The sequence below is a fragment of the Pseudomonas sp. AM8 genome (assembly GCF_036346475.1).
GTDB lineage: Bacteria > Pseudomonadota > Gammaproteobacteria > Pseudomonadales > Pseudomonadaceae > Aquipseudomonas > Aquipseudomonas marginalis.
Window position 1 is genome coordinate 1 of sequence record NZ_JAOTNX010000023.1, and the last position, 56238, is coordinate 56238.

At 60.8% G+C, this 56238-nt stretch carries 55 protein-coding genes, 4 tRNA genes and 1 pseudogene; 35 read left to right on the forward strand and 25 right to left on the reverse strand.

All coding sequences use genetic code 11. From position 1 onward, the window contains the following. Window positions 1-217 precede the first annotated feature (217 nt). The gene (gene rhtA, locus V3W40_RS32860) at window positions 218-1105 is read left to right on the forward strand and encodes a threonine/homoserine exporter RhtA (RefSeq protein WP_027607139.1); all 888 of its coding nucleotides are present in this window, start codon (window positions 218-220) and stop codon (window positions 1103-1105) included. Between the two features lie 164 nt (window positions 1106-1269). Then, on the forward strand, window positions 1270-1551 hold the full coding sequence (locus V3W40_RS32865) for a hypothetical protein (protein ID WP_027607138.1): 282 nt from the start codon (window positions 1270-1272) through the stop codon (window positions 1549-1551). A gap of 106 nt (window positions 1552-1657) precedes the next feature. Here V3W40_RS32865 and V3W40_RS32870 read toward each other — a convergent pair whose 3' ends face one another. From V3W40_RS32870 to V3W40_RS32880, 3 genes are all read right to left on the reverse strand, one after another. Further along, a complete protein-coding gene (locus tag V3W40_RS32870; protein ID WP_065947293.1) occupies window positions 1658-3466 on the reverse strand; it encodes an aminopeptidase P family protein in 1809 nt (602 codons plus the stop codon). Window positions 3467-3505: 39 nt separating this feature from the next. Then, window positions 3506-4666: a cysteine desulfurase family protein gene (locus V3W40_RS32875; RefSeq protein WP_065924545.1), complete on the reverse strand. Its 1161-nt coding sequence runs from the start codon at window positions 4664-4666 to the stop codon at window positions 3506-3508. A gap of 234 nt (window positions 4667-4900) precedes the next feature. Further along, window positions 4901-5170, reverse strand: coding sequence for a hypothetical protein (locus V3W40_RS32880; RefSeq protein WP_065924558.1), 270 nt, complete (start codon window positions 5168-5170; stop codon window positions 4901-4903). 396 nt (window positions 5171-5566) lie between these two features. Here V3W40_RS32880 and msuE point away from each other — a divergent pair, with 396 nt between their 5' ends. From msuE to V3W40_RS32900, 4 genes are read left to right on the forward strand one after another with little or no spacing between them, the layout of a single operon-like run. Beyond that, window positions 5567-6130 carry an FMN reductase gene (msuE, locus tag V3W40_RS32885; RefSeq protein ID WP_027607134.1) on the forward strand — a complete coding sequence of 188 codons (564 nt, stop codon included), beginning with the start codon at window positions 5567-5569 and terminating at the stop codon, window positions 6128-6130. A gap of 9 nt (window positions 6131-6139) precedes the next feature. Next, the gene (gene ssuD, locus V3W40_RS32890) at window positions 6140-7279 is read left to right on the forward strand and encodes an FMNH2-dependent alkanesulfonate monooxygenase (RefSeq protein WP_027607133.1); all 1140 of its coding nucleotides are present in this window, start codon (window positions 6140-6142) and stop codon (window positions 7277-7279) included. 55 nt (window positions 7280-7334) lie between these two features. Further along, complete coding sequence (locus V3W40_RS32895) at window positions 7335-8522, forward strand: acyl-CoA dehydrogenase family protein (protein ID WP_065924542.1); 1188 nt, start codon at window positions 7335-7337, stop codon at window positions 8520-8522. Window positions 8523-8534: 12 nt separating this feature from the next. Continuing rightward, window positions 8535-9638 (forward strand): sigma-54 interaction domain-containing protein, encoded by a 1104-nt coding sequence (locus tag V3W40_RS32900; protein ID WP_065924541.1) that lies wholly within the window; start codon window positions 8535-8537, stop codon window positions 9636-9638. Here the strand turns inward: V3W40_RS32900 and V3W40_RS32905 are convergent. Continuing rightward, complete coding sequence (locus V3W40_RS32905) at window positions 9627-9992, reverse strand: antibiotic biosynthesis monooxygenase (RefSeq protein ID WP_065924540.1); 366 nt, start codon at window positions 9990-9992, stop codon at window positions 9627-9629. The two genes, V3W40_RS32900 and V3W40_RS32905, sit on opposite strands and share 12 nt — an antisense overlap. A 99-nt stretch (window positions 9993-10091) precedes the next feature. Here V3W40_RS32905 and soxR point away from each other — a divergent pair, with 99 nt between their 5' ends. The 10 genes and pseudogenes from soxR to V3W40_RS32955 form a co-directional block, all read left to right on the forward strand. Next, entirely contained in the window at window positions 10092-10580 is a 489-nt protein-coding gene (gene soxR, locus V3W40_RS32910; protein WP_330216418.1) for a redox-sensitive transcriptional activator SoxR, read from the forward strand. Between the two features lie 42 nt (window positions 10581-10622). Further along, a complete protein-coding gene (locus V3W40_RS32915) occupies window positions 10623-11081 on the forward strand; it encodes a VOC family protein (RefSeq protein WP_065924539.1) in 459 nt (152 codons plus the stop codon). A 220-nt stretch (window positions 11082-11301) separates the two neighbouring features. Further along, on the forward strand, window positions 11302-12504 hold the full coding sequence (locus V3W40_RS32920) for a PepSY-associated TM helix domain-containing protein (protein ID WP_330216419.1): 1203 nt from the start codon (window positions 11302-11304) through the stop codon (window positions 12502-12504). Further along, window positions 12501-13040: a hypothetical protein gene (locus V3W40_RS32925; RefSeq protein ID WP_027607126.1), complete on the forward strand. Its 540-nt coding sequence runs from the start codon at window positions 12501-12503 to the stop codon at window positions 13038-13040. Before V3W40_RS32920 ends, V3W40_RS32925 begins: the two co-directional genes overlap by 4 nt. Beyond that, a complete protein-coding gene (locus V3W40_RS32930) occupies window positions 13037-13360 on the forward strand; it encodes a hypothetical protein (RefSeq protein WP_065924537.1) in 324 nt (107 codons plus the stop codon). Before V3W40_RS32925 ends, V3W40_RS32930 begins: the two co-directional genes overlap by 4 nt. Beyond that, a complete protein-coding gene (locus tag V3W40_RS32935; RefSeq protein ID WP_065924536.1) occupies window positions 13357-13917 on the forward strand; it encodes a DUF6162 family protein in 561 nt (186 codons plus the stop codon). Before V3W40_RS32930 ends, V3W40_RS32935 begins: the two co-directional genes overlap by 4 nt. Window positions 13918-13936: 19 nt before the next feature. Next, window positions 13937-14857: a metal ABC transporter substrate-binding protein gene (locus V3W40_RS32940; RefSeq protein ID WP_065924535.1), complete on the forward strand. Its 921-nt coding sequence runs from the start codon at window positions 13937-13939 to the stop codon at window positions 14855-14857. Next, window positions 14854-15600, forward strand: coding sequence for a metal ABC transporter ATP-binding protein (locus V3W40_RS32945; RefSeq protein ID WP_330216420.1), 747 nt, complete (start codon window positions 14854-14856; stop codon window positions 15598-15600). The genes V3W40_RS32940 and V3W40_RS32945 overlap by 4 nt, the downstream gene beginning before the upstream one ends. Then, window positions 15597-16496 carry a metal ABC transporter permease gene (locus V3W40_RS32950; protein ID WP_065947290.1) on the forward strand — a complete coding sequence of 300 codons (900 nt, stop codon included), beginning with the start codon at window positions 15597-15599 and terminating at the stop codon, window positions 16494-16496. The genes V3W40_RS32945 and V3W40_RS32950 overlap by 4 nt, the downstream gene beginning before the upstream one ends. After that, a pseudogene (locus V3W40_RS32955) lies at window positions 16496-17404 on the forward strand (metal ABC transporter solute-binding protein, Zn/Mn family); the annotation flags it as partial. The gene V3W40_RS32950 and the pseudogene V3W40_RS32955, both read left to right, overlap by 1 nt. 21 nt (window positions 17405-17425) lie before the next feature. Here the strand turns inward: V3W40_RS32955 and V3W40_RS32960 are convergent. Beyond that, complete coding sequence (locus V3W40_RS32960; RefSeq protein ID WP_330216431.1) at window positions 17426-18139, reverse strand: UTRA domain-containing protein; 714 nt, start codon at window positions 18137-18139, stop codon at window positions 17426-17428. A gap of 347 nt (window positions 18140-18486) precedes the next feature. Between V3W40_RS32960 and V3W40_RS32965 the strand changes: the two genes are divergently transcribed. The 6 genes from V3W40_RS32965 to V3W40_RS32990 all read left to right on the forward strand — a co-directional run bounded on the left by V3W40_RS32965 (window position 18487) and on the right by V3W40_RS32990 (window position 23962). Then, entirely contained in the window at window positions 18487-19563 is a 1077-nt protein-coding gene (locus tag V3W40_RS32965; protein WP_330216421.1) for an ABC transporter substrate-binding protein, read from the forward strand. Between the two features lie 293 nt (window positions 19564-19856). Then, entirely contained in the window at window positions 19857-20663 is an 807-nt protein-coding gene (locus V3W40_RS32970; protein WP_065924532.1) for an alkaline phosphatase family protein, read from the forward strand. Then, the gene (locus V3W40_RS32975) at window positions 20660-21505 is read left to right on the forward strand and encodes an ABC transporter permease (protein WP_027607116.1); all 846 of its coding nucleotides are present in this window, start codon (window positions 20660-20662) and stop codon (window positions 21503-21505) included. Before V3W40_RS32970 ends, V3W40_RS32975 begins: the two co-directional genes overlap by 4 nt. Beyond that, a complete protein-coding gene (locus V3W40_RS32980) occupies window positions 21492-22292 on the forward strand; it encodes an ABC transporter permease (RefSeq protein ID WP_065924531.1) in 801 nt (266 codons plus the stop codon). Before V3W40_RS32975 ends, V3W40_RS32980 begins: the two co-directional genes overlap by 14 nt. Beyond that, on the forward strand, window positions 22289-23278 hold the full coding sequence (locus tag V3W40_RS32985; protein ID WP_065924530.1) for an ABC transporter ATP-binding protein: 990 nt from the start codon (window positions 22289-22291) through the stop codon (window positions 23276-23278). The genes V3W40_RS32980 and V3W40_RS32985 overlap by 4 nt, the downstream gene beginning before the upstream one ends. A 30-nt stretch (window positions 23279-23308) precedes the next feature. After that, on the forward strand, window positions 23309-23962 hold the full coding sequence (locus V3W40_RS32990; RefSeq protein WP_027607113.1) for an HAD family hydrolase: 654 nt from the start codon (window positions 23309-23311) through the stop codon (window positions 23960-23962). A gap of 97 nt (window positions 23963-24059) precedes the next feature. Here V3W40_RS32990 and V3W40_RS32995 read toward each other — a convergent pair whose 3' ends face one another. Then, window positions 24060-25022: a zinc-binding dehydrogenase gene (locus V3W40_RS32995; protein ID WP_065924529.1), complete on the reverse strand. Its 963-nt coding sequence runs from the start codon at window positions 25020-25022 to the stop codon at window positions 24060-24062. Window positions 25023-25160: 138 nt separating this feature from the next. Here V3W40_RS32995 and V3W40_RS33000 point away from each other — a divergent pair, with 138 nt between their 5' ends. Further along, the gene (locus V3W40_RS33000; protein ID WP_174562728.1) at window positions 25161-27242 is read left to right on the forward strand and encodes a carboxy terminal-processing peptidase; all 2082 of its coding nucleotides are present in this window, start codon (window positions 25161-25163) and stop codon (window positions 27240-27242) included. Window positions 27243-27360: 118 nt separating this feature from the next. Further along, entirely contained in the window at window positions 27361-29130 is a 1770-nt protein-coding gene (locus V3W40_RS33005) for a bifunctional diguanylate cyclase/phosphodiesterase (RefSeq protein WP_043293707.1), read from the forward strand. On the opposite strand, the gene V3W40_RS33010 is transcribed toward V3W40_RS33005, so the two are convergent. The 4 genes from V3W40_RS33010 to V3W40_RS33025 form a co-directional block, all read right to left on the reverse strand. Beyond that, window positions 29127-29498 (reverse strand): hypothetical protein, encoded by a 372-nt coding sequence (locus V3W40_RS33010; RefSeq protein ID WP_005786715.1) that lies wholly within the window; start codon window positions 29496-29498, stop codon window positions 29127-29129. The genes V3W40_RS33005 and V3W40_RS33010 overlap by 4 nt on opposite strands. Further along, window positions 29495-29833, reverse strand: a complete 339-nt coding sequence (locus tag V3W40_RS33015; protein WP_065924556.1) for a helix-turn-helix domain-containing protein — start codon at window positions 29831-29833, stop codon at window positions 29495-29497. The genes V3W40_RS33010 and V3W40_RS33015 overlap by 4 nt, the downstream gene beginning before the upstream one ends. Window positions 29834-29926: 93 nt before the next feature. Beyond that, window positions 29927-30385 carry a YkvA family protein gene (locus tag V3W40_RS33020; RefSeq protein WP_027607108.1) on the reverse strand — a complete coding sequence of 153 codons (459 nt, stop codon included), beginning with the start codon at window positions 30383-30385 and terminating at the stop codon, window positions 29927-29929. A gap of 312 nt (window positions 30386-30697) precedes the next feature. Next, window positions 30698-31429 carry an FKBP-type peptidyl-prolyl cis-trans isomerase gene (locus V3W40_RS33025; RefSeq protein ID WP_012723274.1) on the reverse strand — a complete coding sequence of 244 codons (732 nt, stop codon included), beginning with the start codon at window positions 31427-31429 and terminating at the stop codon, window positions 30698-30700. 258 nt (window positions 31430-31687) lie between these two features. On the opposite strand from V3W40_RS33025, the gene V3W40_RS33030 reads away from it, so the two are divergent. Both V3W40_RS33030 and V3W40_RS33035 read left to right on the forward strand, forming a co-directional pair. Beyond that, entirely contained in the window at window positions 31688-33496 is a 1809-nt protein-coding gene (locus tag V3W40_RS33030) for a di-heme-cytochrome C peroxidase (protein WP_065924527.1), read from the forward strand. Continuing rightward, entirely contained in the window at window positions 33493-34659 is a 1167-nt protein-coding gene (locus tag V3W40_RS33035; protein WP_330216422.1) for a catalase family protein, read from the forward strand. Before V3W40_RS33030 ends, V3W40_RS33035 begins: the two co-directional genes overlap by 4 nt. A gap of 337 nt (window positions 34660-34996) precedes the next feature. Here the strand turns inward: V3W40_RS33035 and V3W40_RS33040 are convergent. The 4 genes from V3W40_RS33040 to V3W40_RS33055 all read right to left on the reverse strand — a co-directional run bounded on the left by V3W40_RS33040 (window position 34997) and on the right by V3W40_RS33055 (window position 35516). Further along, window positions 34997-35073: transfer RNA gene (locus V3W40_RS33040), tRNA-Asp, on the reverse strand. Between the two features lie 19 nt (window positions 35074-35092). Further along, a tRNA-Val gene (locus tag V3W40_RS33045) sits at window positions 35093-35168 on the reverse strand. A gap of 176 nt (window positions 35169-35344) precedes the next feature. Beyond that, a tRNA-Asp gene (locus V3W40_RS33050) sits at window positions 35345-35421 on the reverse strand. A gap of 19 nt (window positions 35422-35440) precedes the next feature. Then, window positions 35441-35516: transfer RNA gene (locus V3W40_RS33055), tRNA-Val, on the reverse strand. 159 nt (window positions 35517-35675) lie between these two features. Here V3W40_RS33055 and rdgC point away from each other — a divergent pair. The 3 genes from rdgC (at window position 35676) to sugE (ending at window position 38075) form a co-directional block, all read left to right on the forward strand. Next, window positions 35676-36596, forward strand: a complete 921-nt coding sequence (rdgC, locus tag V3W40_RS33060) for a recombination-associated protein RdgC (RefSeq protein ID WP_065939896.1) — start codon at window positions 35676-35678, stop codon at window positions 36594-36596. Between the two features lie 91 nt (window positions 36597-36687). Further along, window positions 36688-37653 (forward strand): bile acid:sodium symporter family protein, encoded by a 966-nt coding sequence (locus V3W40_RS33065; protein ID WP_065924524.1) that lies wholly within the window; start codon window positions 36688-36690, stop codon window positions 37651-37653. Window positions 37654-37760: 107 nt separating this feature from the next. Then, window positions 37761-38075: a quaternary ammonium compound efflux SMR transporter SugE gene (gene sugE, locus V3W40_RS33070; protein WP_027607103.1), complete on the forward strand. Its 315-nt coding sequence runs from the start codon at window positions 37761-37763 to the stop codon at window positions 38073-38075. A gap of 56 nt (window positions 38076-38131) precedes the next feature. On the opposite strand, the gene V3W40_RS33075 is transcribed toward sugE, so the two are convergent. The 3 genes from V3W40_RS33075 to V3W40_RS33085 form a co-directional block, all read right to left on the reverse strand. Next, the gene (locus tag V3W40_RS33075) at window positions 38132-40006 is read right to left on the reverse strand and encodes an MFS transporter (protein ID WP_330216423.1); all 1875 of its coding nucleotides are present in this window, start codon (window positions 40004-40006) and stop codon (window positions 38132-38134) included. A 57-nt stretch (window positions 40007-40063) separates the two neighbouring features. Beyond that, window positions 40064-41212, reverse strand: a complete 1149-nt coding sequence (locus V3W40_RS33080) for a TDT family transporter (RefSeq protein WP_330216424.1) — start codon at window positions 41210-41212, stop codon at window positions 40064-40066. An 88-nt stretch (window positions 41213-41300) separates the two neighbouring features. Further along, window positions 41301-42500 (reverse strand): MFS transporter, encoded by a 1200-nt coding sequence (locus V3W40_RS33085; protein ID WP_330216425.1) that lies wholly within the window; start codon window positions 42498-42500, stop codon window positions 41301-41303. Window positions 42501-42591: 91 nt separating this feature from the next. Between V3W40_RS33085 and V3W40_RS33090 the strand changes: the two genes are divergently transcribed. After that, entirely contained in the window at window positions 42592-43131 is a 540-nt protein-coding gene (locus tag V3W40_RS33090) for a TetR/AcrR family transcriptional regulator (protein ID WP_065924520.1), read from the forward strand. Window positions 43132-43259: 128 nt separating this feature from the next. Here the strand turns inward: V3W40_RS33090 and V3W40_RS33095 are convergent, their stop codons facing one another. From V3W40_RS33095 to V3W40_RS33110, 4 genes are all read right to left on the reverse strand, one after another. Next, window positions 43260-44039, reverse strand: coding sequence for an ABC transporter permease (locus tag V3W40_RS33095; RefSeq protein ID WP_330216426.1), 780 nt, complete (start codon window positions 44037-44039; stop codon window positions 43260-43262). Further along, entirely contained in the window at window positions 44036-44968 is a 933-nt protein-coding gene (locus V3W40_RS33100) for an ABC transporter ATP-binding protein (protein ID WP_027607098.1), read from the reverse strand. The genes V3W40_RS33095 and V3W40_RS33100 overlap by 4 nt, the downstream gene beginning before the upstream one ends. Window positions 44969-45102: 134 nt before the next feature. Further along, window positions 45103-45720, reverse strand: coding sequence for a glutathione S-transferase family protein (locus V3W40_RS33105; protein ID WP_330216427.1), 618 nt, complete (start codon window positions 45718-45720; stop codon window positions 45103-45105). A gap of 56 nt (window positions 45721-45776) precedes the next feature. Next, complete coding sequence (locus tag V3W40_RS33110; protein WP_330216428.1) at window positions 45777-46436, reverse strand: transglutaminase-like domain-containing protein; 660 nt, start codon at window positions 46434-46436, stop codon at window positions 45777-45779. 191 nt (window positions 46437-46627) lie between these two features. Here V3W40_RS33110 and V3W40_RS33115 point away from each other — a divergent pair, with 191 nt between their 5' ends. Further along, window positions 46628-49075 carry an acyl-CoA dehydrogenase gene (locus V3W40_RS33115; RefSeq protein ID WP_065924518.1) on the forward strand — a complete coding sequence of 816 codons (2448 nt, stop codon included), beginning with the start codon at window positions 46628-46630 and terminating at the stop codon, window positions 49073-49075. Window positions 49076-49150: 75 nt separating this feature from the next. After that, on the forward strand, window positions 49151-49558 hold the full coding sequence (locus tag V3W40_RS33120; protein WP_010567536.1) for a PA2817 family protein: 408 nt from the start codon (window positions 49151-49153) through the stop codon (window positions 49556-49558). Between the two features lie 69 nt (window positions 49559-49627). Here the strand turns inward: V3W40_RS33120 and V3W40_RS33125 are convergent, their stop codons facing one another. Further along, window positions 49628-50560 (reverse strand): LysR family transcriptional regulator, encoded by a 933-nt coding sequence (locus tag V3W40_RS33125; RefSeq protein WP_065924554.1) that lies wholly within the window; start codon window positions 50558-50560, stop codon window positions 49628-49630. A gap of 89 nt (window positions 50561-50649) precedes the next feature. On the opposite strand from V3W40_RS33125, the gene V3W40_RS33130 reads away from it, so the two are divergent. Together V3W40_RS33130 and V3W40_RS33135 are read left to right on the forward strand one after the other, a co-directional pair. Continuing rightward, window positions 50650-51276, forward strand: a complete 627-nt coding sequence (locus V3W40_RS33130) for a hypothetical protein (RefSeq protein ID WP_065924517.1) — start codon at window positions 50650-50652, stop codon at window positions 51274-51276. Window positions 51277-51421: 145 nt separating this feature from the next. Beyond that, entirely contained in the window at window positions 51422-53161 is a 1740-nt protein-coding gene (locus V3W40_RS33135) for a dipeptidase (RefSeq protein ID WP_330216429.1), read from the forward strand. 64 nt (window positions 53162-53225) lie between these two features. Here the strand turns inward: V3W40_RS33135 and V3W40_RS33140 are convergent, their stop codons facing one another. Both V3W40_RS33140 and V3W40_RS33150 read right to left on the reverse strand, forming a co-directional pair. After that, window positions 53226-53963 (reverse strand): hypothetical protein, encoded by a 738-nt coding sequence (locus V3W40_RS33140; protein WP_065924516.1) that lies wholly within the window; start codon window positions 53961-53963, stop codon window positions 53226-53228. 846 nt (window positions 53964-54809) lie between these two features. Further along, window positions 54810-55181: a DinB family protein gene (locus V3W40_RS33150; protein ID WP_330208762.1), complete on the reverse strand. Its 372-nt coding sequence runs from the start codon at window positions 55179-55181 to the stop codon at window positions 54810-54812. 69 nt (window positions 55182-55250) lie between these two features. On the opposite strand from V3W40_RS33150, the gene V3W40_RS33155 reads away from it, so the two are divergent. After that, window positions 55251-55871 (forward strand): TetR/AcrR family transcriptional regulator, encoded by a 621-nt coding sequence (locus V3W40_RS33155; RefSeq protein WP_330208763.1) that lies wholly within the window; start codon window positions 55251-55253, stop codon window positions 55869-55871. Here V3W40_RS33155 and V3W40_RS33160 read toward each other — a convergent pair. After that, a complete protein-coding gene (locus tag V3W40_RS33160; protein ID WP_330208764.1) occupies window positions 55862-56194 on the reverse strand; it encodes a hypothetical protein in 333 nt (110 codons plus the stop codon). The genes V3W40_RS33155 and V3W40_RS33160 overlap by 10 nt on opposite strands. Window positions 56195-56238: the final 44 nt, after the last annotated feature.

The following is a 56238-nucleotide window of genomic DNA, read 5'->3' on the forward strand; positions in this document are numbered from 1 at the left end:
ACGTTTCGACTGCGCCGGAAGTGGGGCGAATTATAGACTTCCAGGATCTGCCGTCAACACTTAATTTGGTTTTTCTATCAAAGTGCCTGCCAACCTTCAAATCCCTCTATATAGAGAAGGTCTCGCTGTCGAATTGAGCAATATATTGCTCAAAGCCGAACGATTAAGCATCATAGTGGCCCCTGATTCTCGACTATGACCTCGGACGAACGCCCCAATGACCACCTCCCCCCGCAGCTTGGCCTCGGCATTGTTTCCTGTCGGCCTGCTGTTGATCGCCATGGCCTCCATCCAGTCCGGAGCCTCACTGGCCAAGAGCATGTTCCCGATTGTCGGCGCCCAGGGCACCACAACCCTGCGCCTGATCTTCGCCAGCGTAATCATGTTGCTTATCCTCCGACCATGGCGCGCCAGGCTGACCGCAAAATCCCTGCGCACCGTGGTCGTTTACGGCATGGCCTTGGGCGGCATGAATTTCCTCTTCTATATGTCCTTGCGCAGCGTTCCCTTGGGCATTGCCGTAGCCCTGGAATTCACCGGACCGCTCGCCGTCGCGATCTACGCGTCGCGCCGAGCGGTAGACTTCCTGTGGATAGCACTGGCGATCATCGGCCTGCTCCTGTTGATTCCCATGGGGGAAGCCAGCAGCGGAATCGACCTGGTCGGCGCGACCTATGCTTTGGGGGCGGGGGCTTGCTGGGCACTCTACATTCTGTTCGGACAGAAAGCAGGCAACGACAACGGCGTCCAGACCGCCGCCCTCGGCGTAATGATCGCTGCCCTGTTTGTGGCGCCCATCGGTATCGTCCATGCCGGCACCGCCTTACTGACCCCGGCATTGATTCCGGTCGCCATCGGTGTCGCGATCCTGTCAACGGCACTTCCCTACACCCTGGAGATGGTAGCGCTGACGCGCCTCCCCGCCCGCACCTTCGGAACACTGATGAGCATTGAGCCTGCTTTCGGCGCACTCTCAGGACTTTTCTTCCTGCAGGAGCACCTATCCCTACCGCAATGGCTGGCCATAAGTTGCATTATCATGGCCTCGGTAGGCGCGACACTGACGATGCGCAATGACTCCAAGCCGCTGGTTCCGGCGGATTGAATCATCAGTGAAAGTTGCTCTGGTATTTGCTGCGTATTTAGGCCATGTTTAAACTGCAAACGAATGTCATTCATGGAGTTTTTCGACAAGGACAGCACGAACGCTACACTCGAGAGCGAGCAGAGCCGGCTTCAAGCATTATGAAGTGGCTATTAAGGATAGGAATGAAGCGAATTTTGATACTGTTAATGGTCGTGGCTATTGCTGGCTGTGCCGCGACTACCAAGACAGAAGTAAAACGCGGCAAAAAAGGGCTGCATATCAACTGCTCCGGCCTGTCTTCTTCCTGGGACCAGTGCTACACCAGTGCAACCAACTCTTGTGGCGCCAAGGGCTACCGGGTTATCGCCAAGTCCGGTGACAATTCCGAGGAGCCAGGGGATTACCCCTTCGGCCTAAACCCTGCCGGCTATACCAGCCGCAGTATGATCGTCATCTGCAAGTGATCTGCTCCGAGCAGTCACCAGCGACTGCTCATACACATGCCTGATACAACGCCGCCCCTTCGCGGCGCTGCAACTGAATTATTGCAGCTCCTGATTTTGCACCCGGTCAAATAGCCGTCGTGCGCACATGCAACCACGCCAACGCAGCACCGCTGAGCAGCGGGCTCAGGCGTTCACGCACCTCGGCGTGGTACGCATTGAACCACTCGCGCTCATCCGCGGTGAGCAGCGACGGCTCCAGGCAACGGGTGTCGATCGGGCACAAGGTCAGGGTTTCAAACGAGAGGAACTCACCAAACTCGGTCTTGCCTGCCTCGCGGTTCAATACCAGGTTCTCGATACGCACACCCCAGCGGCCAGGGCGGTAGGTGCCCGGCTCGATGGAGGTGATCATCCCTGGCTGCATCGCGGTTTGCGGCGCAGTGGCGGCCTGGTAGGCAATCACTTGTGGGCCCTCATGCACATTGAGGAAATAACCTACGCCGTGCCCGGTACCGTGGCCGTAGTCCACGCCTTCAGCCCAGATCGGCGCGCGGGCAATGGAATCCAGCAGCGGCGACAAAATCCCCTTGGGGAAATGCGCACGGGACAGGGCAATCACGCCCTTCAGCACACGGGTGCAGTCACGTTTCTGTTCGTCACTCGGCGTACCGATAGGCACCATCCGCGTGATATCCGTAGTGCCGCCCAAATACTGGCCACCCGAATCGATCAGCAGCAAGCCATCGCCTTCGATCACCGCATGTTCTTCTTCGGTAGCGTGGTAATGCGGCATGGCCCCGTTGGCATTGAATGCCGCGATGGTATTGAAACTCAGCGACACATAATCGGGGCGACGGGTGCGCGCAGCCGTCAGGTGTTCATCGATGGTCAATTCAGTGATGCGTTCACGACCGAGCGCACTGTCCAGCCAGGCGAAGAATTCACACAGCGCCGCGCCGTCCTGTTCCATGGCGCGGCGGATGTGCTCCGCGTCCGCCAGGCTCTTGCGGGATTTGGCCAGCGTGGTCGGGTTCAGCCCTTCGATCAGCTTGACGCCGGCATCCAGGTTTTCCAGCAGACCGGCAGTAACGCGGGCCGGGTCAACCTGCATGCTGGCGCCCGATGGCACCGCACGCAGTGCATCCGCCACGTCGCTGTAGTCGCGCAACGTCACACCATCCTGCGCAAGCACCGCACGCAGGTCAGCGTCGACTTTACTCAGCGCCACAAACAACGTGGCCTGTTGTTGATTGATCAACGCAAACGAAACAAACACCGGATTAAACGAAACATCGCCACCGCGCAGGTTGAACAGCCAGGCGATGTCATCCAGGGTGGCGATGAAGTGCCAGTCGGCGCCCTTCTCTTTCAAACTCGCGCGCAGTGCGGCAAGTTTATCGCCACGGCTCACGGTCGCTTGCGGTGGCAGATGCGGATAGATCGGCTGGCTCGGCAGGCTCGGACGGTCTTTCCAAACTGCATCGAGTACGTCGATATCGGTCCGCAGGCGCGCGCCGCGCTCTGCCAGCCTGGCGCCCAAGGTGCGCGCCGACGCGACAGCCATCACCGCACCGTCCACCGCCACCACACCGCCTTCCGGCGTCTGCTCGGCCAGCCACTCCAGCGGCCCGGGCTGACCCGGTTGCAGCTTGACCAACTCAATGCCACTGCCCTTGAGCTCCTTGGTCGCCTGTTCCCAGTAACGGCTATCGGCCCAGACACCGGCGAAATCCGCAGTGACAATCAGCGTGCCTACCGAACCATGGAACCCCGACAACCATTGGCGCCCCTGCCAGTAACCCGGCAGGTATTCGGACAAATGCGGATCAGCCGACGGCACCAGCAGGGCGTGAATGCCCTCGCGGCGCATCAGTTCGCGGGTATGCGCCAGGCGCTGGGGAACCGTTCCATGGGTCAAGGGCTGCGTACTCATTGTGTCTCCTGCTAACCACTAATAATTGTTATGTGAAAATCAGACGGCCCAGAACGCCGGTGCGCTGGCCAGTGCGGCCTTGATCAATTGCACGGCCTGGTCGATGTCCTGCTCGGTGGTAAACCGGCCCAGGCTCAAACGTATGGTGCGGCCGGCAGAACGTGCGTCAAGGCCCAACGCAAGCAGCACGTGGGAAGGCGCATTGCTGGCGGAGTTGCACGCCGAGGTCGCCGAAAAGGCGATGCCCGCGCTCAACGCAGCAGCGTTGAATTCACCTTCGCTGAACGTAAGGCTGAGGGTGTGAGGAATGCGCTGCGCAGGGCTGCCATTGAGGCGCACGCCACCGAGCGTATCCAACTGCTCCAGCAGGCGCTGACGCAAGGTCATAATGACAGCCTTCTCCTGCGCAAAAGACGCCGCCGCCAGGGCGAACGCCGCGCCCATGCCTGCAATCTGATGGGTGGCCAGGGTACCGGAGCGCAAGCCACCCTCGTGACCGCCGCCGTGAATCTGTGCCGACACTTTCTGTTGCGCCCGGGGTCCGACATACAGCGCGCCAATACCCTTGGGGCCATACAGCTTGTGCGCGGAAAACGACATCAAATCCACCGGCCACTGCGCCAGGTCGATCGCCACCTTGCCCGCGCCCTGCGCCGCGTCGACATGCAACAACGCGCCATGCTCACGCACACGTGCGCCGATGGCGGGGATGTCATTGAGGGTGCCCAGTTCGTTATTCACCAGCATCAGCGATACCAGAAAGGTGTCCTCACGCAATGCTTCGCTGACGGCCTCGGCGCTGATCAATCCGTCGGCGTCCGGCACCAGGTAAGTCACGGCCACACCGGCTTCCTGAAGCTGCCGCGCGGTGTCCAGCGTGGCCTTGTGTTCAATCTGGCTGGTGATGATATGCCCGCCCGCCACGCCACGCGCCTGGGCAACGCCCTTGATCGCGAGGTTGTTGGACTCAGTAGCACCGGAGGTCCAGACGATCTGCTCAGGTTGTGCGCCGACCAGCTCGGCCACCTGGCGACGCGCCTGTTCAACCGTTTGCCGGGCCGCTTGGCCGAACGCATGGGAACTGGACGCGGGGTTACCGAAATTGGCATTGAAGCCAAGACATTCGACCATCACCTGGATGACGCGTTCGTCCACCGGGGTGGTAGCGGCGTAGTCGAAATACAGCGGACGTTTATTCATGACAGTCAAGACTCGCAGAGCAGGTTCCCGAGAGCAGCGTCTCAGGGGCATCGGCCGGAACAGAGGTCGTCAGGTTTACCGGATCGAATGCCATTAAAGAAGGACAACTTTAAGTAAATGTGCGTAGGAACGCTCCTGAAATTCAGCTTAACAGGCTGAAGTCGTGCCATGGCAAACAAAAAGCCCGAGGTTCCTTCAAGGGAAGCCTCGGGCTTTTTGCTGTGCAGTGCCGACTCAACTGGGACGACCATGCAAAACCACGTTGCGCTCGGCGTTCATTTCGCCCTGGCGATCAAATCCGAAGGGCTTCTGTGGCTGGCCGGTCAGTGCGGCGCGCTGCTGTTGATATTCATCAAACGACAAGCCACGACGGCTCAGCGCTTCCAGGGCCAGTTGCTTGCTCTCTTCGGCCGTGTAGGGACGCAATTCTGGCGATGGATGGCTCGCACAGCCGGCGAGTACGGCGCTGACAATCACTAAGCAAACAGCGAGAAATCGGTTCATGGGGTAGCCCTGCAAAGAAGGTTTCAAGTCAATGAACACAGGCTACTCCCGCCGTTGCGCAGTGAAAAATCACCGTCCGTGATAGTCGCTATCGACCACCAAGGCACCCTCGATAGGAAACGCTATATTTCTTTATGGTCTATAAATATGGAAATACGTTCATTTACGGAATAACTGTATCCCTCTATAAATGACTTGCACAGAACCTGCGCTGTTCGCCACGCAACTGTTTGCCAGGCAACAGCCATTCAACAAATCACCAGTCAGACAACAGCAGCATTTTTCAGCAGTGAACCTGCAACCCACGCCAATCAAGGCCTGCACCCGTTGGTACAGCTCTTGCTCAACAGGTTGCACTCCACCTGCTATGAACCACTGTTGATAAAGGAACTGTTCATGACCCGTCCCCTGAATGTCGTTGCCCTCTCCGGCGGAACCTGGCGCCCGTCCCGCACCCTCGTGCTGACCCAAGCCGTACTGGCTGAATTGGCGACCTTGCTGCCGATCCAGACCACCCTGATCGAGCTGGGCGACATTGCCCGGCCACTCGGTGGTGCGCTGTCACGGGATGAGTTGCCCGCCGAGGTCGAAGCCCAACTGGTGGCCATCGAACAGGCCGACCTGCTGATCGTCGCCGCACCGGTCTATCGCGGTTCCTACCCTGGCCTGCTCAAGCATCTGTTTGACCTGGTTGGCCTCAACGCCCTGATCGACACACCGGTATTACTCGCAGCCACCGGCGGCAGCGAGCGCCACGCGCTGGTTCTCGATCACCAACTGCGTCCGCTGTTCAGCTTCTTCCAGGCCCTGACCCTGCCGATCGGGGTGTACGCCACCGAGGCCGACTTCACCGATTACCAAATAACCAGTGAGCCCTTGAAGGGCCGTATACGCCTTGCGGCAGAACGCGCAGCGCCGTTGTTTGCAGCGCACTCCCCCTCTCTGCTGAAAATCGCTTAAGGATTGGTCATGGATGTTTTCTGGTTTCTGCCAACACATGGCGACGGTCATTACCTGGGCACCACCCAAGGTGCACGGCCGGTCACCCTCAATTATCTGAAGCAAGTCGCGCAGGCGGCTGACAGCCTGGGTTACCACGGCGTGTTGATTCCTACCGGCCGCTCGTGCGAAGACTCCTGGGTCATCGCCTCGGCACTGGTGCCGCTGACCGAGCGCCTGCGTTATCTGGTGGCGATTCGCCCGGGTATCATCTCGCCGACCGTTTCTGCGCGTATGGCGGCGACCCTGGATCGCCTGTCCAACGGTCGCCTGCTGATCAATGTGGTCACCGGCGGTGATCCCGACGAGAACCGCGGCGACGGCAGCTTCCTCGACCACAGCGAACGCTACGAAGTCTCCGACGAATTCCTGCAAATTTGGCGCCGGGTATTGCAGGGCGAATCAGTGGACTTCGAAGGCAAACATCTGCGAGTGCAGAACGCCAAGGCGCTTTACCCACCGGTGCAAAAGCCTTATCCACCGTTATATTTCGGCGGTTCCTCGGATGCCGCCCACGACCTCGCCGCCGAACAGGTGGATGTGTACCTGACCTGGGGCGAACCGCCCGCCGCCGTCGCCGAAAAACTCGCAGATGTACGTGAGCGCGCAGCCCGCCACGGGCGTACGGTGAAGTTCGGCATTCGTCTGCACGTGATCGTGCGCGAGACCGAAGAGGACGCGTGGAAAGCCGCCGACAAACTGATCGAGCACATCAGCGACGAAACCATTGCCGCCGCGCAAAAATCCTTCTCGCGCTTCGACTCCGAAGGCCAGCGCCGCATGGCCGCCCTGCATGACGGGCGCCGCGACAACCTGGAAATCGCCCCCAACCTGTGGGCCGGTGTCGGCCTGGTACGCGGCGGTGCCGGTACCGCGCTGGTGGGCAACCCCCGGCAAGTAGCCGAGCGCATCAAGGAATACGCCGACCTGGGCATCGAAAGCTTCATCTTCTCCGGCTACCCGCACCTGGAAGAAGCCTATCGCTTTGCCGAGCTGGTGTTCCCGCTGCTGCCGGAACCCTATGCCAGCCTGGCCGGACGCGGCATCACCAACCTCACTGGCCCGTTCGGCGAAATGATTGCCAACGATGTTCTGCCAGCCAAGGCCTGATCGGCGCAGCGGCGGGAGCGGCATTGGTCGTTCCCGCTTATAAAGAGGAAACCCCGTGACAGCCAAACCCCACAGCGTCCTGCCATCACCGTTGCAGACCGCCAGACTGCTGGCCGCCGAATTCGCCCTCACCGCCGTCGAACGCGACGAGCGCGGTGGCACCCCCAAGACCGAACGTGACGCCCTGCGCCAAAGCGGCCTGCTGGCCCTGAGCATTCCCACCCAATACGGCGGCCTCGGCGCCCGCTGGAGTGACACCCTGGCCATCGTGCGCGAGTTCGCCAAGGTCGACAGCTCCATTGCCCACGTCTTCGGCTTCCACCACCTGATGCTCGCCACCGTGCGCCTGTTCTCGCGGCCGGACCAATGGCAACCCTGGTTCGAACAGACCGCGCGCAAAAACTGGTTCTGGGGCAACGCCCTCAACCCATTGGACACACGCACCGTGGTCAAGGACTTCGGCGGCTGGCGCGAGTTCTCCGGCAAAAAGAGCTTCTGCTCCGGCGCCAGCGACTCGGAAATGCTGATTGCCTCGGCGGTGGATGAAAGCGCCGGCGGCAAGCTGCTGATCGCCGCCATCCCCAGCGGGCGCAGCGGCATCACCCTGCACAACGACTGGAACAATATCGGCCAGCGCCAGACCGACAGCGGCAGCGCCAGCTTCGAACGGGTGCGCGTCGAGGAGTCGGAATTGCTGCTCGACCCGGGCCCGCTGAGCACGCCTTTTGCCTGCCTGCGCCCGCTGATCGCCCAGTTGACCTTCACCCATATGTTCCTCGGCATCGCCGAAGGTGCCTTCGAAGAAGCGCGCAACTACACGCTCACCGAGACCCGTTCCTGGCACAAGTCTTCAACCGAAGACGTGCGCCAGGACCCTTACGTACTGCATCACTACGGCGAATTCTGGGTGGCCCTGGAGGGTGTGCGCCTGTTGGTGGAACGCGCTGCCGAGCTGCTCGACCAGGCATGGGCAAAAGGCCCCAACCTCAGCGAAAACGAACGCGGTCAACTGGCGATTGCCATTGCGACCGCCAAGGTCGCCGCCACCCGCCAAGGCCTGGACCTGTGCAGCCGCCTGTTTGAAGTCACCGGCGCGCGCTCCACCCACGCATCCCTGCGCCTGGATCGTCATTGGCGCAACCTGCGCACACAAACCCTGCACGACCCGGTGGATTACAAGCTCCACGAACTGGGGGACTGGGCGTTGAACCAATCCCTGCCGATTCCGACGTTTTACTCATAAAAAGAGGTGCCCATGCAGCTTCTAACCTTACCGCCCTCGCCCGCCCTTGCGACGTCGATCCGCGCCACGGCCCAGGTCTTCGAAGACCCGAAATCCAGGGCGCTGCTCGACCATATCCAGCAAGTGGCGCCCAGCGAAGCCAGCGTGCTGATCATCGGCGAGACCGGTACCGGTAAAGAGCTGGTGGCGCGCCACATCCACAACCTCAGCGCGCGGCGCAACCGGCCGTTCGTGGCGGTTAACTGCGGCGCGTTCTCCGAGTCCCTGGTGGAAGCCGAGCTGTTCGGCCATGAAAAAGGCGCGTTTACCGGCGCCCTCAGCGCCAAGGCCGGCTGGTTCGAAGAGGCCGATGGTGGCACCTTGTTCCTCGATGAAATCGGCGATTTGCCGATGCCCATCCAGGTCAAGCTGCTGCGCGTCCTACAGGAGCGCGAAGTGGTGCGCCTGGGCTCGCGCAAGAGCATTCCGATCGATGTGCGGGTACTGGCTGCGACCAACGTGCAACTGGAAAAGGCCATCAACGCCGGGCATTTCCGCGAAGACCTCTACTACCGCCTCGACGTCGTCAGCCTCGAGCTCAGCCCCCTGCGCGAGCGCCCCGGCGATATCCTGCCGCTGACCCGGCATTTTATCGAAGCCTACAGCCAGCGCCTGGGCTACGGCCCGATCACCATCAGCCGCGAGGCCGAACACAAGCTAAAGAGCTACAGCTGGCCGGGCAACATCCGCGAGCTGGAAAACGTGATTCACCACACCCTGCTGATCTGCCGTAACGGCGTGATCGAACGCGACGACCTGCGCCTGTCGAACATGCGCATCGAGCGCCAGGACGACAGTCAGCACGGCACCGACAACAGCGCCGAGGCCTTGCTGGAGCGCGCGTTTCAAAAGCTCTTCGAAGAACAGGCCGGCGCCCTGCACGAAAAGGTCGAAGACGCGCTATTGCGCGCCGCCTACCGCTTCAGCCATTACAACCAGGTGCACACCGCCAACTTGCTGGGCCTGAGCCGCAACGTCACGCGCACGCGCCTGATCAAGATCGGCGAGTTGGCGGTGAACAAGCGCCGGCCGGGGGAAAACGTGCAGGGCGAGCGCATGCTGCACCTATCCATTTAGGCGACAGTGCAACGCGTTGTCATGGCTGCGCTCGAAACTGCGCAGTACCTGGAACGAACCGAAGGTCACGGCCGTGGCCTGGTGGGCGCGAATCAGCGTCCAGAAATCTTCCTCGCCGTGCTCAAAGCATTGGAACGCCGCTTCGCCGTCCTCGCGGGAGCGCCATTGCAGGTAATTGAGCACACGCCGCCCGTCTTCGCTGACCTGTACACTCGCGTTGATAAAGCCGCCATGGCCCTGGGCCAGGCGTTCACTTTGGGTGGACAAGGCCGCCACCAGCGCCACTTGTTGCTGGGGTTCGATATGAAACTCGATCAGTTGAGTGAAACTGCGATTTTTCTCTGATACCTGCATGAACACTCCCCTTTCTCTGTAGGCAGAATCTTGTGATTCGATACCACGCAGGGTAAAACCTCTAGTTAAGTCAAGGTCAAGCGCTTAATTGGAGTGTTCATGGTTACCAAAGAGCTCACCGTCGGCCAACTGGCAGCCCGCAGCGGTGTGGCTGTTACGGCCCTGCACTTCTACGAAACCAAGGGGCTGATCAAGAGTCATCGCAATGCCGGCAATCAACGACGCTATCCCCGGGATGTACTGCGCCGGGTGGTGGTGATCAAGATCGCCCAGCGCCTGGGAATTCCACTGGCAACGATTGGCGAGGCGTTGCAGACGTTGCCGGAAGGACGCACGCCCAACGCTCAGGATTGGGAGCGGTTGTCCGCGCTGTGGCGGGAAGACCTCGATGAGCGCATCCATAAGCTGATGCTGCTGCGGGACAAACTCACCGGTTGTATTGGGTGTGGATGCTTGTCGCTGGACGCGTGCCCGTTGCGCAACCCGGATGACCAGCTCGGTGGGCGCGGGCCGGGGGCGCAATTGCTGGAGCCCGGCTGCCCCCCCCTCGTCGGGGCCCTCGGAGCCCTTGATGGGCGTGGCCTATAGTGAAGAGGCCGTGCCTCCACAACCACAATCAAGGAGAACGAAATGAGCGTTAAACCCATTCCCGAGGGTTATCACAGTGTCACGCCCTATATGGGCATCGACAAAGCCTCAGAGGCTATCGAGTTTTACAAAAAAGCCTTCGGCGCCACCCAGATCATGCGCCTGGACATGCCCGATGGCAGGGTCGGCCATGCCGAGCTGCGCATTGGTGATTCGGCGATCATGCTGGGCACGCCCTGCGATCAGATGTCCCTGAGCAATCCGACTGAAAGCACCAGTGTCGCCTTGCATCTGTACGTGAACGACGTAGACGCACAGTTCAAACAAGCCATCGCAGCGGGCGCCAGCGTGGTGTCCGAACCAGAGGACCGGTTCTATGGCGACCGTTCGGGCAGCGTGAAGGATCCATACGGTCACCTTTGGTACCTCGCCACCCGCAAGGAAGACCTCAGCGAAGAACAGATCCGTCAGCGCGCCATGGAAATGTTCAAGCAAGGCTGAGCATCGGGGCCGGTTCGCCGGCTCCTACCCCACTTCATGAATACCCCCACGCCGTAAAAACCCGCTGGATGTGAACCTGAAACATTTTCTTTCATATCCACCTTGGGGATTTCTCATTCTCATCCGTCTTAACTTAGATACAGCCTGTCGCGTCAGCAAAAGCTACGACTGGCCTTTTCCGGGCCTCCCTCGCCCTCCCCTGATCAAGACCCTCTTTCACATGTCGAAGAAGTCACGCTCAAAACTCTGGTTTCTCGTCCATAGCTGGCTGGCCTTGCCCATCTGGTTCTTTGTACTGATTGTCTGCGTCACCGGCACCCTGGCGGTGGTCAGCCAGGAAATCGTGTGGCTGGCCAATCCGGACATCCGTGCGAGCAAGCCGTCGGATGATGCCGAGCCGCTGAGCTACGACCAGGTGATCAGCGCCATCAAGCGGGCCGAACCCCAGGTCATCGTGCAGTCTCTCAGTCGTCCGGATGAATCGCACTTTGCCCTGAGTGTCGACCTCAGCTACCCGGACGGGCGCTCGGTAGAGGTCTACGTCAACCCGTACACCGGGGCGATCCAAGGCATCAGCCCGTCGTTCAACTTCCGTCAGTTCACCCGCGCCCTGCACGGCTGGTGGCTGGTGCCGTTTACCAATGGCTTCAGCTGGGGCTGGTACCTGGTGTCGCTGCTCGGCTTGCCGTTGCTGGCCTCACTGGTCACCGGCCTGGTGGTGTACAAGCGCTTCTGGAAAGGCTTTTTCAAGCCGACCCTGCGTATCCGCCACGGCGCGCGGATTTTCTGGGGCGACTTCCACCGCCTGAGCGGTATCTGGTCGATCTGGTTTATTGCGGTGATTTCCATCACTGGCACTTGGTTCCTGATCCAGGCAATCCTGGGTGACAACCAGATCTCCATCTCCAGCGAGCCCATCGTCCCGGTGATCGCCCGCGAAAAAGTCCCAACCTCAGCCCCCGGCGTGCCTGCGCCGATGATTCCCGTGGATGAGGCGATCGCGATCGCCACCCAACGTATCCCGGGGCTGGAGGCGAGCTTCGTGAGCCTGCCGCTCAATGCCTACAGCCACCTGCAAATCGGCGGGCGGGGCTGGTACCCGCTGATGTTCCAGACCGCTCAGATCAACCCATATGACGGTGAAATCGCCTCGTCGCACCTGCTGTCCGACCGCACCAAGCTGGAGTTCGTCACCGAATCCATGCGCCCCCTGCACACCGGCGACTTCGGTGGCATCTGGATCAAGCTGATCTGGGCGTTCTTCGGCCTGGTGCTGAGCATGATGGTCTTGAGCGGCCTGTTGATCTGGACCAAGCGCACGGCCCTGGCCACCCTCAACGCTCTCAAGCGCGAAGCCAAGGCACAACGTGCGCCGGCACCCATTCCGGCCATGCAGGCTGAAACCTCGGAGGCCAAGCCATGAGCAAGTCCGCCAACGCTACCCCGCCTTCGCCGTTGCGGGCCTTCTGGCTGAAATGGCGTTTCCACATCAACGTCCTGCTGTTGCTGGTACCGCTGGGCTTCATGCCCAAGTACTTCGCCGATGCCGCGCTGTTTCGCGGCGACACCGGCATCGGCGAGCGGGTGGCCGGGGACGTACAGGTCGGACCCTGGAGCCTCACGCTGGCCGAATTCCGCAATGAAGGCCCGCGCCCCGACCCGGCCGGCCCGATGAAGTTCTTCAACGCCGCCCTCTGCGCCACCTGCGCCGACCAGGTCAAGGCCACCTACCTGCGCATCGGCAAGCCGCGCAGCCTGCGTGCCGCCGGGGTGATCTTCTTCGGCACCCCGTACCGCATGGGTGCGGGCCTGCCCGTGCCGGAACGTACCCCCGTCGATGCCGAACTGTGGGTCACCATGGAAGGCTGGGACGGCACCATGCACCAGGGTTCCATCCCGCTGAGCCAGGCCTCGCCTGCCACCATTGCCTGGCTGAACAAGCAAGGAGTCAAACCATGACGTTCAAGCGCCTGTCCCGCGCCGCGCTGTTGCTGTGCGCCGGTTTCAGTACCACCGTCCTTGCCCACAACCCAATGTGCGAATGCAAGGAAATCCCCGGCGAGCAGATCCAGTGCAAAGGCGGTTTCTCCGACGGCAGCGGTGCCCCCGGCGTGACCCTGGATGTGATCGGCTATGACGAAACCATCCTGGTGCCCGGCAAGCTCGGCCAGGACTCCACCCTGACCTTCAAGAAGCCGTCCGCCGAGTTCTACGTGCTGTTTGATGCAGGCCCCGGTCACGTAGTGGAAATCGACCAAGCGGATATCCAGCCTCAATGAGTACGACACAGGTTGTTCGCCCCGCCGGTGCCGGCCACGAAACCCTCTACGTGCTGCTGCTGTGCCTGATCATCCTCGCGGTGGCCGGTACGGTGGTGGCGCTGCATGGTGAAACCCAGGCAGTCGCGGCGCTGCCCCGCCATCAACTGGATGCCCGCCGCGACCTGAGCGCCGCCGAACAAGGCATCTACGCCGACCTGCGGGTCACGCTGGATGAAATCCACTTGCTGCAGCAGGAGCAAAGCGCCCTGCCCACCCCCGAGCAACTGGCCGAAGAAGGCTTCGCGCCCTTTGCCCAGGACGCCAGTTCGGTCAGCCGCGGCGACCATCGCTGGCAGTTGTTGGGGAACTCGGCCTACTTGGGACTGAGCCAGACGCCGACCACCAGCGGTTCACTGCTGATGCGCGTACAGGGCAGCGAGCCGGATATCTGGCTCAACCGCAGCACACACCTGGCCGCCCCCTCCGACCTCACTGACCAGGCGCTGATCGCAGCCGGCTGGCAGCAGGTGGTCGCGCAATTCGACGCCGGCGTCACCCGCCAGCACCGTCACTGAACGAGAAGACCGATTGCCCATGTCTATTTCATCGCCCCTGTTGCGCGTGTTTCTGGTTGGCCTGTTCAGCCTGATACTCGCCCCCCTCGCGAATGCCGAAGCGGCCAAACGCCTGCGTATCGGCATCACCCTGCACCCTTATTACAGCTACGTGGCCAATATCGTCGGCGACAAGGCCGAAGTGGTGCCACTGATCCCGGCCGGCTTCAACCCCCACGCCTACGAGCCACGCGCCGAAGACATCAAACGCATCGGCACCCTGGATGTGATCGTGCTCAACGGCGTCGGCCATGACGATTTCGCCGACCGCATGATCGCCACCAGCGAGCGCCCGGACATTCCGGTGATCGAAGCCAACGCCAACGTGCCGCTGCTGGCGGCCACCGGCAACGCCGCACGCGGTGCCGGCAAGGTGGTCAACCCGCACACCTTCCTGTCGATCAGTGCATCGATTGCCCAGGTCAACAACATCGCCCGCGAGCTGGGCAAGCTCGACCCGGACAACGCCAAGACCTACACCCAGAACGCCCGCGCCTACGGCAAACGCCTGCGGCAGATGCGCGCCGATGCCCTGGCCAAGTTGACCGGCGCCCCCAATCCGGACCTGCGCGTCGCCACAGTGCACGCGGCCTACGATTACCTGCTGCGCGAGTTCGGCCTGGAAGTCACGGCCGTGGTCGAGCCGGCCCACGGGATCGAGCCGAGCCCCAGCCAGTTGAAGAAGACCATCGACGAACTGCGCGCCCTGGACGTGAAGGTGATCTTCTCGGAGATGGATTTCCCGTCGACTTATGTCGACACCATCCAGCGCGAATCCGGGGTCAAGCTGTACCCGCTGTCGCATATTTCCTACGGCGAATACAGCGCTGAAAAATACGAAGTGGAAATGACCGGCAACCTCAACACCGTGGTGCGGGCGATTCAGGAGTCAGGGGCATGACGGCGGCGGAACACTTGAAGGTCGCCAGCGTCGGCCCGACCCTCGACTTCGACAAGGTGTCCCTGACCCTGGGCCGCACCGTGATCCTCGACGGCGTAAGTTTCCAGGTGCAGCCGGGCAGCATCCATGCGCTGGTGGGCCCGAATGGCGGCGGCAAAAGCTCGCTGATCAAGACCCTGCTCGGGCAAACGCCGCATCAGGGCAGGTTAAGTCTGGAGTGGCCGAGCACACCTGGCACCATCGGCTATGTGCCCCAGGCGCTGGAGTTCGACCGTGGCTTGCCGATGACCGTGGATGATTTCATGGCTGCCATGTGCCAGCGGCGCCCGGCATTTCTGGGCTTGTCCAAACATTACGCCGCCGCGATTGGCGAGGCGCTGGAACGGGTCGGCATGCAGGACAAACGCACGCGGCGCATGGGCGCGCTGTCCGGCGGTGAGCGCCAGCGGGTGTTGTTGGCCCAGGGACTGATCCCGGCGCCGCAGTTGCTGGTGCTGGATGAACCGATGTCGGCCCTCGATGAGGCCGGTATCCAGGTGTTCGAACGCTTGCTCAATGACTGGCGCCTGGCCGGGATCACCGTGCTGTGGATCGAGCACGACCTGGAAGCCGTGGGCCGCCTGGCCGACCGCGTCACCGGCCTGAACCGCCGCCTGCTGTTCGACGCCACGCCGAAAGAGGCGCTGACCCCGGAGCGCCTGCTGACCCTGTTCTCTACCCATCCTCGGAGCCCGGCGCCATGAGTTATGAAGCGTTTCGCCTGATAGTCCAGGGCTGGGCCTCGTCCGGTTACCTGCCGGAGGCACTGGCCTATGGTTTTGTGGTCAACGCCCTGCTCGCCGGCCTGCTGATCGGCCCGGTGCTGGGCGGCCTGGGCACGCTGGTGGTGGTCAAGCGCTTTGCGTTTTTCTCCGAAGCGGTCGGCCATGCCGCACTGACCGGCGTGGCCGTGGGCATCCTCCTGGGTGAGCCCTACACCGGGCCCTATGGCAGCCTGTTCGGTTACTGCCTGTTGTTCGGCATCCTGCTCAACTACTTGCGCAACCGCACCGGCCTGGCGCCGGATACCTTGATCGGCGTGTTCCTGTCGGTGTCCTTGGCATTGGGCGCCAGCCTGCTGCTGATCCTGGCGGGCAAGATCAACGTGCATATCCTCGAAAACGTGCTGTTCGGCTCGGTGCTGACGGTCAACGGCAACGATTTGCTGGTACTGGCGATTGTCGGCGCCCTGGTGATGGCCCTCGCGCTGCCGCTGTACAACCGCATCATGCTCGCCAGCTTCAACCCGCAATTGGCGGCGGTGCGTGGTGTGGCGGTGAAGACCCTGGACTACCTGTTCGTGATCCTGGTGACGCTGATCACCGTGGCGGCAGTCAAGGTCATCGGCGCCATCCTGGTGGGCGCGCTGCTGGTGATCCCGGCTGCAGCGGCACGCCTGCTGAGCCAGTCGCTCAAAGGCTTCTTCTGGATCTCGGTGGTGATCGCCACCGTCAGCACCCTGTGCGGGATCCTGTTGCCGATCATCTTCGACCTGCCCATCCCCTCCGGTGCCGCGATCATCCTGATGGCCGGTATCGCTTTCGCCCTTGCCGCCGTCGCGCGGGGCACCGTGCCCAGCCTTAAAGGGAACCTTGGATAATGCGCTCCGTTCTTCAACCTCTGGCCCTGGCCATCGCTTGCCTGATCACCACGCCGCTGATGGCGGCCGACGTGGGCAAACCTGCTGCTCACGCGGCCAAACCGGTCAAAGTCCTGGCCTCGCTGCCGATCACCTATGGCCTGGCGCAGGTGCTGCTCAAGGGCACCGACGTGCAGCTCGAGCGCGCCGCGCCGGCCAACCTGCCGGGCTCGCGGCAGGTGTCGTACTTCACCGGCCGTGGCGCGCCGGCACTGAACAGCCTGGCCCAGGACGCCGACGCCGCCATCGGCGTGCGCTCGCTGTGGGCCGATGACCCGCTCTACCCCGTGGCACGGCGCAGCAATATCCGCATCGTCGAAATCGATGCGGCACGCCCGGTGGATGGCGGCCTGCCGGGCATCGCCGTGCAACCTGGCGTCGCCGATGGCTTGAACAGCCAGCCGTGGCAATCGAGCAACAACCTGGGGCGCATGGCCGATGTCCTGGCCGCCGACCTGAGCCGCCTGGCACCGGGCGCCAAGGCGAAGATCGACGCCAACCTGGCCGCCCTCAAGCAACGCCTGCTCAAGCTCAGCGCCGACAGCGAGGCGCGACTGGCCAAGGCGGACAACCTGAGCGTGGTCAGTTTGAGCGATCACTTTGCCTATCTGATCAGCAGTTTGAATCTGGAACTGCTCAGCACCGATGCCCGGCCCGACGCCGATTGGACGCCTGAGGCGTTACAGAAGCTCAGTGCCGAGCTGAAGGACAACGACGTGGCCGTGGTGCTGCATCATCGCCAGCCGAGTGATGCAGTGAAAGCCGCCATCACGGCAGGCGGTTCAACGCTGCTGGTGTTGAACGTCGACGGCGCGGACCCGGTATCGGAGCTGGAGATCAATGTGGACCAGGTGATCAAGGCAATCACGCTCCTACAGGAAGCCCCCCGATCACACCACATCGACGCCGACATGAATCGCATCATGCCGCCAGAATTCCAGATCGCAGTCGATCAAGCGCTGGTGCTGGTCATAATTGACCCGGGCGATCCGCAAGCCCGGGCTGCCCACCGACACGCGCAATGCCGCCGCCGCTTCCCCCGGCAAAGAGGTCGGCACGATCTCGAAGCGCACCCGCCCGTAATGCAAGTCGTACTTGCGCGCATACAACTCGGTCATCGACTGATTCAGGTCGCACTCAAGAATCCCCGGGAAATACTGCGGGTTCAGGTAGTGCTCCACATACAACACCAGCCGCCCGTCAATCCGCCGTCCCCGGCAAATCTGGATCACCCTGGACAACGCCGGCAGCTGCAACCACGCACACACCGCGGCCGAGGCCGGCTGCAGCCGCGCACTGATCACTTCGGTGGATGCCACCCGCCCCTGGTCGTTGACCATGGCGTGAAAGTGGCTGCGCTGCATCAGGTTGTAGGCCAGGCGTGGCGGCGAAACGAACCAGCCCCGGCGCTCCTCGCGATAAATCTGCCCTTGGGCCTCCAGTTGTAACAAGGCTTCCCGCACGGTAATTCGAGTGGTACCAAACAACTCGCTGAGCTTGCGCTCGGCGGGCAGCTTGCTTGCAGGCGGCAACAGGCCGTGGTCGATCTGCTCTTGCAGCGCGAGCCCGATGGATGTCACCGCCTTGATTGCCTCATCACGCATCAACGTTACCTATCTGGACTAGACCAGCACTGTTCAGGTGCACAAACCGCTGCATAAGTGGGCTTGCACGACTGCTTGCCAGCCTAGGCACTCCTGATGACCGACAGATGACAGTCCCTGCCCCGTCCCTGCACCACACCCTGCAATACATCGGCCAAGTCCAGTCGCTGCGGGCATTTGAGCATGGTCTACGCTAAGTCTGCGCCGAGCGACATCAAGGCTATGAAAACGACATCGACATGAAACTGTCATCCATCGCGTCTAGATTGGCTCAGGTATTGCTCTGACCTAGACCAACAACACCGTAGAAAACACCGCCGCGTTGAAAACGCCCAAAGGAGCTTCGGATGAAACAGCTTTTCCTGGCATCACTGTTAGGCTCGACCATTGCCATGTGCACCGCAGCCATGGCCGCTGATACCGATCTAAAAACCTTGGAAGCCGCCGCGAAGGCGGAAGGTGCCGTCAACAGCGTCGGCATGCCCGATGACTGGGCCAACTGGAAAGGCACCTGGGAAGACCTGGCCAAGACCTACGGCCTCAAGCACATCGACACCGACATGAGTTCGGCCCAGGAAATCGCCAAGTTCAAGGCCGAAAAAGACAACGCCAGCGCCGACATCGGCGACGTAGGCGCCGCCTTCGGCCCGATCGCGGTGAAGCAGGAAGTGACCCAGCCGTACAAGCCGTCCAACTGGGCTTCGGTGCCGGATTGGGCGAAAGACAAGGACGGTCATTGGGCCCTGGCCTACACCGGCACCATCGCGTTCATCGTCAACAAGAAGCTGCTGCACGGTTCCCAAGTCCCTACCAGTTGGGCTGACCTGCAAACCGGCAAATACAAAGTCTCGGTGGGTGACGTGAGCACTGCGGCCCAGGCCTCCAACGCCGTACTCGCCGCCGCCATCGCCAATAAAGGCGATGAAAAGAACATCGCCCCCGGCCTGCAATTCTTCACCAAGATCGCCCAGCAAGGTCGCCTCGGCCTGTCCAACCCGACCATCGCCACCATGGAAAAAGGCGAAGTCGAAGTGGGTATCGTCTGGGACTTCAACGGCCTGAGCTACAAAGCCAAGATGGCCAACCCGGATGACTACGTGGTGCTGATCCCATCGGACGGCTCGGTGAAATCCGGCTATACCACCATCATCAACAAATACGCCAAGCACCCGAACGCCGCCAAGCTGACCCGCGAATACATCTTCAGCGACGCCGGCCAACTCAACCTGGCCCGTGGCAACGCACGTCCGATCCGTGCCGAAACCGACCTGAAGCTGCCGGCCGACATCGCCAAGAACCTGATCCCGGGCGAGCAGTACACCAAGGCCAACCCGCAGCCGATCAAGGATGCCGATGCCTGGGAAGCGACTTCCAAGAAGCTGCCACAGTTGTGGAACGAGCAGGTCATCGTAGAAATGAAGTAAGCCTGTCGCCCACATTGGAAATCCACTGGAGATCCAATGTGGGAGGGGGCTTGCCCTAATGCCAGTCAGTTAAGGCTTTTTGTAGGAGCGAGCTTGCTCGCGAAAAACTCACAGGCGCCGCGTTCATTCAGGAAGCACGCGTTATCGTTGACGTTTTTCGCGAGCAAGCTCGCTCCTACAGGAGGCGATGTACGCTTAACTGACTGGCATTAGGGCTTGCCCCCTCCCACACTTTTGACCTCGCTCCTCCAGGGGAAGTGAGTCAAGTCTATTGCTGCGGAGCGCTCTCCCCCATGAAGCACACTGTCATCCTTGTCGTGCTCGACGGCCTGAACTTCGAGGTTGCCCGGCACGCCATGGGACACTTGCAGGCCTATGTCGGCGCAGGACGCGCGGCCCTCTACAAGCTGGAATGTGAACTGCCCGCCCTGTCCCGCCCGCTGTACGAATGCATCCTCACCGGCGTGCCACCGATCCACAGCGGTATCGTGCACAACAATGTCTCGCGCCTGTCCAACCAGCGCAGCATTTTCCATTACGCCACCGACGCCGGCCTTACCACCGCAGCGGCGGCTTACCATTGGGTCAGCGAGTTGTATAACCGCACGCCCTTTCTCGCCGCACGGGATCGTCATACCGACGACAAGACGCTGGCGATCCAGCACGGGCATTTCTACTGGAATGACCACTACCCGGATTCCCACCTGTTTGCCGACGCCGACAGCCTGCGGCTCAAGCACGCGCCGGACTTTATGGTGGTGCACCCGATGAACATCGACGACGCCGGCCACAAGCACGGCCTCGACACACCGCAGTACCGCAACAGTGCACGCTCGGCCGACATCATCCTGGCCGACTACCTGCAAGCCTGGCTCGATGCCGGTTACCAGGTGCTGGTGACCGCCGACCACGGCATGAACAACGACCGCTCCCACAACGGCCTGTTGCCGGAAGAACGGGAAGTGCCGCTGTTCGTCCTCGGCGATGCCTTCAGCCTGGACACCCAAGCCGCACCGAAACAAACCGAGCTGTGCGGCACCGTCTGCGAACTGCTGGGCGTACCCCACGACAAACCTGTGTGCCGGGAGTTACTGAAGTGAGTTCAATATCCCGCGGCAAATGGCTGGCACTCCTGTGCCTGGTGCCTTTCGCGCTGTTCTTTATCGTGTTCGAAATCGCCCCGCTGGTATGGGTGCTGATCAATAGCCTGCAGACCGAAGACACTGGCTGGGGCCTGGACAACTTCACGCGCATCTTCAGTTCGAAGTTCTACCTGCAAGCCATCCAGTTCAGCCTGGAGATCAGCTTCTACTCGAGCATCTTCGGCATCATCATCGCCACGCTGGGCAGTTATTCCCTGCGCCGGGTGGATTCGCCGCTGCGCAACTTCGTCACCGCCTTCGCCAACATGACCAGCAACTTTGCCGGCGTGCCCCTGGCCTTCGCGTTCATCATCCTGCTGGGGTTCAACGGCAGCATCACCATCATGCTCAAGCAAGCCGGGATCATTCAGGACTTCAACCTGTACTCCAAGACCGGCCTGATCATCCTCTATACCTACTTCCAGATCCCCCTCGGCGTGTTGCTGCTCTACCCAGCCTTCGACGCACTGCGTGAAGACTGGCGCGAGTCCGCTGCGTTGCTCGGCGCCAATGGCTGGCAGTTCTGGCGACATATCGGCTTGCCGGTGCTCACCCCGGCGCTACTGGGCACGTTCGTGATCCTGCTGGCCAATGCCCTGGGTGCCTACGCGACGGTCTACGCCCTGACCACCGGGAACTTCAACGTGCTGCCGATTCGTATCGCCGGCCTCGTGTCGGGGGATGTATCCCTCGATCCAAACATGGCCAGCGCACTGGCCGTGGTGCTGGTTGCGCTGATGACCGTGGTCACCGTGGTCCATCAACTGCTGCTCAAGAGGAGCTACCATGTCTCGCGCTGAAGCCGGCCCGGCCTCCCTCTACCACCGCGTGGTGGTGTACCTGTTGTTCGCGATCCTGGTGCTGCCGCTGATCGGCACGTTCGTCTACTCCATTGCGAGCAGTTGGTCGGCAACCATTCTGCCGGCGGGCTTCACGGTGAAGTGGTATGTGCAGCTGTGGAGCGACCCACGCTTCCTGATGGCCTTCGGGCAATCGTTGCTGGTGTGCGTGGGCGCGCTGATCCTGTCGGTGGTGTTGATTCTGCCGCTGTTGTTCGTGGTGCATTACCACTTTCCCAGGCTCGACGCCTTGATGAACATCCTGATCCTGCTGCCCTTCGCGGTACCGCCGGTGGTGTCGTCGGTGGGCCTTCTGCAACTGTACGGTTCCGGGCCGTTGGCGATGGTGGGCACGCCGTGGATCCTGATCGGCTGCTACTTCACCGTGGCGCTGCCATTCATGTACCGGGCGATCACCAACAACCTGCAAGCCATCAACCTGCGCGACCTGATGGACGCCTCGCAACTGCTCGGCGCCAGCACCTGGCAGGCCGCGCTCTTCGTGGTGCTGCCCAACCTGCGCAAAGGCCTGATGGTGGCGCTGCTGCTGTCGTTCTCGTTCCTGTTCGGTGAGTTCGTGTTCGCCAATATCCTCGTGGGTACCCGCTACGAGACCCTGCAGGTGTACCTGAACAACATGCGCAACAGCAGCGGCCACTTCACCAGCGCCGTCGTGATTTCCTATTTCTTCTTTGTGCTGGTGCTGACCTGGGCCGCCAATACCTTGAACAAGGACAAAAGCCAATGAGCTTCGTCAGCGTCCAACATCTGCAAAAAGGCTACGCCGGCACCCCGGTGTTCAGTGACATCAACTGCGAAATCGCCAAGGGTGAGTTCGTCACCCTGCTCGGCCCATCCGGTTGCGGCAAGTCCACCCTGCTGCGCTGCATCGCCGGCCTGACCGCAGTGGACAGTGGGAAAATCCTGCTGGACGGCCAGGACATCGTTCCGCTGAGCCCACAGAAACGCAACATCGGCATGGTGTTCCAGAGCTATGCGCTGTTCCCCAACATGACCGTGGAACAGAACGTCGCCTTCGGCCTGCGCATGCAAAAGGTCAACGCCGATGACAGCCACAAGCGCGTGCAGGAAGTGCTGCAACTGGTGGAACTCAAGGACCTGGCCGGCCGCTACCCGCACCAGATGTCCGGCGGCCAGTGCCAGCGGGTGGCCCTGGCCCGCTCCCTGGTCACCCGCCCGCGCCTGTTGCTGCTGGATGAGCCGCTGTCGGCGCTGGATGCACGGATTCGCAAGCACCTGCGCGAACAGATCCGCCAGATCCAGCGCGAACTGGGGTTGACCACGATCTTCGTGACCCATGACCAGGAAGAAGCCCTGACCATGTCGGACCGGATCTTCCTGATGAACCAGGGCAAGATCGTGCAAAGCGGCGATGCCGAGACCCTCTACACCGCACCGGTGGATGTATTCGCCGCCGGTTTCATCGGCAACTACAACCTGCTGGACGCCGACAAGGCCAGCCAACTGCTGCAACGCCCGATCAGCGGGCGCATCGCGATTCGCCCGGAGGCCATCGAACTGAGCCGCAGCGGCGAACTCGACGCGCTGGTGCGCAGCCACAGCCTGCTGGGCAACGTGATTCGCTACCGCATCGAAGCCCGTGGCGTGGAATTGGTGGTGGACGTGCTCAACCGCTCGGCGGACGATCTGCACCCGGACGGCCAGCGCCTGGCACTTTCCATCGACCCCAGTGCGCTGTGTGAAGTAGCCTGAGCAGCAGTGAATCTTGAGAGAGCGTAACGGATGGCATTGGTAATTTTTGATTTGGACGACACCCTGATCCATGGCGACTGCGCCACCCTCTGGAGCGAACAGATGGGGCGCCTGGGCTGGGTCGACCCGGCGTCGTTCATGGGCAGGAACAACGAGCTGATGGACGCCTACAGCCGCGGCGAGCTGGCCATGGAAGACTTCATGGACTTCAGCCTGGAGCCGATGATCGGCCGCACCCCGGAGGAAATCGAGCACCTGGTGGAGCCCTGGGTCGAGGATGTGATTGAACCGCTGATCTACAGCGACGCCACCAGGACCATCGCCCGCCATCGGGCGAATGGCGACCGGATCCTGGTAATCTCCGCCTCGGGGACCCACCTGGTGAAACCGATTGCGGCGCGTATCGGCATTGATGAGGTGCTGGGGATTGAGCTGGAAGTGAGTCATGGCGTGTACAGCGGCCGTACCGTGGGGGTACTGACCTACCGCGAAGGCAAGATCACGCGCTTGCTGGAATGGCTGGAACAGGAAGGTGAATCGCTGGACGGCGCGTATTTCTATTCGGATTCGCGCAATGACTTGCCGTTGTTGCTGAAGGTGGAGCACCCGCAGGTGGTGAACCCGGACCCGGTGTTGCGCGCCCACGCCGAAAAATCCGGCTGGCCAATCCACCACTGGGTCTGAGACCGCCTATCCCGACTTGAAATCCAATCAAAGGTGGGAGGGGCGGTGCGACGATTCGACTTGCCCCCTCCTACATCGACCCTATTCCAATCCGGGATCAGGTCAGGCTCTCGTCAATTACCAACACCAGCTTCCCGGCGATCTGGTTAGTCGCCAGCTCCGCAAACGCCGCCTCGGCATCCTTGATCGGGAACGTCCTGGCCAATTGCGGGCTCAGGCGACCTTCGGCAAACAACGGCCATACATGCTGGCTCAGGTCGCTGAACAGGTCGGCCTTGAACTGATCGTCACGGCTGCGCAGGGTCGAACCCAGCAGTTGCACACGCTTGGCCAGCACCTGGGCCAGGTCCAGTTGCGCCTCGCGGCCGCCCATCAAGCCGATCAACACCCAGCGACCGTCCAGCGCCAGCAGCTTGAGGTCCAGCGCGGCGTAGTTGCCGCCGACCGGATCGAGGATCACATCGAATGGCCCGAAATCCCGCAGCCCTTCGATACCGTCAGTGCGCACTACGCCGCCCTGGGCGCCCAGGTCTTCACAGTAGGCCAGGCGCTGCGCCGAGCCGACGCTGACCCAGCACGGGCTGCCAAATGCCTTGCACAGCTGGATGGCCGCCGAGCCCACGCCACTGGCGCCGGCGTGCAGCAACACTTTCTCACCGGGCTTGAGGCCCGCCAGTTGGAACAGATTCAGCCACGCAGTGCTGTACACCTCCGGCAGCGCCGCCGCTTCAATCAGCGACAAACCTTCTGGCACCGGCAGCACATGACGTGCATCCACCACCACTTCTTCGGCCATGCCGCCACCGGCCAGCAACGCACAGACGCGATCGCCCACCTGCCAGGACGAACCCGGGCCCACTTCACTGATCACCCCGGAACACTCAAGTCCCAGTACGGCACTGGCGCCAGGCGGTGGCGGATAGAGCCCTGCACGCTGCAATAAATCGGCGCGATTAAGGCCCGCAGCCGCCACACGAATGCGAACTTGGCCTACATCACATGTAGGACTTGGTTCGTCCAACCACTCCACATGACCTTCAACGCCTTGCAATGCTTTCACAGTGCCTCCATAGTGAGTCTGGACTGAGCCCGTAGCAGTAGCGCCGGGCTTTTTGCATTATGCGACCGGCCCCTATGGAACCGGCAACTTCAAAGACGGCCTAATATGCGTTATCAATTGCCCCCGCGTCGAATCAGCATGAAGCATCTGTTCCCCAGCACCGCCCTCGCTCTTTTCATTGGTATCGGCTTCGCGTCGATGTCGACCAATACGTTCGCAGCCAACAGCTGGGACAACCTTCAGCCGGACCGCGATGAGGTGATTGCCAGCCTTAACGTCGTCGAGTTGCTCAAGCGTCATCACTACAGCAAGCCGCCGCTGGACGACGCGCGCTCGGTGATCATCTATGACAGCTACCTCAAGCTGCTGGACCCGTCGCGCAGCTACTTCCTGGCCAGCGATATCGCTGAGTTCGACAAGTGGAAGACGCAGTTCGACGACTTCCTCAAGAGCGGCGACCTGCAGCCCGGCTTCACCATCTACAAGCGCTACCTGGATCGCGTGAAAGCGCGTCTGGACTTCGCCCTGGGTGAGTTGGACAAGGGTGTCGACAAGCTCGACTTCACCCAGAAGGAAACCCTTCTGGTGGACCGCAAGGACGCGCCTTGGCTGACCAGCACCGCCGCCCTCGACGACCTCTGGCGCAAACGCGTCAAGGACGAAGTGCTGCGCCTGAAGATCGCCGGCAAAGAGCCCAAGGCCATCCAGGAACTGTTGACCAAGCGCTACAAGAATCAACTGGCACGCCTGGACCAGACCCGTGCCGAAGATATCTTCCAGGCCTACATCAACACCTTCGCGATGTCCTACGATCCGCACACCAATTATCTGTCGCCAGATAACGCGGAAAACTTCGATATCAACATGAGTCTGTCCCTGGAAGGCATCGGTGCCGTCCTGCAAAGCGACAATGACCAGGTGAAGATCGTGCGCCTGGTGCCGGCCGGTCCGGCAGACAAGACCAAGCAGGTTGCGCCTGCCGACAAGATCATCGGTGTGGCCCAGGCCGACAAAGAGATGGTCGATGTGGTCGGTTGGCGCCTGGACGAAGTGGTCAAGCTGATCCGTGGGCCGAAAGGCAGCGTGGTGCGCCTGGAAGTGATTCCGCACACCAATGCACCGAACGACCAGACCAGCAAGATCGTGTCCATCACCCGTGAAGCGGTGAAGCTCGAAGACCAGGCCGTGCAGAAGAAAGTCCTCAACCTCAAGCAGGATGGCAAGGACTACAAGCTGGGGGTGATTGAAATCCCGGCCTTCTACCTGGACTTCAAGGCCTTCCGTGCCGGTGACCCGGACTACAAGTCCACCACCCGCGACGTGAAGAAGATCCTTACCGAGCTGCAGAAGGAAAAAGTCGACGGCGTGGTCATCGACCTGCGCAACAACGGCGGCGGTTCCCTGCAGGAAGCCACCGAGCTGACCAGCCTGTTTATCGACAAGGGCCCGACCGTGTTGGTACGCAACGCTGATGGCCGTGTCGACGTGCTCGAAGACGAGAACCCGGGTGCCTTCTACAAAGGCCCGATGGCGTTGCTGGTCAACCGTCTGTCGGCTTCGGCTTCGGAGATTTTCGCCGGTGCCATGCAGGACTACCACCGCGCGTTGATCATCGGCGGCCAGACCTTCGGCAAAGGCACCGTGCAGACCATCCAGCCGCTGAACCATGGCGAGCTCAAGCTGACGCTGGCCAAGTTCTACCGGGTTTCCGGGCAGAGCACCCAGCATCAGGGCGTACTGCCGGACATCGATTTCCCGTCGATCATCGACACCAAGGAAATCGGCGAAAGCGCCCTGCCGGAAGCCATGCCGTGGGACACCATCCGTCCTGCGATCAAGCCGGCCTCGGACCCGTTCAAGCCGTTCCTCGCGCAGTTGAAGGCTGACCACGATACCCGCTCCGCCAAGGATGCCGAGTTTGTGTTCATCCGCGACAAGCTGGCCCTGGCCAAGAAGTTGATGGAAGAAAAAACCGTAAGCCTCAATGAAGTGGACCGTCGTGCACAGCACTCCGACATCGAAAACAAGCAACTCGCCTTGGAAAACATCCGCCGCAAGGCCAAGGGCGAAGAACCCCTCAAGGAGCTGAAGAAAGAAGACGAGGATGCGCTGCCGACCGAAGCGGATAAAACCAAGCCGGAAGACGACGCTTACCTGGCCGAGAGCGGCCGGATCCTGCTGGACTACCTGAAAATCACCAAACAGGTGGCCAAGCAGTAAATGATGGCGATTTAATGTGATCGCTCCCTGGAGTGTCATCATATAGACATCATTCTGTCGTGAAATGAAGGACCGTCGGCGTAACGCCCACGGTCCTTTTTTTTCGATCGAGATCGCCATGACTATGACCGAACAGCTGAGTGCATTGGGCTCTATCCTGGCTCAAGGCAGTTTGCACAGCCTGTTCCAACCGATCATCTGCCTGTCAGAACGGCGCATCCTTGGCTACGAAGCCCTCAGCCGCGGCCCGTCGAACAGCCCGCTGCACTCCCCCATCGCGCTGTTCTCGGTGGCGCGCCATGCCGGTCGCCTCAGCGAACTGGAAATGGCCTGCCGCGAAAGCGCATGCCGCCGCTTCAGCGAGCAAAAGCTGCCGGGCAAGCTGTTCCTGAATGTCTCGCCCGAATCCTTGATGGAGACCGCTCATCAACCGGGCCGCACCCTGCAATTGCTGCGCGACTTCGGCATTCCGCCGAGCCAGGTGGTGATCGAACTCACCGAGCAGACCCCCACCGACGATTTCGACCTGCTGCAAACCGCCCTGCACCATTACCGCAACATGGGCTTTTCGATTGCCTTGGATGACTTGGGTGCCGGCTATTCCAGCCTGCGCTTGTGGTCGGAGCTGCGCCCGGATTACGTGAAGATCGACCGCCACTTTATCGACGGTATCCATCAGGATGCGCTCAAGCGTGAGTTTGTCGGCTCTATCCTGCAGATCGCCAGGGCCTCACGGGCCCAGGTGATCGCCGAGGGCATCGAATTGCCGGAAGAGCTGGCGGTATTGACCGAGATGGGCGTCGACCTGGTCCAGGGTTACCTGCTCTGCCGTCCACAGGAGCAGCCGCCACAGGAAGCGCGCCAGATGCTGCCCAAGCCCGACCAGGCCAATGTGGCCCTCAGCGAAGAAGCCGGCGACCTCAGCGCCCTGCTCAGCGAACAACCGGCAGTCGATCAGGACACCGCCACCGCCCAGGTGTTGGAGGCGTTCCGCCGCCAGGCCAACCTTAACTCCCTGGCGGTTCTGGATGGACGCGGCCACCCGGTGGGGATCGTGCACCGGCATTCACTCTCCGATGCGCTGCTCAAGCCGTTTGCCACCGACCTGTTTGCGCGCAAGCCCATCAGCCGGCTGATGAGTACGGATTTTCTGGCGGTAGAGTTGAGCCAGTCGCTGCAACAGGTCAGCCGCCTGCTGACCAGCCGCGCACGGCAACGTATCGAAGAAGATTTCATCATCACCCTCAATGGCGATTACCTCGGCCTGGGCCGGGTAATCGATGTACTCAAGCTGATCACCGAACTGAAAATCCAGCAGGCGCGCTATGCCAACCCGCTGACCCTGCTGCCCGGCAACGTGCCGATCCAGCAGTGTCTGACGCGACTGTTGCAGCAACAGCGGGAATCGGTGATCTGCTACGTGGATATCGACAGCTTCAAGCCGTTCAACGACATCTACGGCTACGGACGTGGGGATGAGGTGTTGCTGTGCCTGGCGCAGTGCCTGAACGACCGGGTCGACCCCAGCCGCGACTTTGTCGGGCATATCGGTGGCGATGACTTTCTGCTGGTATTGGGGCCACAGGATTGGCGCAAGCGGCTCAACCAGCTGCTGGACGATTTCCATACCCAGTGCCGGCGCTTCTACCGCGCCGAGCACCTCGACGCCGGCTGCTTCGTGGCACTGAACCGCCAGGGCGTACGCCAGGAGTTTGCGTTGCTGTCACTGTCGATCGGGGTGGTGCATTTGTATCCACAGGCCTGTGGACAACTCGATGCCAGCCAGTTGGCGGAACTGGCCTCGCAGGCCAAGCACCATGCCAAGGATATGACCGGCTACAGCATCCATGTGATCGACAGCATGGACATGTTGCCCCAGGCACTTTAAGCCTCGGCAGACTCCGGATACTCGTATTCGAACACCCGCACCACTTCCGAGGCATGCCAGGAGGCGGCGGCCACACCATCGGACGGCCCGCTGAAACGCCCCAGGCGCTCCACACACTCAAAGAACCCGGTACGCGGCAGGCGGCTGGCGCCCTGGCTGATCACCAGGGAGCTGCGCAACGGTTGCTCGGCCTTGGCGTCCAGCGCCGCCAGGTGCTCCAGGGCAGCGGCCAGGGTTTGCATCGCCGGCGTCGGAAATTGCAGGCGCTCCAACAGTGCTCGGTAGGTCAGCAGATGGCGCTGGCGGCGCGCCTGGTCCAGTTCGTTAAGTAACCCATCCCAATGTTGACGACTGATACGTAGGCTCAAGATTCATCCCTCCAACCTGCAACGCCTAATTCCCAGGCCAGGCTGCGGCGGATTGCGGCATCCGGCTGACGTTCACCACTTTCGATCAATCCTAGATACGAGGGGCTGATGCCCACGGTGCGGGCCAACGCTTCAATCGCCAGGCCCTTGGCTTCACGCAAGCCGCGCAGGTCTGCGAGCGGGCGCAAATCCTGGTCAGGTGCGGCGTGTGCAGTAGGAGAAGGCGTCGGTGAAGGCTGTTGCTGACCGGCGGCTTTTAGCAGCGCCTGGTACTGATCCCATGGCAACACCGCGTACTCGGGTTCGCCATTGCGTGAAATTATCTGAATATCCATGACCGCCCCGTAGGATAACTGCACTTACTGAGTAAGCTCTTTCCTTAGGAGTGTAATCCTAACAGCCACAAAGGTCGCAGGGGGATAGCCACGTCATCCGTTTTTTTGCGGGTTTTCCTTGGCCAGCAAGGCCGGGGTGGCAGGCAAACGCTCAACCACCGCGAGTTTTTCCGGGCGCTGTGCGTCACGCCAGGCGCGAAACGCGCTCAGTTCACCTTCCAGGGTCTTCATGACCCACGCCAGTACGGCGATGTCGTCGAGCATGCCGAACATGGGGATAAAGTCCGGGATCGCATCAATCGGGCTGAGGAAATACATCAACCCCGCCACCACAGAGATCAGCGCCTTGGGGCTGATGGCTCGGTACTCGCCACGCCAGTAGGCCAGGCACAGGGATTGAAGCAGCTTGAGATCATCCTTGAGCTTACCCAGGCGGTTGCCCTGGCTGGAGCCTTTGGCGGCGACAGCGAACAGCAGGGTCGGCAAACGTCCACGGCCCAGCAAGCGTGCCGCCATGGGCAGGAAACGGGTGAAATTGAAGGGTGGTTTCATCTGTCACTCCAGTTCCATCAAACAGAAAGGTTATCCACACAAATTGTGGATAACCTTGTGAACAGAGCCTGTTTTACCGGCTGAAAGCCACGGTCTACAAGGCTTCCAGTCAGATCGGGCGTTTTTTGCGCACATCAAAAAAACCCAAGAATTCATTGACTTGGCGCAGATGTGCCGATACCCGTACTCGAGTCTTACATCAGACTGTTACAGCGTACGGGCGTTCGATCGGATGTCTACAGGTACTGATTTTGAAAACCCCGAAAACAACAACGCCCCGTCAAGACGGGGCGTTGCGTGTTCAAGCGCCGATTACTTCTTGGCGGCAGGTGCAGCAGGGGCTTCAGCCTTGGCTGGGTCCTTGATGGCCAGCAGTTCCAGGTCGAATACCAGCACCGAGTTTGCCGGGATTGCCGGGCTCGGGCTCTGGGCGCCGTAGGCCAGGTCGGACGGGATGTACAACTCGACCTTCTCGCCTACGTGCATCAGTTGCAGGCCTTCGACCCAGCCAGGAATCACGCCGCTGACCGGCAGGTCAATCGGGCTGCCGCGATCCACGGAGCTGTCAAAGGTGGTGCCGTTGGTGAGCTTGCCGGTGTAGTGAACAGTCACCACGTCAGTTGGCTTAGGCTGTGGGCCGTCGGCTTTCTTGGTGATCTTGTACTGCAGGCCGGAAGCGGTGGTGACTACGCCGTCTTTCTTGGCGTTGTCTTCGAGGAATTTCTTGCCGGCGGCTGCCGACTCTTCGCTCATTTTGGTCATGCGTTCTTCAGCACGCTTCTGCAGTGCGGCAAACGCTTCAACCAGTTCGTCGTCTTTGAGCTTCTGCTCTTTCTTGCCGACGGCATCTTCGATGCCTTGGGCTACCGCTTTGGAATCCAGGTCATCCATGCCTTCCTGGGCAAGGCTTTTGCCCATGTTCAGGCCGATGCCGTAGGAAGCTTTCTGCGCCGGGGTTTTCAGCTCTACGCTGGTCTGCGAATCACAACCCGCAAGTACCAGGCTAACCAGGGCCACCGCCGCCGCCAACCGATGCTGTTTCATGCTATTTCCTTGTTCATGCGCCAAAAGGGCATTCGAATAAAGTCGCGAGCTTATCAGGCGGCCACGACCAATGGCTACCGGCATGTGAGCAGGAAACTTCCGATAAGTTCACGTGTTTAAAAGCATTTTCATTCATTATGGGAGCCCGTGACGGATCGCGGGACCGCCTCTCATCTGACTCATGGCCACTTGCCGCACCCGTGGCGTAGTGGCATAACAACGCGACCACTCGACAAGGCCGAGACAAGGATAGCCATCTTGCGCATTTTTTCCCGTGTTTTACTGCTGATACTCATCGCGCTGGGCCTGATCCTGGCCGTGGTGCTGTACTACACCGTCAACCCCAGGCTGCCCGACTACGTGCCGGTGGAACAGGTGCGCTACCAGGACCAATGGAGTGCCGCCGACCGCCAGACCTATTACTTCACGCCCCAGGGCACCCAAGTAAAAGGCCTGCACTACAACTGGTTCACCGCCCTGGAACTGCCGTTCTCCGAGCGGCGTTTTGCCACGCCGGAGTACCTGGCGCGCTTCGGTTTCCTGGTGGACCCCAAGCAGGTACCCACCACGCAAAACCCCGGCAACCTGCCCGTGGGCTTCGCCCGGCACAAAAACGCCGACAGCAACGTCGAGTACCTGGATATTACCTGCGCCGCCTGCCATACCGGCGAATTACACTTCAAGGGCCAGGCCCTGCGTATCGACGGCGGCTCGGCCCAACACGTACTGCCTTCCAGCGTACCCACCTTGCGCGGTGGCAGTTTCGGCCAGGCCCTGGTCGCCAGCCTCGCCGCCACCTACTACAACCCCTGGAAATTCGAGCGGTTTGCCCGCCAGGTGCTGGGGGATCGCTACGACGCCGAGCACAGCCAGTTGCGCGAGGACTTCAAACAGTCGCTGAACCAGTTCCTCAAAGTCGCCTGGAACGACACCCACCGCGGCCTCTACCCCACCGAAGAGGGACCAGGCCGCACCGACGCCTTTGGCCGAATCGCCAATGCCAGCTTTGGCGATGCCATTTCGCCAGACAACTACCGCGTCGCCAATGCGCCGGTGGACTACCCGCAGCTGTGGGACATCTGGACCTTCGACTGGGTGCAATGGAACGGCTCGGCCCAGCAACCCATGGCGCGCAATATCGGTGAAGCCCTCGGTGTAGGCGCGACATTGAGCTTTTTCGACGCCGCCGGCCAACCGCTTCAGGGCGATGCGCGCTACCCGTCGAGCGTCAGGGTGCGTGACCTCAACCGGATCGAAGAAACCCTGCAACGCCTCAAACCACCGACCTGGCCCGAGGACTTGTTCGGCCCCGTCGACAAGCCCCTCGCCGCCCAGGGCCGCGCGCTGTTCGCCGAGAACTGCGCCGGCTGCCATGTACCGGCCGTCACCGAGGAAAATGGCCGCCCGGTGCAGCAGCTGAAAATGCTGCCGGTGGAGTACATCGGCACCGACCCCGGCACCGCCAGCAACATTGCCGACCAGCGCTATGACCTCAGTGCCCTGCAGTGGGACCCGGCGGAACTGGCCAAGCTCAATGTCGAACTGCACCCCACCCCCACCGAGCCGCTGGACCTGAAGAAAATGTCCGTGGCCAAGGGCCTGGCCTACGTCACCGCCTTCGTCGAAGATCACGCCTACCGCGCCGCCGGCGTCACCGCGGCCGAGCGCCCGCGCCTGGATGGCTACGGCCTGCCCATTGGCGTGCGCGAGTTGCGTGCCTACAAGGCCCGCCCGCTGGCCGGTGTGTGGGCGACCCCGCCGTTCCTGCACAACGGCTCGGTGCCGACGATCTACCAGTTGCTCTCGCCTCAGGATGAACGCAGCACCACCTTCTATAAAGGCACCTTCAACTACGACCCGCGTCACCTGGGCTTTGAGACCGCAGCGTTCAAGAATGCCTTCCTGTTCGATACCAAACTCACCGGCAACCACAACAGCGGCCACGAATTCCGTGCCGGCAAGCGTGGCAATGGCGTTATCGGCCGCAGCTTGCTGCCGCAGGAACGCTGGGCACTGCTGGAATACCTCAAAGTGCTGGGCGGCCCGCTGGAGCAACAACTGCCATGATGATCCGATCTCGATACGACCAACCTTCCCTGCTCGCCCGCCTGTGGCTGGGCCTTGGCCGGTTTCTCGGCAAGACCCTGTTGTGGCTGGTGGGCCTCGGCCTGCTCGGCTGGCTGGCGAGCACGGCCTGGTTTGCCTGGCAGCACAGCGGACCGGTGTCGCCGGACGAGCAGATCCCTGCGGGTGAAGCGGCAATGACCCAGGGCATTATCCAGACCGCCGTGCGCATCGTTGACCAGCATCGCGAAGGCACGCGTTACCTGCGCGATGCCCACGCCAAGGCCCATGGTTGCGTGAAAGCCGAAGTCAGTGTGCTGGCCGATCTCGACCCGGCGTTGCGCCAGGGCGTATTTGCCGAACCAGGCAAGACCTGGCAGGCCATGATGCGCTTGTCCAACGGCAACGCCTACCCGCAGTTCGACAGCATCCGCGATGCCCGGGGCATGGCGCTCAAGCTGTTGGATGTGCCGGGCAAACAATTGCTCGCCGACCAGCAGGCCCGCACGGAACAGGACTTCGTGATGTTCAGCCACCCGAATTTCTTTGTCAGCGATGTGGCGGAGTACGCGCAGAACATCGGCGCCCAGGCGGATGGCAAGAAAGTCCTGGCGTTCTTCCCCAAGGCCGACCCGCGCAGTTGGCAGGTGCGTCACCTGTTTATCGCCCTGGCAACCCTGGCACCCGCACCGGCCAGCCCGACACAGACCACCTATTTTTCGGTATCGCCCTACAAGTTCGGCGCGGCCAATGCCAAGTTCCGTGTGGCGCCCGACCCACAGAGCTGCCCGGAATACGCCCTGCCCAAGCAGAACCAGGACCTGCCGAACTTCCTGCGCAGTGCCTTGAGCCAGCAGCTGTCCACCGACCGCGTGCCGGCATGTTTCGTGTTGCAGATCCAGCGGCAGAACCCGCAGAAATTCATGCCGATCGAAGACACCAGCATCGAGTGGAAGGAGAGCGATGCGCCCTACGAGGGCGTAGCCAAGGTGCGGATCCCGGCCCAGGATTTCGATACGCCCGAGCAGAACCTGGCGTGCGACAACCAGTCGTTCAACCCATGGTTTGGCGTAGCCGAGCATCGGCCCATCGGTGGCATCAATCGCTTGCGCAAGGCGGTGTATGAAGCGGTCAGCGATTACCGCCACAGCCGCAACGCCCCGTAAAGACTGCGTAACAATTGGCCCGGCGTCGTAAGGATTGCGTCGGGTCTATTGAGGCGCTTTCGCCGTAACTCTACCGTGGACGCCTACTCCATCACGTAGGAAGCCCATCGTGGAAAGCTCAACCCTAGGCATGATCGTCCTGAGCATAATCGCCGTGTTCGGCACTGCGTCTTTTTGCTTCGAGCACTTGGCCACGCGCCAGCCACGCAAGAAAAAGGTCAGGTAGCGTCAGCGCAAAGGCAAGGCGCAGAAAGGTCAAATCGCAGGCAAAAAAAACCCGCTCAATGAGCGGGATTTCTGTGGTGACCTGGCGTTCAGTGGGCCAGGTGACCGAATATGGCGCAGCGGACGGGACTCGAACCCGCGACCCCCGGCGTGACAGGCCGGTATTCTAACCGACTGAACTACCGCTGCGCGTAACACGTGAAGCGAATGGTGGGTGATGACGGGATCGAACCGCCGACCCTCTGCTTGTAAGGCAGATGCTCTCCCAGCTGAGCTAATCACCCTTCGTTTCGGTGTGGGCGCATCATACACCAAAAAATCGTAATGTCTTGATTTAAATGCAATTTATTCAAAAAAAGTTCATCGTACGATTTTTTGCCATATTCCGGACAGCAAAAAGCCCGCGATCAGGCGGGCTTTCTGTGGTGACCTGGCGTTCAGCGTTCCAGGCTACCGAATATGGCGCAGCGGACGGGACTCGAACCCGCGACCCCCGGCGTGACAGGCCGGTATTCTAACCGACTGAACTACCGCTGCGCGTAACACATGAAGCGAATGGTGGGTGATGACGGGATCGAACCGCCGACCCTCTGCTTGTAAGGCAGATGCTCTCCCAGCTGAGCTAATCACCCTTCGTCTCGGTGTGGCGCGCATTCTACGGAGCGACCTTGGGTCTGGCAAGCACTTTCTTAAATCTTTTTTTTGAGGCCTTCCAATGGCTTAGGCAGGGTTGGCCTGGGGCGCTATCAAGAGAATAATGCCCCCCTTTGTATAAAGGAGAGACTCACCCCATGTGGTTCAAGAACCTGCTTATCTATCGCCTGACCCAAGATCTGCCTGTTGATGCCGAGGCGTTGGAAGCGGCCATGGCCACCAAACTGGCGCGCCCTTGTGCAAGCCAGGAGTTGACCACCTACGGTTTCGTCGCGCCTTTCGGTAAAGGCGAGGACGCTCCCCTGGTTCACGTCAGCGGTGACTTCCTGCTGATCGCCGCCCGCAAGGAAGAACGCATCCTGCCGGGTAGCGTGGTGCGTGACGCACTGAAAGAGAAAGTCGAAGAGATCGAAGCCGAGCAAATGCGCAAGGTCTATAAAAAGGAACGCGACCAGATCAAGGATGAAATCATCCAGGCCTTCCTGCCCCGCGCCTTTATTCGTCGTTCGTCGACCTTTGCCGCCATCGCGCCGAAACAGGGCCTGATCCTGGTGAACTCCGCCAGCCCGAAACGCGCCGAAGACCTGCTCTCCACCCTGCGGGAAGTGATCGGCACCCTGCCGGTTCGCCCACTCACCGTGAAGACCGCGCCCACGGCCATCATGACCGACTGGGTCACCACCCAGAAACCGGCCGCTGACTTCTTCGTCCTCGACGAATGCGAACTGCGCGACACCCACGAAGACGGCGGCATTGTGCGTTGCAAGCGCCAGGACCTGACCGGCGAAGAAATCCAGTTGCACCTGACCACCGGCAAAGTCGTGACCCAATTGTCCCTGGCCTGGCAGGACAAGCTGTCCTTCATGCTCGACGACAAGATGACCGTCAAGCGCCTGAAGTTCGAAGACCTGCTGCAAGACCAGGCGGAACAGGACGGTGGTGAAGAGGCCCTGGGTCAACTGGACGCCAGCTTCACGCTGATGATGCTGACCTTCGGTGACTTCCTGCCGGCGCTGATCGAAGCCCTTGGCGGCGAAGAAACCCCGCAAGGTATCTAAGCCGTTTGAAGATCAAATTGTGGGAGGGGAATTACCCCTCACACATTTGATCGCATTTGCACTTCAAGAATCTAATAACAAGGACACCCCCATGCGCGCACTCGCCGCCTTGAGCCGCTTCGTCGGCAATACCTTCGCCTACTGGGTGTTGATCTTCGCCGTTGTCGCGTTCCTCGAGCCCAGCTGGTTCATCGGCCTGAAAAGCGCCATCGTCCCGCTGCTGGGCCTGGTGATGTTCGGCATGGGGCTGACCCTCAAACTTGAAGACTTCGCCGAAGTCGCTCGCCACCCGTGGCGCGTGGCTCTGGGCGTGGTCGCGCATTTCGTGATCATGCCGGGGGTGGCCTGGCTGCTGTGCCAGGCCTTTCACCTGCCGCCGGAAATTGCCGTCGGCGTGATCCTGGTCGGTTGCTGCCCAAGCGGCACCTCCTCCAACGTGATGACCTGGCTGGCCCGTGGCGACCTGGCGCTGTCGGTGGCCATCGCTGCCGTCACCACCCTCCTCGCCCCGCTGCTCACCCCGGCGCTGATCTGGCTGTTGGCCTCGGCCTGGTTGCCGGTGTCGTTCATGGAGTTGTTCTGGTCGATCCTGCAAGTGGTGCTGCTGCCGATCGTGCTCGGCGTGGTCGCGCAACGCGTGCTCGGCGAGCGGGTCCGCCATGCGGTGGACGTGCTGCCCCTGGTGTCGGTGGTCAGCATTGTGATCATCGTCGCCGCGGTAGTGGCTGCCAGCCAGGCGAAAATTGCCGAATCGGGCCTGCTGATCATGGCTGTGGTGATGCTGCACAACAGCTTCGGCTACCTGCTGGGCTACTTCACCGGCCGCGTGTTCAAGTTGCCATTGGCCCAACGCAAGTCGTTGGCGCTGGAAGTGGGCATGCAGAACTCAGGGCTGGGCGCCGCCTTGGCCAGTGCGCACTTTTCGCCGTTGGCGGCAGTGCCCAGTGCGTTGTTCAGTGTCTGGCACAATATTTCCGGGGCATTGCTGTCGACGTATTTCCGCCGCATGAGCGAGAAGGAAGACCGCCGCGTAATGGAGAACACGCCGCAAACTTGATCGCATGATCAATTTTCGGCACTCTACCGAGCTTCGCGGGGACGACCTCGCGACGCTGTCGAGGCGCACAATCCGGGGACGACCCCGCCTATGGAAGCGAGGTCATCATGTCCTGGATCATTCTGTTTTTTGCCGGCTTGTTCGAAGTCGGCTGGGCCGTCGGCCTGAAGTACACCGACGGTTTCAGCAAGCCACTGCCCACGGCCCTGACGATTGCAGCCATGGCTATCAGCCTCGGCCTGCTGGGGCTGGCCATGAAAGAACTGCCCCTGGGCACCGCCTATGCCATCTGGACCGGCGTGGGTGCGGTGGGCACCGTGATTGCCGGGATTGTCCTGTTCGGGGAGTCCATGGCGTTGTTTCGATTGGCCAGTGTGGCGTTGATCATTTGCGGGCTTGTTGGGCTTAAGATCAGCGCTTAGGCCGCTACCGCCATCGGGGGCAAGCCCCCGATGAGTCCGGAACATCCAGCACAGAACTACCTGACACTCCCCCGCAAAACACCCACCACCGCCTGCAACTGCGCAGGCGTAGCCGCCCCCACGGCAACAGGCTCACCCGCTACCAATACCACCCGCGACCAGATCCGATGAAAGAAGCCCTTGTGCGGATCGCGGCTGAAGAAACTCCCCCACAGCCCCTGCAACGCCATCGGAATCACCGGCACCGGTGTCTCTTCCAGGATGCGCGTCACCCCACCACGGAACTCATTCATCTCGCCATCCGCCGTCAATTTGCCTTCCGGGAAGATACACACCAACTCCCCGTCCTTCAGGTACTGGGCAATGCGCGTGAAGGCCTTTTCGTAGATCTGGATATCTTCATTGCGCCCGGCAATCGGAATCGCCCCGGCGGTGCGGAAGATAAAGTTCAGCACCGGCAAACGGTAGATCTTGTAGTACATGACAAAGCGAATCGGCCGACGCACCGCGCCACCGATCAACAACGCATCGACAAACGACACGTGATTGCACACCAGCAACGCTGCGCCTTCGTCCGGGATCAGGTCGAGGTTGCGATGCTCCACGCGGTACATGGAGTGGCTGAGCAGCCAAATCATGAAGCGCATGGTGAACTCGGGGACGATCTTGAAGATGTAGGCGTTGACCGCGATGTTGAGCAGCGACACCACCAAGAACAACTCCGGGATCGACAGCTTGGCCGCGCTCAGCAGCAGGATCGACACGATCGCCGATACCACCATGAACAGCGCATTGAGAATGTTGTTGGCGGCGATCACCCGCGCCCGCTCGTTCTCGGCGGTACGCGACTGGATCAGCGCGTACAGCGGCACGATATAGAAGCCGCCGAACACACCCAGGCCAAGGATATCGAACAACACCCACCAGGCTTGGCCGTAGCTGAGCACCGCGAGCCAATCGTTGGCTTGAACGTTCTGCGGGAAGCCCCCGGAATGCCACCACAACAGCAGGCCGAACACCGTCAGGCCGAACGAGCCAAACGGTACCAGGCCGATTTCCACCTTACGCCCGGAGAGTTTTTCGCAGAGCATCGAGCCCAGGGCGATGCCCACCGAGAACACCGTGAGGATCAGGGTGACCACGGTTTCATCGCCGTACAACCATTCCTTGGCGTAGGCCGGGATCTGCGTCAGGTAGATCGCGCCGACAAACCAGAACCACGAGTTACCGACAATCGAGCGCGACACCGCGGGCGTCTGCCCCAGGCCCATGCGCAGCGTGGCCCAGGACTGGGTGAAGATATTCCAATCCAGGCGCAGTTGCGGCGTGGATGCGGCCGCCCGTGGAATGCTGCGGCTGGCCAGGTAACCCAGCACCGCCACGCCGACAATCGCCACCGCCACGATCGGCGCGTAATGGGTGGACGACATCATGATACCGGCGCCAATGGTGCCGGCCAGGATGGCCAGGAACGTACCCATCTCCACCAGGCCGTTGCCACCTACCAGCTCATCTTCGTGCAGGGCCTGGGGCATGATCGAGTACTTCACCGGACCGAACAGCGCCGAATGGGTACCCATGGCAAACAACGCCAGCAGCATCAATTCCAAATGGTTGAACAGGAAGCCTGTGGCACCGACGGCCATGATCACGATCTCGCCGATCTTGATCGCACGGATCAACGCATCCTTGTTGAATTTTTCGCCAAACTGCCCGGCCAGCGCCGAAAACAGGAAGAACGGCAGGATAAACAGCAAGGCGCACAGGTTGACCCAAATGCTGCGGTCACCGTCGATGGTGAGCTTGTAGAGAATCGCCAGGATCAGCGATTGCTTGAAGATGTTGTCGTTGAAAGCGCCCAGCAACTGGGTGATGAAAAACGGCAGGAAGCGCCGTGTGCGCAGCAAGGTGAATTGTGAGGGGTGGCTCATCGTCCGTGTTCCTGCGTGGCCTAATAGTTATCAGGCCACGACTTTACCTAACTCCGCTTACTTATTCCCTAGTCCTGCAATGCACGGCGAAACAAAAAGCTCTCCCTTATAGGCGCCCTGCACGGTGCGCTTGGCCACGATCAGCCACATCAGCGCCAACGCCACCACCAGCAGGCTACCGAAGGCGCTGAAGAAGCCCAGGTGCAGCAGGCTCGCCAACTTCAGCGTGGCCAGGGCGTACACCCCCAATGGGAAGGTAAAGCCCCACCAACCTAGGTTGAACGGGATACCGCCGCGCAGGTAACGCAGGGTGATCAATACCGCGATCAGCATCCACCACAAGCCGAAGCCCCACAGGGTGATGCCTGCGACCAGGCCGAGCCCATTGGCTATTTCACCCACGCCGGACAAGCCATTGGCGGCAAAGATCGCCGGAGCATCGCCGCCCAGCAACAACATGCCCAGGGCACCGGTACCGATCGGGCCCAGCGCCAGCCAGCTCGACGCCGCCATGTTGGCGTGGGGCAGTTTGTGCAGGGCCATGCGCAACATCAGGATGGTCAGGATGCTGAACGCCACCGGCAGGGAAAACGCCCACAACACGTAGCTGGTCACCAGCATCACCAGTTGCGAATGAGCGTCCGCCAGGTGCGGCGCGAGCAAGCCGCCGCTGGCTGCGGCGACTTCGGCCGCCACCACCGGCAGCAACCAGACCGCAGTCATCTGATCGATGCTGTGTTCCTGGCGGGTGAACATCATGAAGGGAATCAGCACACCGCAGGCCAGGGCCATCGCCACATCCAGCCACCACAGGGCTTCGGCCAACGCAATCACATCGGCGCCCCAACGCGGCAGGCCAAACAGCAGCAAGCCATTGAGAATGGTCGCCAGGCCCATGGGGATGGTGCCGAAGAACATCGAGACCGTGGAGTGCCCGAAAATCCGCCGCGCCTCGTGGAAAAACATCACCCAGCGCGCGGTATACAGGGCACTGAACAGAATGAACAGACCAATGGTGAACCACCACAGTGCTTCGGCAATGACCTGCACACCTGGCAGGTTGACCGGCCATTGCGCCAGGGCCAGCGCCAGCACGCCGGTGCCCATGGTCGCGGCGAACCAGTTGGGGGTGAATTGGCGAATCACTTCCCGAGGCCGGGTCAGGTGACTGAAGGGTTTGTAGCTGATGGTCGTCGAGCTGTTCATGATGGCAATCCTCTTCCTCGCATGAGGTTGAGGCCATGGTAGAACCTGTTCGAATATCTATATAACGGGTAATATCTCTAACTGTTATCTACTTTACAGATATGCAGGCCGCCTTGGATTTTGCCGAATCCTGCAGCAGCAAGGCGACCAACGCCCCGAGGGCCAGCAGGATCAGTACAGCGCCGTAACCGTCGGTGGTGACGATCAGGCCAAAGCTGCGAATCAGGGTGCCCGCCAGCAGCGAAGGTAAGCAGAACGCCAAATAACTCAGCACATAGAATGCCGACATCAAGCCTGCCCGTTCATGGGGCAAAGCCAGCGGCACCACACTGCGCAATGCGCCGAGAAAGCCGGCGCCGAAGCCGCTGCCGGCGATCAATGTGGCGATAAAAAACAGCGGCAGGCTGGCGCTGTGCACCGCAGTAAGGATCAGCGCCACCCCCACCGCCAACAGCGTCGCGCCCAGGCGCAGCACCTTGCTGGCCGGGCGATTGCGCAGGGTGAAGATCATCAGCGCGCCACTCAACGTCAGCACCGCCACCAGGCCGCCACCGATAAGGTTCGATGTAGAGCCTGTCGCCGCCCGTACCAGCGACGGCGCCAGGGACAGGTAAAAGCCCCCCATCGCCCACACCGCCACGTCCACCGGCAATGACAGCCACAACGCGCGACGCGCCTGGGGCGGCACATGCAGCGTGGGGCGCAGCGAGGCCAGTGCACCGGGAATACGATCAACGGTTTCCGGCAGGCGCCACACATACAGCGCCTGCATCAGCATCAGCGCCAGCAGCGTCCAGTAGATCAACTGCGTCGGCAGTGGCGCGAACTCCGCCAGCACGCTGCTGCCCATCGCACCGCACGCCATGCCCAGCAGCGGTGCCACGCTGTTGACCAGCGGGCCCTGCTGGCGGTCGGTGTCGAGCAAGGCCGCGCCCAGCACCGCCGTGGCCATGCCGGTGGCAAACCCCTGTACGGTACGCGCAGCGATCAGCCAGGCCACGCTGTCTTCATTGATAAACAGCAGCATCGCCAACATATTCAGGACCAACGCCGTAAAAATCACGGGCCTGCGTCCCAGGTGGTCCGACAGCGAGCCCACGGTCAACAGCGCCGCCAACAGGCTCAGGGCGTACACGCCAAAGATCAGCGTGAGCGTGCCCGCCGAAAAATGCAGCCCCTCCTGATACAGGTGATACAACGGTGTCGGCGCACTGGAAGCGGCGAGAAACGTCAGCAACGTGACCGCGAGGAACACCAGGCTGGAACGATGAGAAGTGAGGCTGGACATGGGCACGCTCCGCTAAAGCTAATTTTTTGCTTTTGCGGAGTGTGCTACTCGCCGGCGCTTAAAGCAAATTCTTTGTGTTAAGGTCACACGTATGGCGATAAAAGAAGGCCTCCGCCCGGGGGGCCGCAGTGCCCGGGTACAGGAATCGGTCCATTCGGCCGTGCGTGAATTGCTCGAAACCCATGAGCGCTCCAGTGTCACGGTGCCGATGATTGCCGCGCGCGCAGGCGTAACGCCCTCGACCATCTATCGGCGCTGGGGCGACCTCTCGGTGCTGCTGGCGGATGTGGCCCTGGCGCGTATGCGCCCCGACAGCGAGCCCGCCAACACCGGCAGCCTGCGTGGCGACTTGCGGGCGTGGGCCGAGCAATACCTGGATGAGATGAGTTCGGAGCCGGGCCGCAACATGATGCGCGACCTGCAATGCAGGGGGACGCCGGGCTACTGCGTGAGCATCTTGAGTGGGCAGCTGCAGGCGATTGTCGACCGTTATCCGCACCAGTCGCCACCGAGCGTGGACCACTTGATCAATCTGCTGGCAGCGCCGACGGTGTTTCGTATTCTGTTCTCAAGCGCGCCGCTGACGGTTGAAGAGCTGCACGCGCTGATCGAGCTGGCACTGAAAGCCTGAAGACCTGACACAGAAACCAAATGTGGGAGGGGGCTTGCTCCCGATAGCGGTATGTCAGTCAGCTTATCTGTAGCTGACACATCGCAATCGGGAGCAAGCCCCCTCCCACATTTTTTGACCGCGCTTTATCAGGTACGCATCCCGCGCCCGCTCACCAGCAGCTTCGCGCAACCGATATACAACACCACAGTCGCCACCAGCATGAAGGTGATCGCCACGCTGATCCTGATATCCGACACGCCCAGGATGCCGTAGCGGAAGGCGTTGACCATGTGCAGCACCGGGTTGGCCAGCGACACGGTCTGCCAGAACGGCGGCAGCAAGGTGATGGAGTAGAACACCCCGCCCAGGTAGGTCAGCGGCGTCAGCACGAAAGTCGGGATGATCGAGATGTCATCGAAGTTGCGTGCAAACACGGCGTTGATAAACCCCAGCAGCGAGAAGATGGTCGCCGTCAGCACCACCACCAGAATGGTGACGCCGAGGTGATGCACCTGCAGGTGGGTGAAGAACAGTGATAGCAGCGTCACGATCACGCCCACCATCAAGCCGCGCAGTACGCCACCCAGGGTGTAGCCGATCAAAATGGTATGCGGCGACACCGGCGAGACCATCAGCTCTTCGATGGAGCGCTGGAACTTACTGCCGAAGAAACTGGAGACCACGTTGCCGTAGGAGTTGGTGATCACCGACATCATGATCAGGCCCGGCACGATGTACTCCATATAGGTGAAACCACCCATGTCGCCGATCTGCCGGCCGATCAGGTTACCGAAGATCACAAAGTACAACACCATGGTGATCGCCGGCGGCAGCAGGGTCTGCGGCCAGATCCGGGTAAAGCGCTTCACTTCGCGGTAGACGATGGTCTGCAGTGCGACGAGGTTGGGTTGCAGCTCAGAACTCATACCGCCACCTTCGTCAGATTTTTCTCCACCAGGGACACGAACAACTCCTCAAGGCGATTGGTTTTATTACGCAGGCTCAGCACGTCGATGTTCTGCGCCGCCAACTGGGTGAACAACGCAGTGATGCCCATGGCTTTATCCACCTGGACTTCCAGGGTGTGGCTGTCCACCAGGCGGCTGGGGTAGCCGAGCAGTTGCGGCGGTGCCGACAGGTTGTTCTTCAGGTCGAGCAGGAAGGTTTCCACATGCAGTTGGCCCAGCAGGTTACGCATGCTGGTGTTCTCGACGATGGTACCGTGGTCGATGATGCCGATGTTGCGGCACAGCTGCTCAGCCTCCTCCAGGTAATGGGTGGTGAGGATGATGGTGATGCCCTTCTCGTTCAGCTCGGTGAGGAAGGTCCACATCGAACGACGCAGTTCGATATCCACGCCGGCGGTGGGCTCATCGAGGATCAACAGGCGCGGCTCATGCACCAGTGCACGGGCAATCATCAGGCGACGCTTCATGCCACCGGACAGCGACCGGGACGGCACGTCGCGCTTGTCCCAAAGGCCCAACTGGGTCAGGTATTGCTCGGCGCGCTCCTTGGCAACTTTCGCCGGGATGCCGTAGTAACCAGCCTGGGTCACGACAATGTCGAAAGTCTTTTCAAACTGGTTGAAGTTGAATTCCTGGGGCACCACGCCGATGGAACGCTTGAGCGCCGCCGGGGATTTGTCCAGGTCATGGCCGAAGATATTCACCGTGCCGCTGGTCTTGTTGACCAGGGTGGAGAGGATACCGATGGTGGTGGATTTGCCGGCGCCGTTGGGGCCGAGCAAGGCGAAGAAGTCACCTTCGGCAACGTCCAGATCGATACCACTCAGGGCCTGGAAACCGTTGCCGTAGGTTTTGGTTAGCTGCCGGATGGACAGAGCGGAACTCATATCGGAATACGCACCAAAGAAGGGAATAGAAAGAGTAGATGAGGGCGCAGCGCACGTAGTTCAACGGCGGCGCATGACAGGCATGGTGCTTGCCCGCGCCGCACAAGTACAGTCACCTGTATTAATAGTCAGTATTAAGTCAACGCGGTCATGACCGCCTTGCGGTAGGCCGGGCGCTGTTGCAGACGCTGGTACCAGGCCTCTAGGTTGGGCATCGCAGGGCGTTCGATGGGCATCTCGAACCAGGCGTAGATAAAGCAGCCCAGGGGAATATCACCTACGCCGAAGGTGTCGCCCGACAGGTAAGGCTGCTCGGCCAATGCATTGTCCACGGTGCTCAGTGCATCGATACAGGCCTGACGCCCGGCGTTGATGCTGTCCCAGTCCTGCTTCTGCGCCGGGGTGCGCACAACGCCCCAGAACACGGCCTTGAACGGCTCGGCGAGGGTCGAGGTGGTCCAGTCCATCCATTTCTCGGCGCTGGCACGCGCCTGCAGGTCGCTCGGGTACAGCGCCGACGCGTGTTTGGCGCAGAGGTAGCGCACGATGGTGTTGGATTCCCACAGCACAAAGTCGCCATCCTCGATCATCGGCACCCGGCCATTCGGGTTCAATGCCCGGTATTGCGGCGTGTCCACCACGCCAAAAGCCCCGCCCGCATCAATTGCCTCATAGTCCAGGCCGAGTTCCTCGGCGCACCACAGTGCTTTCCTGACGTTTGATGAATTTTTACGACCCCAGATTTTCAGCATGACCGCGCCTTTTTGTTGATGAACATGGCTGGATGAACGCAGCAGCATACGCCGGTTCACCCGCGGCTCAAATCGCTCTGCATGTCGCCCAACAAGGCCGGCATCTGTTCGGCAAACAGGTGCGGGTAACATTTCTCCAGATGGGCGAAGAAGAAATCCTCGGGCACATCGGGAAACTGCCCATGGTCCACCACGTACTCCATCGAGCGCTGCCCCTGGCGGTTGAATGCATGGAACACGCTGTCGTTGATCCCGTCGAAGTCCAGTGGTGGCACGTCGAACACCTCACAGAGTTGGCGGTTGAACGCCGGCGTCGCCTTGACCCAGCGGCCATCCAGGTAAAGCTCGGTGTAGCCGTGCATCGCGAACACATCGCTTTTGAGCAACGCGATCAGGCGCGGTGTCGACAGATGATTGCGCACATCCGCAAGACCGATGCGCGCCGGGATGCCGCAGTGGCGAGCGCAGGCGGCGAGCAAGGTGGCCTTGGGCACGCAATAGCTTTCGCCGGCGGCCAGGGCAAAGCTGGCGCTGAGGCTGCCGGGGTCGCGGCTGAAGGTGTAGGGGTTGTAGCGAATCGCCTCACGCACGGCGTAATAGAGACTGACCGCCTGGTCACGTAAATTCGCGCTGGCGCCGCGGTGTTTTTCGGCGAACTCCACCACCGCAGGGTGGTCACTATCGATGAAGCGGCTGGGGCTCAGGTACGTATCCATGAGTTTGATCTCCGAAGGAAGCCTGGAGTTTAACGACAGGTCCGCAACGGAGATAACGACGATTCGGCCAAATGTCGGCGCCTGATGCCAGGTGTTCCCAGTACAACTTGTAACACCCTGATCACCCCGCTTGTTCGGATGCCGACTAAGCTCCCTGGTGGTTTCGCCCCTGGTTTCACGGAGGATTGAATATGCTGTTGTTGTGGATACTGGTTCTGGTGGTCGGCATTGCCTACCTGGCACATCGCCGCGTCGCCCCCCTGCCCGCCCTGGGCGTGGTCGCCGTTTACCTGCTGGCGATGGGCGCCTGGAGCCATGCACCGGGTTGGCTGCTGCTGATTTTCTGGGTATTGATCGCTGTGGTGGCCGCGCCCTTGCTGCTGCCGGACCTGCGCCGCCAATACTTCACCAAGCCGCTGTTCAGCTGGTTCCAGAAAGTCCTGCCGCCGATGTCCGAGACCGAGCGCGACGCCATCGACGCCGGCACCGTGTGGTGGGACGGCGAACTGTTCAGCGGTCGTCCCGACTGGGACAAATTGCTGGCCTACCCCAAGGTCCAACTGACCGAGGAAGAACAGGCCTTTATCGACGGCCCCACCGAAGAACTCTGCGCCATGGTCAGCGACTGGGAAATCGGCCAGGCCATGGACCTGCCGCCGGCCGCGTGGGAGCACATCAAGACCCACGGTTTCTTCGCCCTGATCATTCCCAAGGAATATGGCGGCAAGGGCTTCTCCGCTTATGCCCACTCCCAGGTCGCGATGAAACTCGCCACCCGCAGCGGCGACCTGGCCTCCACCGTGATGGTGCCCAACTCCCTCGGCCCGGCCGAATTGCTGTTGCATTACGGCACCGACGAACAACGCAACCACTACCTGCCACGCCTGGCGCGTGGCGATGACATCCCCTGCTTCGCCCTCACCGGCCCGCTGGCGGGCTCCGATGCCGGCGCCATGCCTGACACGGGGGTGATCTGCAAAGGCGAATGGGAAGGCAAGGAAACCCTCGGCCTGCGCCTGAACTGGGAAAAACGCTACATCACCCTTGGCCCGGTCGCGACCCTGCTGGGCCTGGCCTTCAAGGCCCACGATCCAGACCACCTGCTGGGTGAAGAAGAAGACCTGGGCATCAGCCTCGCACTGATCCCTACCGACACCCCCGGTGTGGAAATCGGCCGTCGCCACCTGCCCCTCGGCGCCGCGTTCATGAACGGTCCGAACTCCGGCAAGGACGTGTTCATCCCCTTGGAATACCTCATCGGCGGCCAGGAAATGCTCGGCAAAGGCTGGATGATGCTGATGAACTGCCTGTCGGTCGGCCGTTCGATCTCCCTGCCCGCCGTGGGCACCGGTGCTGCCAAGTTCACCAGCCTGGTCACCGGCCAGTACGCCCAGGTGCGCGAGCAGTTCAACGTACCGCTGTCAGCCTTCGAAGGTATCCAGGAAGCCCTGGCGCGCATCGGCGGCAACGCCTGGCTGATGGACAGCGCACGCATGCTCACCGCCAATGCCGTGGACCTTGGGGAAAAACCCTCGGTGCTGTCGGCGATCCTCAAGTACCACCTGACCGAACGCGGCCGTGAGTGCATCAGCCACGCCATGGACGTACACGGCGGCAAGGGCATCATCATGGGCCCGAACAACTACCTGGGCCGCAGCTGGCAGGGCGCGCCGATCTTCATCACCGTGGAAGGCGCGAACATCCTCTCGCGCAACCTGATGATCTTCGGCCAGGGTGCCATCCGCTGCCATCCGTTCGTGCTCAAGGAAATGGCGCTGGCCGGGCGTGAGGACCACGATCAGGCGCTGAAGGAGTTCGACGGGCTGCTGATGCAACACATTGGTTTTGCCGTGAGCAATGCCGCCAGCACCCTGGTGCTGAACCTCGGCGTGGGGCACTTCGAGAAAGCCCCGGGCAACCGTTTGAGCCAGGGTTATTTCCGCGCATTGAACCGCCAGGCTGCCGCGTTCGCGCTGCTGGCGGACCTGAGCATGATGCTGCTGGGTGGCGAGTTGAAACGCCGCGAACGCCTGTCGGCACGCCTCGGTGACGTGCTAAGCCATATGTACCTGGCGTCGGCGGCACTCAAGCGTTACCACGACCTGGATTCGCCGGATCACTTGGAACCGCTGTTCGCCTGGGCCATGGAAGAAAGCCTCGGCGAGTCCGAGCGTGCGTTGGATGAGCTGCTGAGCAACTTCCCGAATAAAGTGCTGGGCTGCCTGCTGCGGGTGATTGTATTCCCGTTCGGACGTCGCCATACCGGTCCGTCCGATGCACTGGATGCCGAAGTGGCCGCGGTGATTGGCCGCGCCAAAGGCGACCCGACCCTGGAAGAATTGCTGGCCGGCTGCTACCGCCCACAATCGGCAGAAGATCCAGTGGGCGCTCTGCAACACGCCTACGATCTATTGGGTGCCAGCCATCCATTGCAGAAAAAACTGCACACCGCGCTCAAAAGTGGCCAGGTCAAACCCGCTGCCGGCGAACATGCGATCGATGCCGCCCTGCACGCCGGTGTGCTGCAACCGGCGGAAGCGCAGAGCTTGCGCGACGCCGAAGCGGCACGGCGCAAGGTGATCGACGTGGATGATTTCAGCAAGGAAGAGCTGGTACACGCTGAAGGTAAAGTCCGCTGAGTCCGGCGGTCATATAAAAACGGGCGCGAGAGGCATATACTCGCGCGCCCGTTTTTGCTTTAGAGGACTTATCTCGTGTCCAACGTCGTTGCCGATCATCTCGTCTTGCTCGACCACCTGCGCAGCATCCTGGTTGCCGTCGGCGAAGCCGAACAGGTGCCCGAGGAAAGCCACACCCTGTTCCTGGAGCGCTTCGACGAACTGCGCGCCCTGCTGCCGATCGACCCGATCGAAAGCCAGTACCTGGGCCAGGACCTGATGAGCCAGGTCATCCTGCGCTACCCGCAGATCGCCCACCTGGTCCCGCGCGACCTGCTGTGGTTCTTCGGCGGCGATTGCCTGCACTTCATGCCCGACGAAGAACTGGACCTGTACCAGGCCCTGGAAGAGCGTCGCTTTGAAGCCGAACAAAACGACGAACCCTTCGACTGGAACCAGGAAAAGCAACTGCTGGCCATGCCGCAGGACCAAAGCAAACACTGATTGTTCAAGACACTGCATAACTGAATGCGGGAGGGAGCAAGCCCTCCTCCCACATTTTCGACCGTGCGCCTATCGCCGGCGCAATGTCGGCTCCCTCGCCATGCACTCCACCAGATAATCGATAAACACCCGAAGCTTCGGCGGCAGGTAACGCGTGGGCGAATGCAACAACCACGCTTCGCCATGGTAGGACGCAATAAAGTCCCACCCGGGCAGCACCTGTACCAACCGCCCCTCCTCCAACGCATGCCGCGCGGTGAAATACGGCAAGCTGCCAATTCCCACGTGCTGCAACACCGCATCCAGCCGAACGCCGGTGTGGTTCGCCGCATAACGTCCACGCACGCCGACCGTCACCGCCTTGCCGCCCTGGCGGAATTTCCAGCGTGAATCCCCCGGGGTTTCACCGAGATAGATGCAACTGTGCGCCAGCAAATCATGGGGATGCTCCGGCGCACCATGCTCGGCTAGATACTGCGGCGTGGCACAGAGTAAATGCTCAATCGGCAATAACTGCCGCCCCACCAGGCCCGGCGGCGGGCTGTCGGTGATGCGGATGCTGAGGTCGACATTGTCATCGATCAGGTCCACATGCCGGTCCTCGAGGATCAATTGCACATCCACCCTGGGATAACGCCGCAGGAACTCCGGCATATGCGGGTGCACCACAAACCGCCCCACCGCCTTCGGCACACTGACCCGCACCAGGCCCTCGGCCTCGTGGGTGAACTGGCCACTGATTTCCATCACTGAGCGCGCCGCGCTGACCATTTCCTGGCAGCGCTTGAAAACCTCCTCACCGGCTTCACTCAGGCGCAATTTGCGCGTGGTGCGTTGCAGCAAACGGGTGGACAGGGCCTTTTCCAGGCGCGAAATACTGCGGCTTACCGCCGACGGCGAAACGCTCAACTGCCGCGCCGCTTCGGAGAAGCTGCCGGTCTCTACTACCTTGACGAAAATCGCCATTTCGCCCAGCAGCGGCAAAGGAAGATTGATGCTCATGACGCACAGGTCCATTGATATTTGAGCGGATTATCACCTATCCAGGCACTATTTATACTGCCCGCAGAACCCTGATGCGGATGTAGAAAATGACCGAGCGCCTGTTTTTCACCCATGACCACCTGACCGCCGAGCTTGAAGTACTCAGTTGCACCCCCTGCGAGGGCCAGTTTGCGGTCGTTTTGCAGTCGACGATTTTCCATCCCCAAGGCGGTGGCCAGCCGTTCGATACCGGCTGGCTGGGCGACAGCCAGGTGCTGCGAGTCACCCAGGAAACCGATCGCGTGGTGCACTATGTCAACCAACCGGTGGAACCGGGCCCCATCACCGCGCGGGTCGACGAACCACGCCGCGCCCTGCACACCCGCCTGCACTCCGCCGGGCATTTGATCGGCAACGCTGGCGAAACCCTGGGTTGGATGCCGATCAAGGCGCACCACTGGCCAGGTGAAGGCAAGATCACTTTTATCCGTGGCGAAACCGCGCAAGCCATGGACGCCGAGATCATTCAACAGCAGATCAACCAATGGATCGCCGCCGACTACCCGCGCCATATGGCCCTGGACGACGGCACCCGCGAAGTGGGCTTCGGTGATCTGCCCACCTACGCTTGCGGCGGTACCCATGTGCAAACGCTGGGCGAGTTGGGTCAGGTAACGATCCTGGCGCTTTCGGAGAAAAAGGGTGCGTTGTCGGTGCGTTACAGCCTGGACTAGAGAGCAGAGTCGGGTGCTATCGAGTTTTTAGATAAGCCTCCCAGTGGTCTCCCGGGCACACCTTGGCAGTGGTAGTGTGTCGAAATATTTCTGACATATTGATCAGGAATCCCCCATTTCCCTTTGCAAAGGAATGCCCCTGACCATGCACTTTCGACTCAAGCAATTAGCGGCTGCCACCCTGTTCGCGGCCGGCCTTTCGGTGATGACCACACCTGCCTTTGCCAACATCACCCCAGAGCAAAGCACGGCGATCCTGACGAGCTTCAGCGAAACGTCGGTCACGGATTTCCGTGGTTTCCTCGGCACCCTGGCCAAAGGCGACTTGGGCAAGGCCAACGACGTAGGCCCGGCGATCGGTGCCTTCCTCGATAACAAAACCCTGACCGCCGACCAGCAGAACGAAATCCATCGCCTTTTGGGTATTTACACCCGAGTGAAATACGGCAAAGCCGCCCTCGATACCTTGCGCGAACTGGTGGAAATTCCGACCTTCAACGTGGACGGCATGCCGCAGTACAAAAATCCGGAATTCATCCGGATTGCCGCCAAGATCCAGACCCTGGCCAAGACCTTCAACCTGAACTTCCGCAACGTCGACAACCGCGTGTACGAGATTTCCCTGGAAGGCAACGGCGACGAAGTGGTGGGTATCCACGCCCACGCCGACGTGGTGCCGGTGACGCCGGAGAACTGGGTGTTGAAAGACGGCACCAGGCTCGACCCGTTCAAGGTCACGCTGATCGGCGACCGCATGTATGGCCGTGGCACCGAGGATGACAAAAACGGCATCGTGGTGGCGATGTACGCCATGAAGGTGATCAAGGAAGAGAAGTTGCCGCTGGCGCGCAATTTCAAGCTGCTGGTGGACACCACCGAAGAAACTTCCGGCGACGCGATCCCCTATTACTTCGAACGCAACCCGACGCCGCAGTACAACCTGGCGCTGGATGGCGGCTACCCGGTGGTGATTGCCGAAAAAGGTTATGGCACTGTCATGGCCACCTTCCCGCGCCGCAAAGGGGAAGGCCAAGGCGCGGAAATCATCGCGATGACCGGCGGCATGGCCACCAACCAGATTCCCTCGGCCTCGGTTGCCACGTTGATCAGCGACACACCTGCCGAACTGGCCGCCAGCCTGCAAAAAGCCGGTACGGAGTATGCCAAACGCAACGGCGGTGACTTCGAAGTAACAGCCAAGGTGGTTGGCAAAGAGGTCAAGCTGACAGTGACCGGGGTTTCCGCGCACTCCTCCGAGCCCGAATCCGGTATCAACCCGGTGTCGCGCATGCTGGAGCTGATCCACAGCATCGACGGCAAGATCGCCCTCAAGCACAACCACATCACCGACGCGGCCCGTTATGCCTCGGACAACTGGGGTCTGGATTATCTGGGCGGCAAATTGGGCGTGGGTTTCTCCGATGATTTCATGGGGCCGCTGACCACCTCGCTGACCTTTGTCGGCCTGGATGACAAAGCCTTCAAGCTGGCGGTGAACCTGCGTGTACCAAAGGGCAAATCGCCGGAGAAACTGAAAGCCGAGATTTCCGACAAGTTGAGCGCCTGGGACAAGCAAACCAAGGTCAACGTGGACTTCACCTACTCGGTCGCCGAACCGATGTACCGCAACCCGGAAGGTGAGTGGGTGAAGGCCTTGTTGGCCGTGGCCAGCGAAAACCTCGGTATGGAGCACAAATTCGGCACCTCGGCCGGCGCGACGTCCGTGCATGAACTGCCCAATGGCGTGCAATTCGGCCTGGCGCGGCCGGAAGTGAAATACACCGGGCACACCGACAATGAGTTCAAGACGGTCGACCAGTTCTTGCTGGATCTGCAGATCGTCACCGAAATGATGGGGCGTATCGGACAGTTGCCGAAGCTCTGACAGCGATTGAAGTGTGCGCAAAAAAACGCCGATCAGTGATGATCGGCATTTTTACTCAGGTTCTTCATGCGCCCTGGTATCGCTTGCGCTCCTGCTCCCGCTGCAACATGTCCAGGGGTGGGTAGTAGATATACAGGGAAGACTCGATGGCAAACCATGCCGACGCCAACATTACCCCGCCCGCTACCACGACCATGCTGGCCAGAAACAGCCCCGTATCACCCAGTACATGCATGGCCGAGAAAATCAGCGAACCAGTGCCGAATCCAAAATATGGCACCGCCCAATCCACGACGGACAGCACCAAACAACCAAACACCAAGTGCGCGACTTTGTTCATCATCAACCGGTGCTGTTCTCGCAACTGCACATGCCGCTGATACCAGCTAAGCAGGAAATCACTGTTTTCCTTCAGTGCCAGGTCCAGAAGGTCGTTGGCCCACACATAACCGATCCCCCTTGAAGGAGGTGTATAGGCATCACCCAAGAGCTTTGGAAAGGCCATTCGCAACCTTGTGCCGATCCCACGAACGATTTCCGTCAACAGCGGCAGAACGAAAGACACCACCAGCGCAAAAGAGGCCGCGGTGACCGCCAGGAACCCCAAGTCAGCGAGCAATGCATCGCTGCTGGTCGTCCACTCCACCAAGGGCGTCCGGGTACGGATTAGCAAAGCGATATCGAGAAACAGCACAACGCTGACAAAGCGCATTGCCCAATGGAAATCCCATGCTTTTTCCAAGGCGCTGATACCCAATGGGGCGACCTTGGTTTCACCGGACGATTGAGAAGTTTCTGCCATCACGCGTGCTCCTTGAACTCAAACGCCAGACTATATCTCGAACACGCCAGGAACTGAGTCAGGAAGATGACAGGTTCAGGCAGATGAACAAATAACGCACAAACAAAAACGCCGATCATCACTGATCGGCGTTTTTGTTGAATATGGAGCGGGAAACGAGTCATGCACTAGAGCGCTAAGTCGTTGATTCCCAATTACTTTCTTCGCCTCTGTTATTAGCGAAGGCCTGAATTATAGCCTTGTTTTTCAGCCCAGGCAACAAAGTTCGTCCAAAGACTTCCATCAATGCTCAAGGACTGCCACCCACGCCATCGCAACGGGCGCAGAGCACATCCTCCTACAAAAGCTATGACCGCAACGCAGCGGCTCGTAGTCGAGGGTTGGTCGCCTTCCTCCTGAACAGGCGTACCGGACATGCCAGCTGGCGCACTTGAAACGCAATGTATTCGCCGCGGTGTTCAACGAGCAGATCGCGGTCGATGAGCATGCGTGTTCCTCGAGCCTGGCGTGATCGATGCGCTGCAGGCGATGATGGAGCGAACGACGGATTGATCGCCGCTGAAACCATTCGATGCGTCGCCTCATTTACGCGGGTGCGGCGGACCTTCTTTTTGCTGTGTCAGTATCAAACAATCTGCGCCTTCGGCGCTGCGCTTGCGCTTACCTTTCGGTGGAAGAGCAAGGTCCCTTAATCCGTGCTGCAGAGGGGACGTGTAGCCAGACGGCGTGACGGCTCGGTCCGATGGAGATATACCGCGAAGGTGTCCCACGGTAGAGGAAGAGATAACCTCAACACAATGCGCCCGGCTTCGCCACGATGGTAACCGCTGTGCGTGACAAGGTGGATCAACATCTCCTCTCTCGACATGCGCCCCTTTCGCCATCCGTGAACACGAAGGGGATCGACTCTGACAGCTGCTCCGTCGTCACCGTTACCAAGTAGTTCCGGTACCACTGATCGGATGCCGTCAGAGCTACACGTAGATCCTGCAATAAGGGCGTTTCCGTTGTGTTGTCCGCAGTCAATCCGTGATCGATGCCAACGAGGTGCGCCGCAAAGATCTGATCGACGACGAGGGTATGGTTCAACAACCGCAACGCTGTCTTTCGATCCAGTTCGTGAAGGTCGGCATCGAAGCCCTCCATTTTCTCTAGGAGTTCAGCGTTGGCCCAAGCGCGGTAGTTGAACAAGGTGCGCAGCAGTGCAAGGGAACTCATCTGTGGGGTAACCTTTTCCTGTTCGAAAATGTGAGTACGATGTACACATTCTTGTGAGGATCGTTCGACATGTCTACTCGCGTTCCAGCGCCACGGTCTTCGATGCGTAAAGAGCCGCGCCAGGCGCACTCCCGGGCCACCGTCGAGATCATCGTTCGCGCCGGGGCTCGCGTTTTGGGCGACCGTGGTTGGGCGGGCTTCACCACCAACGAGGTCGCTGAAGTGGCGGGCGTCAGTATCGGGTCTATCTACCAATACTTCCCCGACAAGCTTGCACTTGTCGACGCCATCCGCCACCGGCACCTCGACGACGTGCTGGCCGTTATGCGAGGCCTTGGCCAAGACGAGCGGCCGCTGGATCAGCTCGTCGACGAACTCGTGAACGGCATGATCGCGGCACACAGCGTTCACTCTGCCCTACATCGTGTGCTGCTCGATGAAATGCCGGGAGGTGCTGGGCCGCGTTCGGCGCATCGCACGTTCGAAGCCGAGTATCTGGAACGGTACCGCGCAGTCATTGCGCGCTCTAGTCGTCGAGACGATCCGTCGTTGGTGGTGGTACAGGTGCTTTCCGCGGCAGTGGAGGGCGTAATTCACAAAGCTGCCCGGACCAAGGTATTGAAGTCTGCAGAGTTGAGGCGTGAACTTGTGGCGATGATCCACTCGTATCTGTCTCAAGCTCATCCCTGATGAAAGTGCCATGCGTGATACCAGCCCATCCCCATCCATTTTTTGTGGACGATGAGCAGCATCAGGGCAGCGGTATTGAAGGTCATGCTCGGTCCTCCGATGGGGTTCGGGAGGCGAGTTTTATCAACACCTATCAAGGTGACGCGGCCTTGAACTGCATCGTGCGGCCCGATCAGCAGGCCGTAGGCAGATTTTCGATGACTATCACCTGCATATCGCCCAAGTAGTTCGAGATTATAGTCTTGAGGATCGTGATCAAGCGCCGAGCGATAGCAAACAAGCTCATGAATAAAAAAACTGATTCGTGATCTTTTCAATTTCAACGACAGCGTGGCCGAGGGCAGTTATACGGCCGCTGTCTGTATTT

Bases quoted from the DNA above. Each gene is read 5' to 3' on its own strand.
- rhtA (WP_027607139.1), top strand. From the start codon at position 218: ATGACCACCTCCCCCCGCAGCTTGGCCTCGGCATTGTTTCCTGTCGGC.
- V3W40_RS32865 (WP_027607138.1), top strand. From the start codon at position 1,270: ATGAAGCGAATTTTGATACTGTTAATGGTCGTGGCTATTGCTGGCTGT.
- V3W40_RS32870 (WP_065947293.1), bottom strand. From the start codon at position 3,466: ATGAGTACGCAGCCCTTGACCCATGGAACGGTTCCCCAGCGCCTGGCG.
- V3W40_RS32875 (WP_065924545.1), bottom strand. From the start codon at position 4,666: ATGAATAAACGTCCGCTGTATTTCGACTACGCCGCTACCACCCCGGTG.
- V3W40_RS32880 (WP_065924558.1), bottom strand. From the start codon at position 5,170: ATGAACCGATTTCTCGCTGTTTGCTTAGTGATTGTCAGCGCCGTACTC.
- msuE (WP_027607134.1), top strand. From the start codon at position 5,567: ATGACCCGTCCCCTGAATGTCGTTGCCCTCTCCGGCGGAACCTGGCGC.
- ssuD (WP_027607133.1), top strand. From the start codon at position 6,140: ATGGATGTTTTCTGGTTTCTGCCAACACATGGCGACGGTCATTACCTG.
- V3W40_RS32900 (WP_065924541.1), top strand. From the start codon at position 8,535: ATGCAGCTTCTAACCTTACCGCCCTCGCCCGCCCTTGCGACGTCGATC.
- V3W40_RS32905 (WP_065924540.1), bottom strand. From the start codon at position 9,992: ATGCAGGTATCAGAGAAAAATCGCAGTTTCACTCAACTGATCGAGTTT.
- soxR (WP_330216418.1), top strand. From the start codon at position 10,092: ATGGTTACCAAAGAGCTCACCGTCGGCCAACTGGCAGCCCGCAGCGGT.
- V3W40_RS32915 (WP_065924539.1), top strand. From the start codon at position 10,623: ATGAGCGTTAAACCCATTCCCGAGGGTTATCACAGTGTCACGCCCTAT.
- V3W40_RS32920 (WP_330216419.1), top strand. From the start codon at position 11,302: ATGTCGAAGAAGTCACGCTCAAAACTCTGGTTTCTCGTCCATAGCTGG.
- V3W40_RS32925 (WP_027607126.1), top strand. From the start codon at position 12,501: ATGAGCAAGTCCGCCAACGCTACCCCGCCTTCGCCGTTGCGGGCCTTC.
- V3W40_RS32930 (WP_065924537.1), top strand. From the start codon at position 13,037: ATGACGTTCAAGCGCCTGTCCCGCGCCGCGCTGTTGCTGTGCGCCGGT.
- V3W40_RS32935 (WP_065924536.1), top strand. From the start codon at position 13,357: ATGAGTACGACACAGGTTGTTCGCCCCGCCGGTGCCGGCCACGAAACC.
- V3W40_RS32940 (WP_065924535.1), top strand. From the start codon at position 13,937: ATGTCTATTTCATCGCCCCTGTTGCGCGTGTTTCTGGTTGGCCTGTTC.
- V3W40_RS32945 (WP_330216420.1), top strand. From the start codon at position 14,854: ATGACGGCGGCGGAACACTTGAAGGTCGCCAGCGTCGGCCCGACCCTC.
- V3W40_RS32950 (WP_065947290.1), top strand. From the start codon at position 15,597: ATGAGTTATGAAGCGTTTCGCCTGATAGTCCAGGGCTGGGCCTCGTCC.
- V3W40_RS32960 (WP_330216431.1), bottom strand. From the start codon at position 18,139: ATGCGTGATGAGGCAATCAAGGCGGTGACATCCATCGGGCTCGCGCTG.
- V3W40_RS32965 (WP_330216421.1), top strand. From the start codon at position 18,487: ATGAAACAGCTTTTCCTGGCATCACTGTTAGGCTCGACCATTGCCATG.
- V3W40_RS32970 (WP_065924532.1), top strand. From the start codon at position 19,857: ATGAAGCACACTGTCATCCTTGTCGTGCTCGACGGCCTGAACTTCGAG.
- V3W40_RS32980 (WP_065924531.1), top strand. From the start codon at position 21,492: ATGTCTCGCGCTGAAGCCGGCCCGGCCTCCCTCTACCACCGCGTGGTG.
- V3W40_RS32985 (WP_065924530.1), top strand. From the start codon at position 22,289: ATGAGCTTCGTCAGCGTCCAACATCTGCAAAAAGGCTACGCCGGCACC.
- V3W40_RS32990 (WP_027607113.1), top strand. From the start codon at position 23,309: ATGGCATTGGTAATTTTTGATTTGGACGACACCCTGATCCATGGCGAC.
- V3W40_RS33000 (WP_174562728.1), top strand. From the start codon at position 25,161: ATGAAGCATCTGTTCCCCAGCACCGCCCTCGCTCTTTTCATTGGTATC.
- V3W40_RS33005 (WP_043293707.1), top strand. From the start codon at position 27,361: ATGACTATGACCGAACAGCTGAGTGCATTGGGCTCTATCCTGGCTCAA.
- V3W40_RS33015 (WP_065924556.1), bottom strand. From the start codon at position 29,833: ATGGATATTCAGATAATTTCACGCAATGGCGAACCCGAGTACGCGGTG.
- V3W40_RS33020 (WP_027607108.1), bottom strand. From the start codon at position 30,385: ATGAAACCACCCTTCAATTTCACCCGTTTCCTGCCCATGGCGGCACGC.
- V3W40_RS33025 (WP_012723274.1), bottom strand. From the start codon at position 31,429: ATGAAACAGCATCGGTTGGCGGCGGCGGTGGCCCTGGTTAGCCTGGTA.
- V3W40_RS33035 (WP_330216422.1), top strand. From the start codon at position 33,493: ATGATGATCCGATCTCGATACGACCAACCTTCCCTGCTCGCCCGCCTG.
- rdgC (WP_065939896.1), top strand. From the start codon at position 35,676: ATGTGGTTCAAGAACCTGCTTATCTATCGCCTGACCCAAGATCTGCCT.
- V3W40_RS33065 (WP_065924524.1), top strand. From the start codon at position 36,688: ATGCGCGCACTCGCCGCCTTGAGCCGCTTCGTCGGCAATACCTTCGCC.
- sugE (WP_027607103.1), top strand. From the start codon at position 37,761: ATGTCCTGGATCATTCTGTTTTTTGCCGGCTTGTTCGAAGTCGGCTGG.
- V3W40_RS33075 (WP_330216423.1), bottom strand. From the start codon at position 40,006: ATGAGCCACCCCTCACAATTCACCTTGCTGCGCACACGGCGCTTCCTG.
- V3W40_RS33080 (WP_330216424.1), bottom strand. From the start codon at position 41,212: ATGAACAGCTCGACGACCATCAGCTACAAACCCTTCAGTCACCTGACC.
- V3W40_RS33085 (WP_330216425.1), bottom strand. From the start codon at position 42,500: ATGTCCAGCCTCACTTCTCATCGTTCCAGCCTGGTGTTCCTCGCGGTC.
- V3W40_RS33090 (WP_065924520.1), top strand. From the start codon at position 42,592: ATGGCGATAAAAGAAGGCCTCCGCCCGGGGGGCCGCAGTGCCCGGGTA.
- V3W40_RS33095 (WP_330216426.1), bottom strand. From the start codon at position 44,039: ATGAGTTCTGAGCTGCAACCCAACCTCGTCGCACTGCAGACCATCGTC.
- V3W40_RS33100 (WP_027607098.1), bottom strand. From the start codon at position 44,968: ATGAGTTCCGCTCTGTCCATCCGGCAGCTAACCAAAACCTACGGCAAC.
- V3W40_RS33105 (WP_330216427.1), bottom strand. From the start codon at position 45,720: ATGCTGAAAATCTGGGGTCGTAAAAATTCATCAAACGTCAGGAAAGCA.
- V3W40_RS33110 (WP_330216428.1), bottom strand. From the start codon at position 46,436: ATGGATACGTACCTGAGCCCCAGCCGCTTCATCGATAGTGACCACCCT.
- V3W40_RS33115 (WP_065924518.1), top strand. From the start codon at position 46,628: ATGCTGTTGTTGTGGATACTGGTTCTGGTGGTCGGCATTGCCTACCTG.
- V3W40_RS33125 (WP_065924554.1), bottom strand. From the start codon at position 50,560: ATGAGCATCAATCTTCCTTTGCCGCTGCTGGGCGAAATGGCGATTTTC.
- V3W40_RS33130 (WP_065924517.1), top strand. From the start codon at position 50,650: ATGACCGAGCGCCTGTTTTTCACCCATGACCACCTGACCGCCGAGCTT.
- V3W40_RS33135 (WP_330216429.1), top strand. From the start codon at position 51,422: ATGCACTTTCGACTCAAGCAATTAGCGGCTGCCACCCTGTTCGCGGCC.
- V3W40_RS33140 (WP_065924516.1), bottom strand. From the start codon at position 53,963: ATGGCAGAAACTTCTCAATCGTCCGGTGAAACCAAGGTCGCCCCATTG.
- V3W40_RS33150 (WP_330208762.1), bottom strand. From the start codon at position 55,181: ATGAGTTCCCTTGCACTGCTGCGCACCTTGTTCAACTACCGCGCTTGG.
- V3W40_RS33155 (WP_330208763.1), top strand. From the start codon at position 55,251: ATGTCTACTCGCGTTCCAGCGCCACGGTCTTCGATGCGTAAAGAGCCG.